At 47.2% G+C, this 57671-nt stretch carries 53 protein-coding genes, 1 rRNA gene and 1 riboswitch (1 of these 55 running past the window's edge); of the genes, 24 read left to right on the top strand and 30 right to left on the bottom strand.

The genetic code is table 11. The annotated features are described in order from the left end of the window. Positions 1-384: the 5' portion of an NADP-binding protein gene (locus MHM89_RS07400; protein WP_239408515.1), read on the bottom strand. It extends 378 nt beyond the left edge of the window; the window shows 384 of its 762 coding nt (coding positions 1-384); the start codon lies at positions 382-384; the stop codon falls past the left edge of the window. A 69-nt stretch (positions 385-453) separates the two neighbouring features. On the opposite strand from MHM89_RS07400, the gene MHM89_RS07395 reads away from it, so the two are divergent. Together MHM89_RS07395 and hemN are read left to right on the top strand one after the other, a co-directional pair. Further along, positions 454-876 (top strand): BLUF domain-containing protein, encoded by a 423-nt coding sequence (locus MHM89_RS07395; protein WP_239408514.1) that lies wholly within the window; start codon positions 454-456, stop codon positions 874-876. An 83-nt stretch (positions 877-959) separates the two neighbouring features. Beyond that, positions 960-2330, top strand: coding sequence for an oxygen-independent coproporphyrinogen III oxidase (hemN, locus tag MHM89_RS07390; protein ID WP_239408513.1), 1371 nt, complete (start codon positions 960-962; stop codon positions 2328-2330). Between the two features lie 35 nt (positions 2331-2365). On the opposite strand, the gene MHM89_RS07385 is transcribed toward hemN, so the two are convergent. From MHM89_RS07385 to MHM89_RS07370, 4 genes are all read right to left on the bottom strand, one after another. Continuing rightward, complete coding sequence (locus MHM89_RS07385) at positions 2366-2866, bottom strand: DUF2489 domain-containing protein (protein ID WP_022946635.1); 501 nt, start codon at positions 2864-2866, stop codon at positions 2366-2368. Beyond that, positions 2863-3438, bottom strand: coding sequence for a Der GTPase-activating protein YihI (gene yihI, locus MHM89_RS07380; protein WP_239408512.1), 576 nt, complete (start codon positions 3436-3438; stop codon positions 2863-2865). Before yihI ends, MHM89_RS07385 begins: the two co-directional genes overlap by 4 nt. A 2-nt stretch (positions 3439-3440) precedes the next feature. Continuing rightward, positions 3441-4094 carry a class I SAM-dependent methyltransferase gene (locus tag MHM89_RS07375; protein WP_045980444.1) on the bottom strand — a complete coding sequence of 218 codons (654 nt, stop codon included), beginning with the start codon at positions 4092-4094 and terminating at the stop codon, positions 3441-3443. A gap of 573 nt (positions 4095-4667) precedes the next feature. Further along, the gene (locus MHM89_RS07370) at positions 4668-5300 is read right to left on the bottom strand and encodes a c-type cytochrome (protein WP_022946632.1); all 633 of its coding nucleotides are present in this window, start codon (positions 5298-5300) and stop codon (positions 4668-4670) included. Positions 5301-5555: 255 nt separating this feature from the next. Between MHM89_RS07370 and yihA the strand changes: the two genes are divergently transcribed. After that, a complete protein-coding gene (gene yihA / locus MHM89_RS07365; protein WP_022946631.1) occupies positions 5556-6203 on the top strand; it encodes a ribosome biogenesis GTP-binding protein YihA/YsxC in 648 nt (215 codons plus the stop codon). Here yihA and MHM89_RS07360 read toward each other — a convergent pair. The 3 genes from MHM89_RS07360 to polA form a co-directional block, all read right to left on the bottom strand. Next, complete coding sequence (locus tag MHM89_RS07360; protein ID WP_138508887.1) at positions 6167-6712, bottom strand: DUF1285 domain-containing protein; 546 nt, start codon at positions 6710-6712, stop codon at positions 6167-6169. The two genes, yihA and MHM89_RS07360, sit on opposite strands and share 37 nt — an antisense overlap. Next, positions 6702-7286, bottom strand: a complete 585-nt coding sequence (locus MHM89_RS07355) for a YceI family protein (protein WP_239408511.1) — start codon at positions 7284-7286, stop codon at positions 6702-6704. Before MHM89_RS07355 ends, MHM89_RS07360 begins: the two co-directional genes overlap by 11 nt. 432 nt (positions 7287-7718) lie before the next feature. Further along, the gene (gene polA / locus MHM89_RS07350; RefSeq protein WP_239408510.1) at positions 7719-10451 is read right to left on the bottom strand and encodes a DNA polymerase I; all 2733 of its coding nucleotides are present in this window, start codon (positions 10449-10451) and stop codon (positions 7719-7721) included. A gap of 491 nt (positions 10452-10942) precedes the next feature. Between polA and elbB the strand changes: the two genes are divergently transcribed. The 3 genes from elbB (at position 10943) to MHM89_RS07335 (ending at position 14851) form a co-directional block, all read left to right on the top strand. Next, complete coding sequence (elbB, locus tag MHM89_RS07345; protein ID WP_239408509.1) at positions 10943-11593, top strand: isoprenoid biosynthesis glyoxalase ElbB; 651 nt, start codon at positions 10943-10945, stop codon at positions 11591-11593. A 166-nt stretch (positions 11594-11759) separates the two neighbouring features. Next, positions 11760-12152, top strand: a complete 393-nt coding sequence (locus MHM89_RS07340; RefSeq protein WP_022946626.1) for a cytochrome c5 family protein — start codon at positions 11760-11762, stop codon at positions 12150-12152. A 134-nt stretch (positions 12153-12286) separates the two neighbouring features. Beyond that, complete coding sequence (locus tag MHM89_RS07335) at positions 12287-14851, top strand: diguanylate cyclase (RefSeq protein ID WP_022946625.1); 2565 nt, start codon at positions 12287-12289, stop codon at positions 14849-14851. Here the strand turns inward: MHM89_RS07335 and rep are convergent. Continuing rightward, the gene (gene rep, locus MHM89_RS07330) at positions 14838-16853 is read right to left on the bottom strand and encodes a DNA helicase Rep (RefSeq protein ID WP_045980450.1); all 2016 of its coding nucleotides are present in this window, start codon (positions 16851-16853) and stop codon (positions 14838-14840) included. The genes MHM89_RS07335 and rep overlap by 14 nt on opposite strands. Before the next feature lie 223 nt (positions 16854-17076). Here rep and MHM89_RS07325 point away from each other — a divergent pair, with 223 nt between their 5' ends. Then, the gene (locus tag MHM89_RS07325; protein ID WP_239408508.1) at positions 17077-17358 is read left to right on the top strand and encodes an accessory factor UbiK family protein; all 282 of its coding nucleotides are present in this window, start codon (positions 17077-17079) and stop codon (positions 17356-17358) included. A 31-nt stretch (positions 17359-17389) separates the two neighbouring features. Here the strand turns inward: MHM89_RS07325 and can are convergent, their stop codons facing one another. The 8 genes from can to ilvG all read right to left on the bottom strand — a co-directional run bounded on the left by can (position 17390) and on the right by ilvG (position 26828). Then, positions 17390-18055, bottom strand: a complete 666-nt coding sequence (gene can / locus MHM89_RS07320) for a carbonate dehydratase (protein WP_022946622.1) — start codon at positions 18053-18055, stop codon at positions 17390-17392. Beyond that, a complete protein-coding gene (locus tag MHM89_RS07315) occupies positions 18052-19254 on the bottom strand; it encodes a methyltransferase (protein ID WP_239408507.1) in 1203 nt (400 codons plus the stop codon). The genes can and MHM89_RS07315 overlap by 4 nt, the downstream gene beginning before the upstream one ends. A gap of 81 nt (positions 19255-19335) precedes the next feature. Beyond that, a complete protein-coding gene (locus MHM89_RS07310; RefSeq protein WP_239408506.1) occupies positions 19336-20400 on the bottom strand; it encodes an ABC transporter substrate-binding protein in 1065 nt (354 codons plus the stop codon). Positions 20401-20447: 47 nt separating this feature from the next. Beyond that, positions 20448-22007 (bottom strand): threonine ammonia-lyase, biosynthetic, encoded by a 1560-nt coding sequence (ilvA, locus tag MHM89_RS07305; RefSeq protein ID WP_045980452.1) that lies wholly within the window; start codon positions 22005-22007, stop codon positions 20448-20450. Next, entirely contained in the window at positions 22007-23863 is a 1857-nt protein-coding gene (ilvD, locus tag MHM89_RS07300) for a dihydroxy-acid dehydratase (protein ID WP_053910195.1), read from the bottom strand. Before ilvD ends, ilvA begins: the two co-directional genes overlap by 1 nt. An 86-nt stretch (positions 23864-23949) precedes the next feature. Next, on the bottom strand, positions 23950-24873 hold the full coding sequence (locus MHM89_RS07295) for a branched-chain amino acid transaminase (protein ID WP_239408505.1): 924 nt from the start codon (positions 24871-24873) through the stop codon (positions 23950-23952). Between the two features lie 54 nt (positions 24874-24927). Further along, positions 24928-25170, bottom strand: coding sequence for an acetolactate synthase 2 small subunit (gene ilvM / locus MHM89_RS07290; RefSeq protein ID WP_239408504.1), 243 nt, complete (start codon positions 25168-25170; stop codon positions 24928-24930). Further along, a complete protein-coding gene (gene ilvG / locus MHM89_RS07285) occupies positions 25167-26828 on the bottom strand; it encodes an acetolactate synthase 2 catalytic subunit (RefSeq protein ID WP_239408503.1) in 1662 nt (553 codons plus the stop codon). Before ilvG ends, ilvM begins: the two co-directional genes overlap by 4 nt. A 483-nt stretch (positions 26829-27311) precedes the next feature. Between ilvG and MHM89_RS07280 the strand changes: the two genes are divergently transcribed. Further along, complete coding sequence (locus MHM89_RS07280) at positions 27312-28199, top strand: TraB/GumN family protein (RefSeq protein WP_239408502.1); 888 nt, start codon at positions 27312-27314, stop codon at positions 28197-28199. Here MHM89_RS07280 and MHM89_RS07275 read toward each other — a convergent pair. Next, positions 28174-29871 carry a response regulator gene (locus tag MHM89_RS07275; RefSeq protein WP_239408501.1) on the bottom strand — a complete coding sequence of 566 codons (1698 nt, stop codon included), beginning with the start codon at positions 29869-29871 and terminating at the stop codon, positions 28174-28176. The two genes, MHM89_RS07280 and MHM89_RS07275, sit on opposite strands and share 26 nt — an antisense overlap. Positions 29872-30018: 147 nt before the next feature. Beyond that, positions 30019-30210: riboswitch (Lysine riboswitch) on the top strand. A 122-nt stretch (positions 30211-30332) separates the two neighbouring features. Between MHM89_RS07275 and dapA the strand changes: the two genes are divergently transcribed. The 5 genes from dapA to MHM89_RS07250 all read left to right on the top strand — a co-directional run bounded on the left by dapA (position 30333) and on the right by MHM89_RS07250 (position 35490). Further along, complete coding sequence (gene dapA / locus MHM89_RS07270) at positions 30333-31220, top strand: 4-hydroxy-tetrahydrodipicolinate synthase (RefSeq protein ID WP_235419167.1); 888 nt, start codon at positions 30333-30335, stop codon at positions 31218-31220. Positions 31221-31248: 28 nt separating this feature from the next. Then, the gene (locus MHM89_RS07265) at positions 31249-31989 is read left to right on the top strand and encodes a 2,3,4,5-tetrahydropyridine-2,6-dicarboxylate N-succinyltransferase (RefSeq protein WP_239408500.1); all 741 of its coding nucleotides are present in this window, start codon (positions 31249-31251) and stop codon (positions 31987-31989) included. Next, complete coding sequence (locus tag MHM89_RS07260) at positions 31989-33191, top strand: PLP-dependent decarboxylase (protein ID WP_235419165.1); 1203 nt, start codon at positions 31989-31991, stop codon at positions 33189-33191. The genes MHM89_RS07265 and MHM89_RS07260 overlap by 1 nt, the downstream gene beginning before the upstream one ends. A gap of 2 nt (positions 33192-33193) precedes the next feature. Beyond that, positions 33194-34306, top strand: coding sequence for a succinylglutamate desuccinylase/aspartoacylase family protein (locus tag MHM89_RS07255; RefSeq protein ID WP_138549099.1), 1113 nt, complete (start codon positions 33194-33196; stop codon positions 34304-34306). 146 nt (positions 34307-34452) lie between these two features. Then, positions 34453-35490, top strand: a complete 1038-nt coding sequence (locus MHM89_RS07250; protein WP_235419163.1) for a phospholipase A — start codon at positions 34453-34455, stop codon at positions 35488-35490. 35 nt (positions 35491-35525) lie between these two features. Here the strand turns inward: MHM89_RS07250 and MHM89_RS07245 are convergent, their stop codons facing one another. Further along, entirely contained in the window at positions 35526-36425 is a 900-nt protein-coding gene (locus tag MHM89_RS07245; RefSeq protein ID WP_022946677.1) for a bifunctional GNAT family N-acetyltransferase/hotdog fold thioesterase, read from the bottom strand. Between the two features lie 141 nt (positions 36426-36566). Here MHM89_RS07245 and MHM89_RS07240 point away from each other — a divergent pair, with 141 nt between their 5' ends. Beyond that, on the top strand, positions 36567-37256 hold the full coding sequence (locus MHM89_RS07240) for an SAM-dependent methyltransferase (RefSeq protein WP_053910221.1): 690 nt from the start codon (positions 36567-36569) through the stop codon (positions 37254-37256). Here the strand turns inward: MHM89_RS07240 and dtd are convergent. The 3 genes from dtd to MHM89_RS07225 are packed head-to-tail and all read right to left on the bottom strand — an operon-like array spanning position 37253 to position 39527. Further along, the gene (gene dtd / locus MHM89_RS07235) at positions 37253-37690 is read right to left on the bottom strand and encodes a D-aminoacyl-tRNA deacylase (protein ID WP_235419162.1); all 438 of its coding nucleotides are present in this window, start codon (positions 37688-37690) and stop codon (positions 37253-37255) included. The genes MHM89_RS07240 and dtd overlap by 4 nt on opposite strands. Then, complete coding sequence (locus tag MHM89_RS07230; protein WP_235419161.1) at positions 37678-38631, bottom strand: alpha/beta fold hydrolase; 954 nt, start codon at positions 38629-38631, stop codon at positions 37678-37680. The genes dtd and MHM89_RS07230 overlap by 13 nt, the downstream gene beginning before the upstream one ends. A 2-nt stretch (positions 38632-38633) precedes the next feature. Next, a complete protein-coding gene (locus MHM89_RS07225) occupies positions 38634-39527 on the bottom strand; it encodes a virulence factor BrkB family protein (RefSeq protein ID WP_130148017.1) in 894 nt (297 codons plus the stop codon). 88 nt (positions 39528-39615) lie between these two features. Between MHM89_RS07225 and MHM89_RS07220 the strand changes: the two genes are divergently transcribed. After that, entirely contained in the window at positions 39616-40257 is a 642-nt protein-coding gene (locus MHM89_RS07220) for a DUF2959 domain-containing protein (RefSeq protein ID WP_239408499.1), read from the top strand. Here the strand turns inward: MHM89_RS07220 and MHM89_RS07215 are convergent. Both MHM89_RS07215 and typA read right to left on the bottom strand, forming a co-directional pair. Next, positions 40232-40402, bottom strand: a complete 171-nt coding sequence (locus MHM89_RS07215; RefSeq protein WP_239408498.1) for a hypothetical protein — start codon at positions 40400-40402, stop codon at positions 40232-40234. The two genes, MHM89_RS07220 and MHM89_RS07215, sit on opposite strands and share 26 nt — an antisense overlap. Before the next feature lie 152 nt (positions 40403-40554). Further along, positions 40555-42381, bottom strand: a complete 1827-nt coding sequence (gene typA, locus MHM89_RS07210) for a translational GTPase TypA (protein WP_022946684.1) — start codon at positions 42379-42381, stop codon at positions 40555-40557. Between the two features lie 442 nt (positions 42382-42823). On the opposite strand from typA, the gene glnA reads away from it, so the two are divergent. From glnA to MHM89_RS07185, 5 genes are all read left to right on the top strand, one after another. Continuing rightward, on the top strand, positions 42824-44230 hold the full coding sequence (glnA, locus tag MHM89_RS07205) for a glutamate--ammonia ligase (protein WP_022946685.1): 1407 nt from the start codon (positions 42824-42826) through the stop codon (positions 44228-44230). 165 nt (positions 44231-44395) lie between these two features. Further along, entirely contained in the window at positions 44396-44929 is a 534-nt protein-coding gene (locus MHM89_RS07200; RefSeq protein WP_235419160.1) for a DUF4124 domain-containing protein, read from the top strand. Between the two features lie 95 nt (positions 44930-45024). Beyond that, positions 45025-46077: a nitrogen regulation protein NR(II) gene (glnL, locus tag MHM89_RS07195; protein ID WP_045980463.1), complete on the top strand. Its 1053-nt coding sequence runs from the start codon at positions 45025-45027 to the stop codon at positions 46075-46077. A 19-nt stretch (positions 46078-46096) separates the two neighbouring features. After that, positions 46097-47488 (top strand): nitrogen regulation protein NR(I), encoded by a 1392-nt coding sequence (ntrC, locus tag MHM89_RS07190; protein WP_022946688.1) that lies wholly within the window; start codon positions 46097-46099, stop codon positions 47486-47488. Positions 47489-47510: 22 nt separating this feature from the next. Next, entirely contained in the window at positions 47511-47972 is a 462-nt protein-coding gene (locus MHM89_RS07185) for a cyclic nucleotide-binding domain-containing protein (RefSeq protein ID WP_045980464.1), read from the top strand. Here the strand turns inward: MHM89_RS07185 and MHM89_RS07180 are convergent. Continuing rightward, a complete protein-coding gene (locus MHM89_RS07180) occupies positions 47969-48325 on the bottom strand; it encodes a YacL family protein (protein WP_239408497.1) in 357 nt (118 codons plus the stop codon). The two genes, MHM89_RS07185 and MHM89_RS07180, sit on opposite strands and share 4 nt — an antisense overlap. Before the next feature lie 137 nt (positions 48326-48462). On the opposite strand from MHM89_RS07180, the gene MHM89_RS07175 reads away from it, so the two are divergent. Then, positions 48463-49374: an AEC family transporter gene (locus MHM89_RS07175; protein ID WP_239408496.1), complete on the top strand. Its 912-nt coding sequence runs from the start codon at positions 48463-48465 to the stop codon at positions 49372-49374. A 23-nt stretch (positions 49375-49397) separates the two neighbouring features. On the opposite strand, the gene MHM89_RS07170 is transcribed toward MHM89_RS07175, so the two are convergent. Further along, positions 49398-49622, bottom strand: coding sequence for a hypothetical protein (locus MHM89_RS07170; protein ID WP_022946693.1), 225 nt, complete (start codon positions 49620-49622; stop codon positions 49398-49400). A 203-nt stretch (positions 49623-49825) separates the two neighbouring features. Here MHM89_RS07170 and MHM89_RS07165 point away from each other — a divergent pair, with 203 nt between their 5' ends. The 3 genes from MHM89_RS07165 (at position 49826) to MHM89_RS07155 (ending at position 53400) form a co-directional block, all read left to right on the top strand. Beyond that, positions 49826-51130: a TIGR00366 family protein gene (locus MHM89_RS07165; RefSeq protein ID WP_239408495.1), complete on the top strand. Its 1305-nt coding sequence runs from the start codon at positions 49826-49828 to the stop codon at positions 51128-51130. 111 nt (positions 51131-51241) lie between these two features. Continuing rightward, positions 51242-52465, top strand: coding sequence for an EAL domain-containing response regulator (locus MHM89_RS07160; RefSeq protein ID WP_239408494.1), 1224 nt, complete (start codon positions 51242-51244; stop codon positions 52463-52465). 224 nt (positions 52466-52689) lie between these two features. Beyond that, the gene (locus MHM89_RS07155; RefSeq protein ID WP_045980468.1) at positions 52690-53400 is read left to right on the top strand and encodes a response regulator transcription factor; all 711 of its coding nucleotides are present in this window, start codon (positions 52690-52692) and stop codon (positions 53398-53400) included. Here MHM89_RS07155 and MHM89_RS07150 read toward each other — a convergent pair. From MHM89_RS07150 to rrf, 4 genes are all read right to left on the bottom strand, one after another. Beyond that, positions 53397-55073, bottom strand: coding sequence for a hypothetical protein (locus MHM89_RS07150; RefSeq protein WP_239408493.1), 1677 nt, complete (start codon positions 55071-55073; stop codon positions 53397-53399). The genes MHM89_RS07155 and MHM89_RS07150 overlap by 4 nt on opposite strands. A 60-nt stretch (positions 55074-55133) precedes the next feature. After that, entirely contained in the window at positions 55134-56645 is a 1512-nt protein-coding gene (locus MHM89_RS07145; protein ID WP_239408492.1) for a YifB family Mg chelatase-like AAA ATPase, read from the bottom strand. 36 nt (positions 56646-56681) lie between these two features. Further along, complete coding sequence (locus MHM89_RS07140) at positions 56682-57296, bottom strand: trimeric intracellular cation channel family protein (RefSeq protein ID WP_045980470.1); 615 nt, start codon at positions 57294-57296, stop codon at positions 56682-56684. 280 nt (positions 57297-57576) lie between these two features. Further along, positions 57577-57671: ribosomal RNA gene (gene rrf, locus MHM89_RS07135) — 5S ribosomal RNA — on the bottom strand; the annotation flags it as partial.

Below are 57671 nucleotides of genomic sequence, written 5' to 3'. Positions count from 1 at the left end.
ACGCTGCTGGCGTTCACTGCTTAGCGTCAATTCACTGCTTTCTTTGTAGTCGCCACTCTGTTGAGGGTAGATACCCGAACTTGAGCACAATACGAACCCTCGGCCATGCAATGTTTGATAGAGCGCCAGCGCCGCCTCGAGGCTTTGTAGGTAGTTGCTATTGGGGTTTCGACTCCCCGGAGTCATTGCGCATAGCCAAAACGCATCGGTTAAATCGAGGTCATGCTCAAGTTCACCACGCTCGTTAATAACAAATTGACGTTCGTGACTTTGCTCACCACGACGACGGTGCGTTGCTTGTACCTGCCACCCTGAGGATAAACAGCGCTGTGCTAGCGCTTCACCAAGCCAACCGGCTCCAATAATCACGATTTTTTTTGTCATATTTTCTCCCAAATTAACTCACCGCCATCTACACTTTGCACAGTACAACACCAAGGAATTCAACTTGCTATGTTTTTAGTTCGTTTAGTTTACGCTTCCCGTGTCAGTGATTCTCTCAGCACTGACGATGTGGCACAAATTTTAGAGCACTCGCGCAGCAACAACCGAAGTAACGATATATCAGGATTACTCTGTTTCAACCATGAATACTTTTTACAGTGTTTAGAAGGCTCAAGAGCCAGAGTGAATGCTTTGTACCAGCGCATACTAAGCGATACACGGCATAAAGATATACTGCTGCTGAGCTATGGTGAGATCACTGAACGTAATTTTGGCCGTTGGAGTATGGGTTATATCCCCGCTTCAAGCATTATTCGCGAAACCACCATGCGCTTTAGCGGCAAAAGTGAGTTTAATCCGTATGAAATGACCGGCGATAGTGCCCATGCTCTACTGGTTGAACTGGCACGCAATACCCCGACTTTGGAATAGTTCACGCTCAATTGCTGTAGATCAAAGCACCGCTGTGCAAGTTAAGTAAACTAGCCGCACTTCCACCTGTGTGAGAGAGCGTCGTGATAGCACAAGTACAATGGCACAATGAGCTAATAAACAAATACAACGTTTCTGGCCCGAGATATACCTCTTATCCTACGGCTTTACAATTAACCGATGGGGCCGATGGCAATACGCTAATAAACGCACTAAATCAGTGTCAGGGCGATGAATTATCGTTGTATATTCACATCCCCTTCTGCCACCAACTTTGCTATTACTGCGGCTGCAATAAAATTGTCACCCGCCACCAACATAAAGCGGATTTATACCTGGATTATCTAGGCCAGGAAATGGCGCTATTAAGTGAGCATAGCCGCCACTTAAAAGTTAAACAGCTGCACTTGGGCGGCGGCACGCCAACATTTTTAGATAGCGCACAGATGCACCGCTTAATGGCACTCATTAATGAGCACTTTAATATTGCCAGCGACAGTGAACGCAGCATTGAAGTTGATCCCCGCGCTTTACCGCTAGAGCGCATTGATGAGCTTAAGGCGCTCGGTTTTAATCGTATTTCTTTTGGTGTTCAAGACTTCAATGATGAGGTACAAAACGCCGTTAATCGGCCACAGTGCGCACAGGATGTAGAACAACTGGTTCGTCGCGCGCAAGCGGTAGGCTTTACCTCGGTCAATGTTGATATGATCTACGGATTACCGAAACAATCAACGGCTTCCTTTGCGCGCTCGATTGCCAGACTAATTGATATTGGCCCGGATCGCGTCTCGGTATTTAATTATGCCCATCTGCCAGAGCGTTTTGCCGCGCAGCGCAAAATTAAAGACGCCGATTTGCCCAGTGCCCAAGCCAAGCTGACGATGTTTAAAGAAACCCTCTCTGCCATGCTCGCGGCTGGATACCAATTCATTGGTATGGACCACTTTGCCAAGCCGGACGATGAACTGGCTGTCGCTCAGCGCCAAGGTCATCTGCACCGGAACTTTCAAGGATACACTCTCGGCGGCGACCTTCCCCTACTGGGTTTAGGCGTGTCCGCCATTTCGCAACTGGGCAATCACATTATTCAAAACCACAAAGAGTTGAAGCTGTATTATCAAGCGTTAGAACATCATACTCTGAGTGCCTGTAAAGCACTGACACTCAACGATGAAGACCATATTCGCGCGGCGGTAATAAAGCAGCTTATTTGCCACTTTGAGCTAGATATGGACGCATTCTCAAATCACTACGATATAAACTTTAAAGCCCACTTTGCCAACGAGTTGGCGCAGTTACAGGGGTTTATTAACGATGACATGCTTAGCGTTAGTGAGCAGCATATTCGCGTAACTGCAAAAGGCATTCTCTTCATTCGCATTATCTGTATGTGTTTTGATCAATACTTACAACAAAAACTCAACCAACAACGCTTTTCTCGAGTAATATAGAAGCGATAAGAAAAGCCGCTGTACAGCGGCTTTTCTTACATAAACACATGCTTACTGTTGGGGTCAGCTGTAAATTCACTGAGGATTTTTTCTGCATCCTCAAGAATGTCCGCTTCCAACTCTTTTTCTTTACGCCAGCGCGCACTGTCTTGCTTGAAGATTTCCTTCTTCGAATACTTTTTACGTGCCTCATGAGTAGGTAAGTCCTTGACCGCATCGTACATGGCATAGACACCCGGATAGTGCGCCTGCAAGTCGCGCTCTTGATCGAAGCTGTACTGACTCATAAGTACCCACACTCGTAAACACCCTTCCGAGTATTCACATTGACCTTCTTTCATCGCTTTCGCGAGCAGGTGGATACTATCACTCAATTTTGCATTACGGGCTAAGCGCTTTTCGGCGAGCTCCGCTCGTTTAGCTGCAATCGCCTGATTTTGCTCCTTCACTTGCCAAATCAAGCGCCCTGCGTAAAAAGCCAACCCAGCAATGATCAGCGCCCCAATTACGATGGCAATGATCCACATGGAATTCATTCTTTATCCTCTTCGTCTAGCCACTCATCCGCCAACGAGTCATTCATATAACTATCAAGCAAATCTTCGTCATCCGCAAAGTCTTCATCATCAATGCCCAGTATTTCACACAGTTGCTCATGACGTGCGACCTTGGCATTAAAATATTTTGCATCTTTGCCTGTTAAAACTTCGCCCTGATCGTGACGCTCAATAAGCGCTAGCAGGCGCTCATCCGCTTCAATCTGTGCCAACTCTTGTTGCGGACTCAGTTCTGGCTCATGCGCTTGGCGCAGAGTCGCTTGTGGTTGAAGGTTGCGCCGAGGCTTAGACTCAGGCTTGCTCTGTTTAGGTGCCTGTGGTGTTAAACTCACAGGCTTTTTGCTGCCCACCCGCTTATCTGTTTTGCCGCTCTCACTGCTCTCGCTACCCTCAACTTTTAAAAGTTGTGAATTACGGTTACCGGGCTCGGCACCTTTTTTCTTTTTCTTGCTGCGCTGCTCTTTCATCGCTCGCAGCTCTCTGAGCTTATCTTTACTTAAACGCGCAGTGCCGTTGTTGATGACCTTGCGGGACTTTTTCTTTCTCGTCATAGTTAATCTCTATCGCGCGGCCGTGTTAAGAAGATCACATCAGCCGCAATAAATTCCACATTAAATCCAAACTGCTCGGCGATATAAGCAAAGGTATCTTTGCTATAAAAGGCAATGTGTGTTGGATCATTTTTATAGTGCCAGGTGGCAAAACGCTCAGCATTGATAACTAACTTGGTCATCAAAGCCAAAGTGCCCCCTGGGCGTAATAATTCGTACCATTGTCCAAGGACAATATTAGGTTCGGCCAAATGCTCTATTACTTCGGTGCTGCATATAAAGTCATAACGATCATTAAGCACACATTGATCAGGGTAGTAATAGAGATCATACAATGCCACTGTATGTTCTTGCTCTTGCAACATAGCAGCGAGTAAGGGCGCTGGCCCACAGCCAAAATCTAAGCCTTTACTTCGAGCAACTAAACGCTGCTGCAACGGATTAAAGACCCTGCTTAGGAAACGACGATACCCTGGATCATCAAGATCATTCTCATGATGATCATAGATGGCCTTCTCTTGTGCTGCCGTTACGTATTGGCACGCCGCTACAAACACCAATGCACAACGCTGGCATTGCCAGTAGTCGCGTACTTTATCGCGGTAGTAGTGATTTGGGTTTGGGCTTTGACACAGCGGGCAGGTATTCGCTTTCATAGCGTCTATTGTAACAGGACAAATAAAAAGGCGGTAGAGCTAACCTCTACCGCCTCGCAACTCGAGCGCCAAAATGAATTTGGACACTTCTCCCTTCGACTTGATTTTAAGTCTTATTTTATTATTTTTGTTATCACTTTCCGTATTGTTTTTATTATCTTCCGTGTGGTGTTTTATTTTTCTCGGTCTTCCTAACTCTTTGTTATTCTTCCTTGGTTGTGCATCTTTCGATGCTCCCCTAGCGCACAAACTTGCCGCGATTCCGTTACGAATTTCCCTGTTGTTATTGTTTGTTGCGACAGCAACTAATTTACTGATTCATAACTTAGTTACAACTGGTTTAACTATTTTTTGTAGTTTTGTTGCTGTACCAAAATAGGTAAGTTTTTTAATTTCATTAAGTTAAGGTTTATTTAGTGATTTAAAATGAGCAATAGATTACATTCACATATGGTCAATGTCTTACAAGCAGGTGGAGATATCGTCAACTTAATTAACATGCACAAAAAAAGCAGCTAATGCTGCTTTCTTAGTCACTTTTCAAAACCTCATCCATTTGGACGAGGCTGAATTTTAGTGTAGACCACCTAGGTACTTTGATAAGACCTCGATATCTTCATCGGTCAATTTCTTAGCGATGTCACGCATCATACCATTGTGGTCATTTGCACGTGCACCATCACGGAATTTCTCTAGCTGCGCCTTAAGGTATTCCGCATGCTGGAACGAGATTTTTGGGAATCCAGCTAAAGATGTACCGTTACCACGAGGACCATGGCACGCAGCACAAGCAGGAATTCCACGTTCAGCGTCACCTGCTTTGTAAAGCATTTCGCCCTGCTCGACAACATCTTCAGGGGTTGTGCCCTCAGACATATTGAGCGAGGCAAAATAAGCAGACAAGTCTTTCATATCTTGATCGCTCAAAGGCATTGCCATGCCACCCATGACTGGATCCGCGCGACCTTCTTCGCCCCCAGAGGTCATGCCTAATTTAAATTCTTTAAGCTGCTTATATAGATATTCAGCGTGCTGACCTGCGATCTTAGGGTACATGGTGACAGGCGCGTTACCATCAGCGCCATGACACGCAGCACATGTCGCCGATTTGTCTTTACCTGCGCTGGCGTCGCCATCAAATGCTGCTGCGTTGTTTGCACTCAACACACCAACTAACATAGTTAAGGATAGTGCTAATTTCTTCATGGTAAATTCTCTGTTTCGGACCCTGTATTCGTTTACAATCTTTTCGATGCAATGGCTCTATTCTACACGATAAAAATTTCTCTGGCACGTTTTCTGCCCACATTAAGCTTATAAAATGCGGGGTTTTAAGGAAAATTTGTCTCAGCGCATAGTTTTGCCGAGCTTTCCTGACCCATTGCTTGCACCTTTAGCTTAGCCGCTTTCTGATATAAACTAGCGGTTAATCTAATTTTGGTGCCTCACTGAGGAGTTCATGTGGCCAAATCCCGCGTTGATTATACGCAAGCTAAGTTTATAACAAGTGCCCCGGATATCAGTAAATTACCGGAGGACACAGGTATTGAGATCGCGTTTGCAGGGCGCTCTAATGCCGGTAAATCCAGTTCACTAAATACGCTGACCGAACAAAAACTCGCTCGTACTAGTAAAACGCCTGGACGCACACAATTGATCAATACTTTTGCGTTGCAAGAGGATCAGCGGCTAATTGACTTACCTGGATATGGTTTTGCCAAAGTGCCAATGGAGATGAAACTAAAATGGCAACGCTCTTTAGGTGAGTATTTACAAAAGCGCGAGAGTCTAAAAGGCTTAGTAGTGTTGATGGACATACGTCATCCCCTAAAAGATCTCGACCGTCAACTTATCGAGTGGGCCAGCTCCAGCGACATTCCTGTGTTGGCGCTACTGACTAAGGCTGATAAGTTCAAGCAAGGCAAACGTAAGTCTGAGGTGCTAAAGGTGCGCCGCGAGCTTGCTGAGGTAGCAGACAATATCACTGTACACGCATTCTCGTCGCTTAAAGGTACCGGCTTGAATGAGTTAAGAAAGCAGCTAGATGAGTGGTTTTTAGGGCCTGTTGTCACTCAGCCGCCGAGTGAAAACGACTCTCCTGCCGAATAGATTATAAACTCCTCACCCTGGGGCTGAGCGAGCTGCTCGGCCCACGCATAATACACCGTACGCGCTAATTTCGCTTGCACCCCATAAGGCAGCTGCAGATAAGGCAGCTTCTGCCCTTGCGGATCGGCATGTATAAGCAGCGGATGCTGTGCGCCGAGCACAAATTCACGGCCAATATTATCGATACAAATAACCGCTGGATGCGCTGCGTTTTGCGCTGTAGCTAAACGCCAATCAACAATTAATAGCGGCGCATCGTCCACCCTGATAGCCATCTGTTCAACAGGGGTTTTTAGGTAGTACTGCCCTTGCTCACGCCACAACACCGAAGCAAACAACTTAACTAAACGAGCACGTTTAATTTCGGTGCCGTGATGGAACCAACGACCATCTGCAGTAATATGAATGTCGATGGTGCCGCATTGCTGCGGCGACCATTGATCTAAAGGCGCAATTTGCCCTTCAAGTTGCTGCGACAGAGCCGCTAGCGCTTGCTCATTACTGCTCATTTAAGGTCAATACAAAAGAGACAGGAACGGCGCGAGTTATAGAGTCTAACCCGGCTAATGACTTCAACTTGTCGATCCCCGGTTGCAACGCAAAGTCAGCAGGACTTACTAACACTGGCATCATAGAACTAACCACCAGGTCACCGGCACGACTTGCCACCACGCTCACAGCTATTTGCTGAGCCTTAGTTTTACCGTGTAACGCGAGCTGTGCTTGAACAGTTCCTTGAGCCACGCCGGTATCTTTCGCTTGTGCGATTAACTCACTGACATTCGCAGTAACTTCCATCGCGGGAAACTCGACGGTGTTAAAAAGAAATTTCTGCATGCGCTCGTTGCGAATCGGGATCTGCGTCTCAACACTGTTGAGATCGATCGCTAGCTTAAACATGCCGCTCTCATCAACGCTGCCTGAAACGTCTTTGAAGAAGTGGTTCTCCGCAATAGCGTTATTCTTTACTGAGACAAAATTTACGCGGCTGTGATTATTATCTACCTGCCACGCAGCTAATGCACTGGTACTGCCAACAAGCAGCGCTCCACACATTAAAGAACGAACAAAACTATTAAACATTACGCTTTCCTTCGATAAGAATGATTATCACCATGCTAGCAATAAACTATCTGTTGGTGAACTAACTACTCAGGGATACTTAAAAAAATGAGTAAGGGATCAGCCAGTGGAATGCTAGGAAAGAGAATAAAAAACATAACAGAGAAGGAGTAGAAAAAGCCGGCCTACCAAAACGGTAAGCCGGTATAGCAATCTGGGGAGAAGCTATCAATACGCTGTACCATCGCAAAGCGAGTGGCACATCATCAACAGGATGTCCTACAGGATGAGGACGCGCGGACTGTAGCAAATCAATATCGAGAAATAAACGCAAAGCGCGCGCAACAGCGCTTATTTAATCCTATATAAACCAAATAAAACTATTTCTTATACTCTTTTACAGGGTTTTAACTAAGTGCAGCTTGAGCACAAAAGTACTCAAGCTGCTTGATGCTAGTGTGCCTGCTGCCAATTATCTCCGCTATCCGCCTCGGCGATTAACGGCACATCTAAGCTAGCGGCTTTGGCCATAAGATTGCAGATTTCTTTGGTGTAGGCATCAACATGTTGCTCAGCAATTTCAAACACCAACTCATCGTGTACCTGCATCAATAGTTTAACCGTGCCTTGTGGTTGTTGTTGCACCCATTGGTGTACGGTGATCATCGCTTTTTTGATAATATCCGCAGCAGTTCCCTGCATCGGTGCATTAATTGCGGCCCGCTCTGCGGCCTTACGCCGTGCTCCATTGCGAGCATTGATCTCTGGTAAATGTAAACGGCGACCAAATAGCGTTTCGACATAGCCTTTATCTGCGGCTCCTTCTCGAGTGCGTTCCATATATTCTAAAACGCCAGGGAAGCGTTCAAAGTATTTATCCATATAATGCTGGGCCTCATGGCGCGGAATATCGAGCTGCCTCGAGAGGCCAAATGCCGACATACCATAAATCAAACCAAAGTTAACGGCTTTGGCTTTACGGCGCATATCACTGCTCACTTCCTCCAATGGCACAGAGAAAACCTCGCTGGCAGTGGCACTGTGCACATCTAAGCCGTCAGCGAAGGCGCTGAGCAGGCCCTTATCCTGTGAAAGATGGGCCATGATGCGCAGCTCTATCTGACTGTAATCGGCAGCGACAATTTTATAGCCAGAGGCGGCAACAAAGGCCTCACGGATGCGGCGACCTTCTTCTGAACGAATAGGAATATTCTGCAGGTTAGGATCGGTCGAGCTTAAACGTCCGGTGGCGGTCACCGCTTGATGATAAGAGGTGTGCACACGTTGAGTTTTCTCGTTCACCATCAGCGGTAGCTTGTCGGTGTAAGTTGACTTCAGTTTAGCCAGCCCTCGGTGCTCAATAATGACTTTAGGCAGCGGATAATCATGCGCCAACTCTTGCAAGACTTCTTCTGCGGTTGAAGGAGCTCCCTTAGGAGTCTTTTTGATCACCGGCAGTTCTAGCTTCTCAAACAAAATCGCCTGTAGCTGTTTTGGCGAGCCTAGATTAAACTCCTCGCCAGCTATGTCGAAGGCTTCTTTTTCCAACTCCTGCAAACGCTCACCAAGGCGCTGCGAGTGCTTTGCTAGCATCGTTGAATCAATGGCAACGCCAGTGCGTTCAATATCAGAGAGCACATTAACCAAAGGCAGTTCTATATCGCTAAACACGGTTTTTAAACTGCTATCCGCCTCAACTTTTGGCCACAAATGCTGGTGCAAACGCAGGGTAATATCAGCATCTTCGGCAGCATAAGGAGCGGCCTTTTCTAACTCAATCTGATTGAAGGTCAGTTGCTTTTTACCCTTGCCGGCAATATCCTCAAAGCTAATGGTTTTATGGCCCAGGTATTTCAGCGCGAGGGAATCCATGTCATGGCGAGTACCCACGCTATTAAAGACATAAGACTCGAGCATGGTATCGAAGGCAATACCATTAAACTCGATACCAGCATTGGCTAACACACTTTTATCGTATTTAAGGTTTTGTCCTACTTTCGCCTTGTTAGCGTCGGCCAAAATCGGTCCAATTTTTGCCAATACAAGGTCAAGAGGCAGTTGCTCCGGTGCTCCAGGATAGTCATGGGTAAGCGGCAAATAAGCGGCTTCTCCAACCGTCACAGCAAAACTCATACCGACTAGCTGCGCTTCCATGTAGTTCACGCTTGTGGTTTCGGTATCAAAGGCAATGAGCTCAGCTTGATTAAGCTTATCCACCCAAGTATCCAGCTGCTGCTCGGTTAAAATCGTTTCGTAATGAGCATCGCGGGTTGGCACTTCTTGAGTATCGGTGGGGGCATCAAGATGGGTGTCGGTGTTGCTGCCTTTATCCAGCACTTCGGCCAACCAACGACGGAACTCACACTCACCATATAGCTCAATCAGGGCATCGGTATCAGGTTGCTGCAGTTTTAACTGCTCCAAATCGCTGTCGAGTTCAACATCGAGCTTGATCGTTGCTAATTCGTAGCTCAGTGGCAGGTGCTCCACGGCATTGCGCAATTTGTCGCCTATTTTGCCCTTTACCTCATCGGCATGGGCAATCACTTCATCGAGAGAGCCGTACTTGTCGAGCCACTTAACTGCGGTTTTAGGACCACATCCCTCTACACCCGGGATATTGTCGACTTTATCACCCATCAAGGCTAAATAATCGATGATACGATCGGGCCCCACGCCGAACTTTTCTTTTACACTATCGGGATCGGAAATACTGCCCGTCATGGTATTAATCAAGGTCACGTGTTCGTTGACCAACTGCGCCATATCTTTATCGCCTGTGGATATCAAAACATGACGCTGCTGCTCACTGGCAATACGTGCATAGGTGCCAATCACATCATCCGCTTCCACCCCTTCAATACTAATCAAAGGAAAACCCATGGCACGAATAATATTATGCAACGGCTCTATCTGAGTACGTAAGTCATCCGGCATGGGTGGGCGATTAGCCTTGTACTCACTGTACATATCGTTGCGAAAGGTTTTCCCTTTGGCATCAAAAATCACCACCATGTGCGTAGGGTCATACTGCTTGACCAGGCTTTTCAGCATGTTGACTACGCCATAAATAGCCCCCGTAGCTTCCCCTTTAGAATTAGTTAGGTGTGGTGGCGCATGATATGCACGGAATAAATAAGAGGAACCATCAACGAGGATAAGCGGATTTTCTGCGATCTGCGCCATTTTTCAACACTCAAACATGTCAGTTTTTTAATAACGCAAGGATGCCATAAGGCGCTTAAGAAAACGAGTTGCAATTGCTGTTAAGCGCTGTAAATAGAGTAAAAGTAGTGAACTAAAAACCTGTGGATAACTTTGTAGATAAAAACCATGACTTACCCTCCAGGTTCATTTTTCGAATCCAGATAGGTTTGTAATTTATTGTTTTAGTTAGAAAAAGAAAAGACTACGTAATTCGGTTTTCTTTTTTATTTTATTTATCCGATGTGGAAAGTGGCTTTCTAAGGGGCGCTAAGAATGCGTGTACAACGTCCTTTTCGATAACCAGCTACGCATTCTAGCATAAAGGATCAAAGATCCTAGTGATCCTTTATAACTTTTTTCTCTTAGTGGCATGAGAGCTGAGCATAAATCAGCGTTGACGGGAGCTACCTAGGATCGTTACCTTACTAGGGCAGAGAATATTATCTTTCATCTGATCAAGGAGCAAAACAATGGCGAATGTGGCGATAATTTTAAGTGGCTGTGGGGTCTTTGATGGCGCCGAAATTCATGAATCAGTACTGACTTTACTTTATCTTGAGCAAGCGGGCGCGCAGTATCAATGTTTTGCCCCCAATATAGACCAGCACCATGTGATTAATCACTTAACTGGGGAAGAGCAGCAGCAAACACGCAATGTATTGGAAGAAGCGGCGCGTATTGCCCGAGGAGAGATTCTTGATCTCAAAGAGCTTAATGTTAGCGACTACGACGCCCTTATTTTGCCCGGAGGCTTTGGCGCCGCAAAAAATTTATGCGACTTCGCTCTAAAAGGTGCCGATAGCTCATTAAATTCAGAGGTAGAGCGGGTCTGTAAAAGCTTTGCCGAACAAGGCAAGCCAGCGGCTTATTTGTGTATCGCGCCAGCAATGATTGCGCACATCTACCCACAAGGCACAAAAGCGACCATAGGTAACGACAACGATACTGCTTCGGCGATGAATGCACTTGGCGCCGAGCATGTGGACTGCGCCGTTGATGACATCGTCGCTGATGAAAAAGCGAAGGTTGTTTCCACGCCTGCCTACATGCTTGCGGGCTCCGTCAAAGAAGCAGCCAGCGGTATCGAAAAAGCCGTGAATAAGCTGTTGAGCTGGATTTAACGCGATGTGCAACGGCGACAATATTTTGCGCTAGCGCATAAAATGGCTACTTTTTAACGCATTAATGAAATCTAGGCATTTTATAAATCGCTCGCTGCGGTTATAATTTGCCGATATTTCGTCACCAGGTCGTATAGACCGTTAGCACCCGAATGAGCAAAGAAACATGAAGAAACTATCAGCTGCACTGTTACTGTTATCCACTGCTGTTTACGCGCAACCTTACGACAACTCACTCACCGAGGAAGCTATCAAAAAGCGCCTGCAACCTGTTGGTGATGTTTACCTTGCCGGTGAAACTGCTGCTGCCGATGCGGCGCCAAGCGGCCCTCGCAGTGGTGAACAAGTATATCAAGCGGCCTGTTTCGCATGTCATGGTTCAGGTGCACTCGGCGCTCCAAAAACAGCAGCTGACTGGGAACCTCGCCTAGCAAAAGGCATGGATACATTGCTTGATCACGCGATTAATGGTTTCAATGCAATGCCTCCGCGCGGTACTTGTATGGATTGTTCGGATGAGGAAATCCAAGCTGCTATCGACTTTATGGTTAAGCAGTAACAACGACTTGTTAAAGAGTTAAAAAGGGAGGCAATGGCCTCCCTTTTTCGTTCCTAGTATAGAGGTCGATACTCCTTGACCTGAACCAAAAAAGATGGAATATTTGGCGGTTAATAAATAAACAAAAATAACAAATGGCACGTTCAGTGGATGAGTGGTCCCCGCAGGAGCTCAATAAGCTCCAGAAAAAGAATAAACGCCTGAAGGCGTTGCTGCAAAAATACAAGCAGCAACACCACCTCCAACATGCCCTTATTTTACTGTCAGAACAAGCCAGTACCATTCCTGAGCTGTGCTCTTTCTACCCTGCAATTCAGCGCCTGCTGGCCGATTACGTACCGAGTAAAAATTTTTATGTGGTCCTTCGTAACCCAGATACAGGACTACTGGAGCTCTCCTACTTCGTTGATCAGAAAGACGGAATACAAACTCCCTTAGTCACCGATCAGCATTTTGAGCAAGGTGTGACTGGCTACGTATTTCGTTCACGGGCAACCGCCTATTTCACTCGTGAAACCATGACCGCAGCGCAGCAACAAGGCAAGTTCAAAATTTTAGGGGCGCAAGCCGAACATTGGCTTGGTGTACCTATTTATCAAGATACTGATGTGATTGGTGTCATGGTGTCGCAAAGCTATGATGCCAAACAAGGCTATAGCCAAGAGCAAATTGAGCTATTTGAGGTCATCGCGCTGTATCTAGCAACGGCCATTGAGCGGGTGAAAAAACGCGAATTACTTGAAAGCCAAGTAAAGCAACGTACTCAAGCATTAACGCTTAGCAACCAAGCGCTTAATGACGAAATTAGCCAACGTAAAAAAGCTTTAGAACGACAGCAAACGTTATTCCAAATATCGGAACTGGCGAGCCAGTCGATCAATATTGATGATGTCTACTACCATGTTCACCAGATCATGAAGTCCATCACCTATGCGGAAAACCTTTATATTGCGCTGTATGATAAAGACAATAATTGGCTTACCTTCCCTTACGCCGTCGATGAGTGCAGCGAAGACTTTGGTCCGCGACCCTTTGCAAAAGGCTTTAGTGAGTTAGTACTAACATCCAAGCAGTGCCAATTAATAGATAGGGCTCGCAGCGAGCAGTTGATAGCTGAGGGCATCATTGAGCGCCAAGGTAAATTAGACCCAAGCTGTCGCTGTACTAGCTGGCTAGGAGCTCCCCTAAAAACAGCGCAAGGAGTGATTGGACTCATTGTTTGCCAGGCATACAACAACAAGTACGACTTCGTGCAAGAGGATGTTGAGCTCATCGCTTACGTCTCCAACCAAATTGCCAACGTGCTGCAAAACCATTTATCGCAGCAAGCGCTGCGACAGAGTCACCAAGAATTAGAGTTACGTGTGGCTGAAAAAACGCGGGAGCTACGTCAAGCCAACTTACATTTACAACTACAAATTGACGAGCGCCGTAAAATAGAGCAGCAGCTTTATCATGATGCTCATCATGACTCACTAACAGGGTTACCCAATCGCAGTTTGTTCTTATCTCAGCTTGAGCGCACATTGGGGCAATATCAGCGCTTTCCTGAAAAAGACTTTGCCGTATTGTTCATCGACCTGGATAAGTTTAAAGATATCAATGATAAGCTGGGTCATCAGTGTGGCGACCAATTCCTCATTGAAGTGGCGGATAAGCTTAAGCAATGTATTCGCGATCATGATTTGATCGCCCGCCTTGGTGGCGACGAATTTGTTATTCTGCTCACCCAACTCAACGAGCGTCAACAAGCCGAGGATGTTGCCAAGCGCATTATTGCAGTGATGCAGCAACCCTTCTGCAACCAAGGGATTTGTATTCAAAGCGGTGCCAGTATTGGCATTACTTACAGTAAACGCGACTACAGCCATACCGATGAAATCATTCGTGATGCCGATGCCGCCATGTATTATGCCAAACAAACTGGCAAAGGCCGCTTTGAGTTTTATCACCCGCTGCTAGGCTATGGCAACGATCAGCAAGAGCCACATCAACGTCATCATCTAATGGATTTGCACACCCATTTTCGTGCTAGCGACATCGTAAACTTCGACCAGCAGCAACCTCACGCGCAATTACTTGATGCTTATGGCGAGCACCCAGTGCTCGGGAGTACCAGTTTTGAACAACTTAAGCGTTTTGCCAGTGATAATTACGAGCTCGCTAAGGTAGAGCTCAAACTGCTCAAATATGGCTTTAATCAACACCAAAGCGATATTATGAGTTTACTCAATTGCTCAAGTTTGTTGCTGGATGATAAACACTTTGAGGGGCTTAGTCATTGGGTCGGTCAACTGACGAATAAAGATAAACTCTGCCTGTTGTTCAGTGAAGCCGAACTGCGCTTTTGTAGCGCTAACCAAATGAAAAATTTAGACAAGCTCTACCAGCAGGGGTTGCATATTGGGCTCAATGAGTTTGGTAAAGATCGCTGCGAGTTAAGCTTACTGACCCAGCTGCCCTACTTCTGTGTATTACTCAATGCCACCTTTAGCCGTCGAGTATTACAGGACCCACGTTACGATCATATGCTGCAAGGCGTGTTGGCAGTCACACAACTAAATGACTGCATGGTGATCGCTAAAGGGCCCTGTATTCTTAATTATCGCTCGTTGCTTGAACACCATGGCGTGCATCACTTTATTGGTCAGCAACACGCCATTGCCGAGCAACAACCACTGCACGCTATTCCTTCTTAAGCATGGCCCTTAAATTAGCCACTCGGGCCTGCCCTTGCTCCATGCGTTGTTGCTGATTTTGTGGTGCTTTTCGTGCTTCGAAAGCCAAATCTTGCTGCGGGAGTTCCTCCACAAAACGGCTAATTTCTGGGGTTATGGTTTCACCAAATTGACGACGGCTTTTGGCATACGTCATCACTAACTCTTGTTGCGCTCGGGTGATCCCCACATAGGCCAAGCGACGCTCCTCTTCAACATTGTCCTCGTCAATACTGGTCTGGTGTGGCAAGAGTCCCTCTTCCATACCGACCATAAATACATAAGGGTACTCCAAGCCCTTAGAGGCATGCAGTGTCAGTAGTTGCACCGCATCACTGTCATCTTCCTCTTCATTACGCTCCATCATATCGCGCAGGGTGAGCTTCATCACCACCTCAGGTAGGGTAAGGGCTGGATTGTCAGCATCACCAGTGAGCATGTCAGTGATCCAACGATATAACTCAGAGACATTCTTCATGCGCATCTCAGCGGCTTTAGCGCTAGTCGAAGTCTCATACAAATAGGCTTCATAATTAATTTGTCGCACTAAGTCTTTCACCGCCTCAAGGGTGTCACTACGTTGGCAGTTATCGGCTAACTCCACGACCCACCGAGCAAACCCCATTAACGCGTTAAAACCTCGCCCTTGTAAACGCTGCGCAAGCTCGGGCTCAAAACATGCAGCAAATAAGCTAATGTGCTTGTCATTCGCCAACGAACCCAGCTTCTCCAAGGTCATAGGACCAATTTCACGCTTGGGAGTGTTTACGATGCGCAAAAACGCGTTATCGTCATCTTGGTTTACCAGCAATCGCAGATAAGCCATCATGTCTTTGATCTCAGCACGCGCAAAAAAGGACATTCCACCACTGATTTTATAGGGTATACGGTTACTCATCAGCGCCTTTTCAAACACCCGCGCTTGGTGATTACCGCGATATAGAATAGCGTAGTCGCGGTAGCTTGTGCGCTTGGTAAACTTATGAGAAATAATCTCTGCTACCACACGTTCGGCTTCGTGCTCCTCATCGCGAGTACCAATGACTTTAATCTGATCACCAAAGCCCAGCTCACTAAACAGTTTTTTATCAAAAACATGCGGATTATTGGCAATGAGAATATTAGCCGCTTTAAGAATGCGTCCAGCACTACGGTAATTTTGCTCTAGCTTGATAAGACGCAGATGCGGGTAGTCTTTACTCAATTGTACGAGGTTTTGTGGCTTTGCTCCGCGCCACGAATAAATAGATTGGTCATCATCACCTACGACAGTAAAGCGCGCCCGCTGCCCGACCAATAGCTTAACCAATTGGTATTGGCTGGTATTGGTATCTTGATATTCATCCACCAGCATATAACGAAAGCGATTTTGCCAACGCTCACGCACCTCGGCATGACTATTAAGCAATAACGTCGGGATCATAATCAGATCGTCAAAGTCGAGCGCATTGTAAGCACGCAACTGGGTTTGATAGCGGGCATAAAGTTGTGCAAAAAGGGCTTTTTGCTGCTCTCGAGCAGCCGCAATTGCCTGTTGTGGCAAGATCAGCTCGTTTTTCCAGTCGCTGATTTGCATTTTCAACAACTTAAGTAAGTCTTTGTCACCATCGAGCTCGTCTGCGGTCAGCTCATTGAGAAGCTGATTCGTATCTTGGTCGTCAAAGAGTGAAAAGCCTGATTTAAAGCCCAAGGTTTTCAACTCTTTTTTAATTATCTCTAAGCCGAGGGTATGGAAGGTGGATACCCACAGCCCTTTGGCCTCTTGCTTACCTAAAGTTTGCGCAACGCGCTCACGCATTTCCTTGGCAGCCTTGTTGGTGAAGGTAACCGCCGCGATGTTACGGGCCCGATACTCACACTGCTGAACCAAATAAGCTATCTTATTAGTGATCACGCGGGTTTTACCAGAGCCCGCACCAGCGAGGACGAGACAAGGCCCGCTAATGTATTTCACTGCTTCGTTTTGTTGAGGGTTGAGCTTCATAAAACCTAATCTGAGTATCCGTGGGCTACGTATTTTATCTTATTAGCGCAAGTGATACAGCCGCGATATTAGGGCCGTGAGAAATAAATAAGTATGAACTAACGCAAACTGTATTGTGACTTGGGTTAGATACAGCGTATATAAACGCTGCCCTAAGGCAAACAAGTTGTTATTTGTGCTTGAGGTTAGTTACACTTAAGTATGTGAGAAAAGGAGCTGTGCAATGATAAACCCTGCAAAAATTGAAGAAATTGCTCGCCAGATTGGCAGTAACATGCCTAAAGGCATGCGCGATATGGCCGAAAACTTTGAAAGTAAGACTAAACAAGTACTGCAAAATAAACTCTCAGAGATGGACTTCGTGAGCCGCGAAGAGTTCGATATTCAAAGCCAAGTGCTAGTAAGAACACGTGAAAAGCTGACGGCGCTAGAGCAAAAAGTGGCGCTTTTAGAAGCGCAAATTCAGGGTAACCAAGAAAACCAAGAAAACCAAGACGAAGGTTAATTCGAGGCTAGATTGGCTGCCCAACTATTCGTTATTGCGCATTAGCTCTCACGCGCAAGGCAACGTTGTGCAGCGCCTCTTTGTAGCTGCTATGTAGCTCTTGATGACAGCGAACCACGGCATCGAGGTCATGTAAACGGCCATTTTCAAGCCCATACACCCAACCATGCACCGTCAACGGCTGCTCTCTAGCCCATGCATCTTGGACTATGTTGGTACGGCAAACATTACGTACTTGTTCAATCACATTAAGCTCAATTAAGCGAGCCAGACGCTGAGCCTCAGGTGCGCTATTTAACAGTGATAAATGCTGGGCTTTAACGTCATCAACATGGCGTAACCAATTATCAATTAACCCCAGCTTGGCCTCATCGAGCACTGCCTTAACGCCGCCACAGCCATAATGACCCACCACCATAATATGCTGAACTTTCAAAACTTCTACTGCATATTGCATCACCGACAAACAGTTATGATCAGTGTGCACCACAACATTGGCGACGTTGCGATGAACAAATAACTCGCCGGGCATAAGGTCTACTATTTGGTTTGCAGGGACGCGAGAATCTGAACAACCAATCCACAAATATTTAGGGCTTTGCTGCTGCGATAACTTTTGAAAAAATTCCGGGTCATGGTCCGTAGTTCGTTCAGCCCATTGCCTATTACTTTCAAAAAGGTGACCTAGATTCTTCATTGCATCTCACTGTTTATGCTGGCTTCAATTAAGATATTACGAGGTGTGATTTCAGTTTCGCAAAACTCACTGAGGTCCACCTGATAATTGTGTTGCTGCAAATATAAAGCACGATCTAAAACCAGCCAAACTTCTATTGCCCTTCTAAAGAGATGTCTTACCAGTTCGATTCGCTCCGTCATGCGCTTCCTTTGCTCTGCGAGCTTCAAATAGCGAGTAAAATCGCACTTTTCTGGCAGGGTTAAGCCCTTTTCTCGTGCCGCCCATAAACAAAAATCTGAGAATTCACCGCTGAATATTTGCTTACCAACCGAAGGCACGGGCGTGTACTGTGAGCGCTTAAATTGCTCACGCACCAACTGATCAAACCCGAGTCGCCATAACACCTCTTTTTGCCGCACGCGCCGCACTCGCTGTGGTGCTGTCACAGTTTGTTGCAGCGCAAGTTTTAGATCACTGCTGGTCAACCGCAATGAGCTTGCCTGTACAGCTGCGCTCATTGGTTGGTAATAGTCGCCATCAATAAACAAATGATAGCAACAGGGAGAAATTGAAATACGAGGTGTTTGCTGCTGACAGGCCTGACGTAACAAGGATTGATGCAAGCCTCCGCAAGCATGTAGGGCAACAGCGTGATCACACTGCTCAATTAGGGCACTAAAATCATCTGTCAGTACATTGCCTTGGTGAAAGTGAATCGGTAAGTTTAGCTTATCCGCTAGCTGTTCACCTTGCTCACATAGATGCTGCTGAATTTCCACACTGTGCACGGGCACCTGATGTTGGTGCGCGAGGAGGCGCCCGAGATGACCTTTACCCGCACACCACTCTAAGACGGTACTGCCTTCCTGCGCAGGTGCAAGTCCATCAACAAAGCACTGTAGCTGGGTCAATTTACGGCCTTTAATACCATTACTTAGCCAAAATGGTAGCGCTTGAGGCTGTGCTTGTGTGCTGGTAGGCAAATCGGTTAGTTCTGGCAACTGCGAAAGCTGGTCAATATGAGCACTGAAGTAGTCTATTAACTGTGATGGTTGAGCATCAAGCTCAGCCACTTGCTCATCGCTGAGATTCTCCAGCACCGTTGTTAATTCAGGCCAAGGGTAGTGCTCGCATGAAAATGCCACACATTGCCAGTAATCTCGAGTGTCATTAAGCAATTGATCTAGGCGTTGAAAGTGCGATGTTAACGATGGCATGAGAAAGACTAACGGACTGCAATTGTTAGATTATATCAAATCGCTTGGCTCAAGCGCAGAAAACTTTATCTCGCCACTATACTATTTAGATTTTCGCGCTTGCACCACGAGTCGAACATAAGTCGGGACGGCAACTAAGATGATGGCAATAGCCAGAATGAACATCCACGACAAGCGCATACCACTTTGTTGTATTGGCTGATACATAAAACCGCGAAAGTGCTCCTGCATAGGCTTATCATCCAGTGCATAAAGCTCTGCAATCAGTCGCCATCGCGCATCAGACATTGCACCTAGCGTACTGCCAGTTCGCATCATCAAAGGTTTGAGTTGGTCTGCTTCAAAAGCCAGCTCTTGTAAGCTTTTATCAACGGCATAATGACGCTTAGTGAGGGCAATACTGTGCTGTAGGTTGAGTAACGCGTAACGCCAACCGCGCATGCTCGCTTGATAAAAACGCGCTACCACTTCAGGCTGAGCATCAAGAAAGGTCTGTGATGTAAACAACACGTCACCATATACATTGAAGCCATGTTGCTTTGGGCATACGAGACGATAATCAATACCTTGCTGCGCCAAGGTATAGGGCTCGTTGGTAATGTACACCTGAATGGCATCGAGGCGCCCTTCAATCCATGCAGCCAATGGCTCCTGAGCACCAATATCAACAACCTCTGGCTGTATGCCTTCATTGGCAAGCATAGTGATAAGCTCAGCATTCTCACTGGCGCTAAGCGAGCTGATTTTCTTACTATCGAAATCTTGCGGAGCGAATATTGGTGAGTGTTTCTTTACTAGCCAGCAATAGGGGGAGGATTGCATCAGTGCGGCCATTGCGACTACAGGCTGCCCCTGCAGACGATGCTTAAGCAAACCGGAGTGACTGATACCAAACTGAGCATGATTATCGAGCACCTTGGCCACGCTGTCAGTGTCGTTACCAACAGCCTCGACAATGTCGACCTCTAAGCCCAGATCACGGTAATAACCCAGCTCTTTGGCAACATAATAACCTGCAAATTGAAATTGATGTCGCCATTTTAACTGTAAGGTCACTTTAGTCGGGCTGGCCATTACTGAAAAAAAAGGGCCAAAAAGCAAAAATAAACTCAGTAGGCCCTTTTTCCATTCCATGCGCTGCTTCACTGTACTTCCTTGTGCTAATGCTGTTAATACTATATTAAAGCTTAGGCTTAAATACCAGCTTGTTGGGCAATTTTACCCTCCTCTTCGCAGCCGTTGTGTGCGAGAAACTGCTGATAACACGAATTACCTGTTTCTTCTACAAACCCATATCCAAGGCGTTTCAAATGCTCATCAAAGGCATTATAATCTTGCCCAGGTACTTCAAATGCCGCCAACACATTACCCAGCGCAGCCCCATGATTACGATAGTGGAATAAGCTAATATTCCATTTGCTCCCCAAAGTATCGAGAAAGCGCGCTAGCGCACCAGGGTATTCGGGAAATTCAAAGCGCAGTACCCGCTCTTGTAGCTGCTGTGTCGGCTTGCCGCCAACCATATAACGCACATGTAATTTAGCAAGCTCGTTGTCGGACATATCAACATAGTGATAGCCCTGATGTTCAAGCTCACCGAGTAGTTCTTCAAGCTCACTAACACCTTGACGCAACCCGATACCGACAAAGATTTGTGCTTCACCCGGGCCGGCATAACGGTAATTAAACTCAGTGATCGCACGCCCGCCTAAGCATTGGCAAAAGCGCTTAAAGCTACCTTTCTCTTCTTTAATGGTCACCGCCAATAACGCCTCGTTCTTCTCACCGAGCGCCGTTCTCTCGGCGATGTGACGAAGACGGTCAAAATTTAAGTTCGCCCCGGAGAGCACCGCCGCTAAATTAGCTCCTTGCTGAGCCTGTGTTGTCGCCCATTTTTTTAGCCCTGCCAAAGACAGCGCGCCAGAGGGCTCCGCTACAGCCCGCGTGCTGACAAAAATATCTTGTACCGCAGCACAAATTTCATCACCACTGACGGTCACGACTTCGTCGCAAAACTGCTGCGCCAGACGAAAGGTTTCGCTGCCGATGGTCTTCACCGCAACGCCATCGGCAAAACTGCCCACCCGCTCAAGCTCTACAGGTTTTCCAGCGGCCATAGCCGCTTGCAAACAGGCGCTTTCCTCGGCCTCCACAGCAATGATGCGGATATCTGGGCGCAGCGATTTAATATAAACCGCCATACCGGCTAACAAACCGCCGCCGCCAACCGGGACAAACACCGCATCCAACTGCGGAAGCTGCTGCATTAGCTCGCGCGCAATCGTGCCTTGGCCAATGATCACATCGGGATCATCGAATGGCGGCACAAACACCGCCTGCAGTTGCTCGGCCAGTTTTAAGGCATGGGCTTTTGCAGCATCAAAGTGATGGCCGTGTAAAATCACCTCACCACCGAAGCCACGCACTGCATTGACCTTGATCTGCGGCGTGGTAAGGGGCATCACGATAATGGCTTGATGCCCTAACTCGGTGGCACTTAACGCCACTCCTTGTGCGTGATTCCCAGCTGAGGCGGTGATCACCTTGCTGCCTTTTTCCAGTTGCCTTAGCTTGTTGTAAGCGCCCCGCAACTTAAAGGAGTAAACGGGTTGTTGGTCCTCACGCTTAAGCCACACCTTGCACCCTAGTTTTTGCTCTAACGCAGTCAGTTCACTGACCTCTGTGAACTTAACCAAAGGCTCCATATTGGCTTGGATAATAGCGCGAAAATAGTCAAGCTCGGAGGCGGCCATCAGCTTAACTCCTCAAGCTTTTCAAGGTCGCGAACAGCGCCTTTGTCCGCACTGGTTGCCAACAGCGCATACGCCTTGAGCGCGGCTGTTACAGGACGATTACGGTTGAGCGGCTTATATGCATCTTTGCCACGTTGCTGCTGTTTTTGCGCCCGCGCCTCAAGCTGCTGCTGCGATAAACTCAGATTGATACCTCGGTTGGGGATATCGAGTACCACTTCATCCCCATCTTCGACTAAAGCAATCGCACCGCCACTGGCAGCCTCAGGAGAAACATGACCCACAGAAAAGCCCGACGTACCACCGGAAAAGCGGCCATCGGTAATAAGCGCACAATCCTTGTCTAAGGCCATGGATTTTAGATAACTAGTCGGGTACAGCATTTCCTGCATGCCCGGGCCGCCCTTGGGGCCCTCGTAGCGGATCACCACCACATCGCCTTTTTGTACTTGGCCGCCTAAAATGCCTTCCACTGCATCGTCTTGTGATTCAAACACCCTAGCAGTGCCTTTAAACACCAACATGTCATCACTGACCCCCGCGCTTTTCACAATACAGCCGTTGGGAGCTAAGTTGCCATAAAGCACCGCCAGCCCACCATCTTGGCGAAAGGCATGTTCGACACTGCGAATACACCCCTGCTCGCGGTCCAAGTCCATCTCTTGCCAACGGTAATCCTGACTCATGGCTTTGGTAGTGCGGATGCCAGCAGGACCAGCACGGTAAAATGTGCGCGCCGCCGTGTTCTCTTCTTTGCTGGCATCATAGCGAGCAATCACCTCGCCAAGGTTGGCCCCCCCGACGTGGCCAACGGATAAATCCAGCTTATCCGCTTTCGCCAATTCGTTGAGAATGGCCATAATCCCGCCAGCGCGATGCACATCCTCAATATGGTATTGCTGCGTCGCAGGAGCGACTTTACATAAAAATGGGGTGCTGCGTGAGAGCCTATCAATGTCATTCATATCAAAATCCACCCCAGCCTCTTGGGCGGCGGCTAATAAATGCAGCACCGTATTGGATGAACCGCCCATGGCGATATCCAACGTCATTGAGTTCATAAAGGCAGCCTGATTGGCGATATTACGCGGCAGCACCGAATCGTCTTCTTGGCCATAGTAACGCTGACATAAATCAACGATGCGTTGACCGGCTTCAACATAAAGCTGCATCCGATCCTTATGCGTTGCTAACGTGGTGCCGTTTCCTGGAAGAGCCAAGCCTAGGGCTTCCAATAAACAATTCATCGAGTTGGCGGTAAACATACCCGAGCATGAGCCGCAGGTTGGACACGCAGAGCGCTCTACTTGTTCTGAGTCTTCATCGCTGACACTAGGGTCGGCGCCTTTGACCATGGCATCAACCAAATCTAATTTAATGTCGATATCCGCAAGACGGGTTTTGCCCGCTTCCATCGGCCCGCCAGAGACGAAGATCACCGGAATATTTAATCGCAATGCGGCTAACATCATCCCTGGGGTGATTTTGTCACAGTTAGAGATACATACCATGGCATCGGCACAGTGAGCATTAACCATATACTCCACCGAATCGGCAATGAGGTCTCGTGACGGCAGAGAATACAGCATGCCGCCGTGACCCATGGCGATACCGTCATCAATGGCGATGGTATTAAATTCACGTGGCACCCCACCGGCATCACGAATGGTATGTGCCATTAGCTCGCTGAGCTGGTTCAAATGCACGTGCCCTGGCACGAACTGAGTGTATGAATTAACCACCGCGATAATCGGCTTTTTAAAATCGCTGTCGTTCATGCCGGTCGCTCGCCAAAGCGCCCGAGCCCCTGCTCTTTTGCGTCCTTCGGTGGTTGTTGCGCTGCGCAGTTTTGCCATGTTTACCTCTATATATTTGCAAGCGCAGCCGTGGCTGCCTTGACTTACCTCATTCCCAAAATAGTGGTGCTAGTGGCACCTCGTCGTTAGTCGTTTACGTACTCTAGCCAGCCGCGCGGGTCTTCACTGCGCCCTTTGACCAAATCAAAATAGGCGGTTTGCAGCTCTTCGGTGATAGCGCCACGCTGACCTTTGCCAACCTGAATTTGGTCGACACTGCGCACCGGAACGACCTCGGCGGCCGTACCGGTCATAAAGAATTCGTCGGCAAGGTACAATGCCTCACGGGCTATTGACTCTTCACGTACTTCATAACCGCGCTCTTTGGCAAGCGTCATAATGGTGTCGCGGGTCAGGCCAGGTAAAATACAGGCGGTGGTCGGTGGCGTGTATAGCACACCATTTTTAATCACAAAGAGGTTTTCGCCTGCTCCTTCACTCAAACACCCATTGGTGTCTAAGGCAATGCCTTCAACATAGCCGTTACGCTTGGCTTCACCTGATATAAGCTGCGAAGACAAATAGTTGCCGCCCGCTTTTGCCGCCGTGGGCATGGTATTAGGCGCTAGGCGGTTCCATGAAGAGATACATACATCAACGCCTTGAGCGAGACTGTCCTCACCGAGATAGGCGCCCCATTCCATGGCCGCTACGGTGACATCGGCTAGGTGTGATTTGGGGTTTAACCCCAAACCAACGTGACCTAAAAAGGCAAACGGGCGCAGATAAGCATCGCTAAAGCCATTTTGTTTCACCGCTTCTTTACACGCCTGATTTAACTCTTCCAGTGAAAACGGGATTTCCATGCGGTAGATTTTTGCCGAATCAAAGAGCCGCTTCATATGGTCAGTTAAACGAAAAATAGCCGGCCCATTAGCGGTGTCATAGGCACGGATCCCCTCAAATACCGAGCTACCATAATGTAAGGCATGGCTTAATACGTGCGTGGTGGCTTGCTGGTAAGGGATCATCTCGCCGTTGTGCCAGATTAATTCGGATGTTTGTGTCATGTGTTAATACCTTCTTATAAATCCGTGTTGCTGTGCGCCTTGCTGGTCGCAGCGCTAAATCGCTTGTTGTTGTCGTTGTTGCAAAGTCACGCTTTGCACATCTACCAGCTTATTCAGTTGTTGCGTTAAAAGATAGATGGGTTTGTCGCTGTCGACAGTCATATTGATAGCATAATGCTCTTCACTGCTGGTTAATTCCAACGCCGTTAGCTTGAAACCACGGTGGCGAGCAACTCGTAAAAAGCGTTCAACGGCGACGGTTTGATTGGCAAGATGTAAGGTTAAGCGATGTTTCATGGTTGCCCCTGTTGGTTTGTTTGCGTCAGCATTTGATCATTCGCGGCACCTGGCGGTACCAATGGCCAGACGTTATCGGCATCATCAATACACACATGCAGCAAATACGGGCCGTCACTGCTGTGTAACTCGCAAAGCGCAGCCTGTACTTGCTCCTGAGAAGTGATGCAGCGCCCTTCGATGCCAAAAACGCGCGCTAAGGCGACAAAATCTGGATTGTCAGAAAGGGTCGTTTCACTGTAGCGTTCAGCGAAAAATAGCTGCTGCCATTGGCGCACCATACCCAACCTTTGGTTATCAATAACCACGATTTTAATATCTAAATTATTACGGCGGATGGTGGCCAGCTCTTGAATATTCATCATGATGGAGCCATCACCGGAGACCACCACCACGGTATCTTCGGGGCGGGCGATTTTCGCGCCAATGGCAGCAGGTAAACCAAACCCCATAGTTCCAGCGCCGCCGCTACTTAAATGGTTGCTCGGGTGGCTAAATTGCATGTGCTGCGCGACCCACATTTGGTGCTGACCAACGTCACAACATACCACTGCATCGGCACTTAGCTGCTGCGACAGTTGATTAAGTAAAGCTGGTGCATACACGGTTTCACCGGGGTAGTCGTAGCGCCACGCATGCTCTTGGTTTAGCTCCTCAACATAGTTACACCATTGCGGCTCGCTGACAAAACACTGCAATTGCGGCAGTGATATTTTTAAATCCGCCACCAGCGATGCATCTGTAGGCTTTCGCTTGCCAACTTCAGCAGCATCGATATCAAGGTGCACAACTTTCGCGTTCGCCGCGAACTTAGTCAGGTTGCCGGTCACGCGATCGTCAAAACGGGCACCAATACACAACAGCAGGTCACATTCTTGTACCGCCAAGTTAGCGGCCTTAGTGCCATGCATACCTAACATGCCCAAATTAAGTGGATAATCCGGTGTGACGCTGCCTAACGCCTTAAGTGTTTGCACCGCTGGCATATTGGTCTTGTATAGAAACTGCATGAGTTGTTGCTGGGCTCCAGCACTTTGAACCCCACCACCGATATAGGCCACTGGCCGCTGAGCTTCGCTTAGCAACTGATTAGCCAATTGAACTTGTTGCTGGCAAGGTTGCAACGTCGGCTCTGATTCGGCTAGCCAAGGCTGGTAATGCGCCTCATTCATTTGAATATCTTTTGGAATATCAACAAGCACAGGGCCTGGGCGACCACTTTGAGCTAAGTGGATGGCTTGTTGCAGGGTATGCGCTAAATCTTCACTTCGCTCAACCATAAAACTATGCTTAGTGCATGAAAGAGACATTCCCAAGACGTCAACCTCTTGGAATGCATCCGAGCCGATTGCCGCTGTGGGTACCTGCCCAGTAATGGCTAGTAACGGCACGGAGTCCATCATGGCATCGGCAAGGGCGGTGATCAGGTTTGTGGCTCCCGGGCCACTAGTGGCCATGCACACACCCAGTTTGCCACTACTGCGAGCATAACCCACAGCGGCGAAGCCAGCTCCTTGCTCATGGCGAGTTAAGTAATGAGTGACTGGAGATTCATAAAGGGCATCGTAAATGGGCATGATGGCCCCACCAGGGTAACCAAATACCTCGTCTATGCCCTCTTTGGCTAATATGTCGATCACTAATTCTGCGCCAGTCATTTTTCCTCATTCCTCAATGTGTTGGCCCATAAACGAAGAAGCCCCCCGAACTTTTCAGTGCGGGGGGCTTCTTTGCGAAATTACTTTTTTAACGCACTACAAAGCCCCCGTGGTAATAATAATCACCACGACGTTAATCACTAGGACTAGGCTAAGTTGCGTATTCAACATGTACTTTTCGCTTCGCTTTTTTAAGTTTGTTACCGCATTTCTGCGCTCTTTTTCTATTAGTACCTTGGCAGCCCCTCTAAGTCAACCATAAAAACAATGCGAAACAACTAAAAATGACGACACTAATCACATAAAAAAACCTCAAAAGTCAGTTAAGAGAAAAATAATTCCAACTTTTTCATTGCGACATTAAAACGTATTTAACATAGTGTGCTGTAACAGCTGAATATTTTTAGTAAAAATGGTCAGCCAATAGGCTAAATTACCGAACTCAGTTACACTGGCTAAAAACAACTACCTCTGGATACCATTATGAAAAAAACCTTCTGGTCACTGCTGTACATTTGTTTTGCATTTTTCACTCAGCTCTGCCTTGCAAACACCACTCCGGCACTGTGGCAAGTGGAGAAAAATGGCGTTACTTCCTATTTGTTTGGCACTGTGCATGTTGGTGATGAAGCAATGAAAGGCCTCCCTTCTTATATTGAGCAAGCAATTAGCCGCAGTGATAAAGTGGTCGTTGAAGTAGATATTAGCGCGCTCTCACCTATGCAAATTCAACAACGCTCCATGCCGCTAATGATGCTGCGTAACGGCCGCACGCTAGAAACTGAACTGAGTAGTAAAAATTATCAACGCCTCAGTGACTATTTTGCACAAAAGAGTATTAATATTGCCATGTTCTCGGGCTTAAAGCCTTGGGCCGTTTTACTCACTATGGTGCAAATCGAGTATCAAAATGCAGGCTATTCAGAGCAAAACGGAATCGACAAGCAAGTGTTAGCTAAGGCAAACGCAATAGGTAAGCCGATAATGGAGCTCGAGTCGCTAGAGCAGCAACTAGAAATGTTCAGCGCCTTAGATAATTACGCTGATGAAATGGTCAACGATACTTTTCGCCAACTCAAAGACCTCGACCACTATTTTGCTCGATTGATCAGCGCGTGGAAGCAAGGAGATACTGACATACTGAGGCAGTACTACCACGATGCTTTTGATGACTCTGAATTCGGCCAACTTAACGAGCATATTTTACTTATTGAGCGTAATCAAAACTGGGTCGCACAACTTAACCAGCCAATGCAGCAGCAGTCACTGTTTATCGCCGTAGGTGCGCTCCATTTACCGGAAAAAAATGGGCTCGTTAACCTACTGCGCGAACAAGGATTTACGGTTACGAAAAGGCAACCCTCTCAATAACGTGTTTTTTCAATAACGCGCTCAACTGCTGAGTATTGACCGGCTTGTTAAGTACGGCATTGGCACCGACAGTGATACTCTGCGCGATACGATGCTCATCTTGACTGGCAGTCACCAAAAAAATAGGTACGCTGAGCGCTAAGCGCTCACGAATCTCAATAATGGTACTTATGCCGTCTTTGTTTGGCATATTTAAATCCATCAATACACATTGATAGTGATGTTCTAGTAATTTATTGAGTGCTTGCTCACCATCATCAACAATGGTGGTGTTAAAGCCTATTTGCTGAGCTTGTTTAGCAAGCACTAACTGATTTATTGGGTTATCTTCAACAATCAGAATATCGCCATGCTGGCTGCTTGGCTCTAACCGGGCTTTGTCGATAGTAAGTACGGGCCAAGTTAGCTTGGCCTCTGTGCCTGTTGTGGTACTACGAATCGTAAGGCTTCCACCCACCTCTTGAGCCAACGCATACACGAGGCTGAGACCTAATTTCGCGCCCTGAAAGTGCTGTACCTGCTCGGTGTTGTAATACACAGCATGTTGCTGAGCAGCCTCAATATCAGCAGTAGCAATGCCATCGCCGTTATCTTTAACGACAACACTCAGCAGCCCAGATGGTTCATGGTATTCAAATTGCACATGCACCGCAGCGCGCGTATGTATAAAGGCGTTGCTCAATAGCTGATTAACTGCTTGGATTAAATGCAGATGATCAGTTTGTGCTTGAACAGGTAGGCTATCTTCACCCTCGACACTCAATCGCTGCAGGGTTTCAGACTTAAGCTGCCAAGGCGCCAATATTGCACTCACCGTTTGCTTTAATGACTGCTCGGTCACTAAAGTAGTAAACGCTCCCGACTTAAGCTTCTGCAATTCCAACATTTCTTGCACTAGCGCCTGCAAATGTCGGGCGCAGCCCAATGCCGTTTGCTGTTCTTCGCGACCAGCCGCAGTATGAGAGTCCAATAGGCCAATAATCCCCGTAATTGGCGTCATTAGCTCATGACTCATATTAGCTAAAAAGTCAGATTTTACCCGATGCGCATGCGCGGCTTGACGCCGTTGGTAACGAAGCCGATAAAGAATAGCTGACACTCGACGTGTCAAAGGATTAAAGATGAGCCACCACTCACATAAAATAGTAGCAATGGCTGCCAGCGTTAAAAGGGGAATAACAAGCTGTAAATGTTCTATTTTTTGCTTAGATTTTGACTCTAATACGGTGACAACAGCATCTAAGTCCTGCAATAACGACAGTAGTTTTTGACCCTGAAAAGCACTTAAAGGTGCATCGCTGCGACTCGCTAACTGCACATACTGGCGCACCCGACCATCCAAGCCCTGCTGGTGATAAAGTGCTAGCACCTGAGGGCTTTGCTGCACCAACTGTGAGCCTAATAAAAACTCATGGTTATTATAAAAGCGCATAGTGGCACGAGCGAGTTGCTGCTGCTCAAAACTTACAGCACGGTCATTGACGGCCAATTTATGCAATGCAATCTTCTGCGAAAGCATCCGCTGCATACCTGCAATGTTTATTACTTTTGCGTCATTTCGCTGCATATTGATACTTTTCATCACATAAAATGTAGAGCTAAGTATGACAACAACAAGCACACTGGCTGCCCAGAAATAACGTTTTTGTAAGTGTTTGGTAAGACGTTGCATAAGAGGGCCTTTGCAATAACCCCTTAATACTGACACAAAATCAGCCTTTGTAAAATTTGTTCTCGCTTTAGCGTTGACAGCGTTAAGCATAAAGTGATTGAATAAAAAGGCACCCTTATTGAGTCGGCCGCATGTGCTGTGGTCGCAAGGGCTAGAAGAGGAGCGTCATTCAGGTAGTTATGGGAAGGAGAGCAAACTCCAAAGCACCATAACGAGGGGAATGTACGCCGAGAGACCAGTAAAGTTTGCTACTTACTGTCTCGGGCGCATGGGTTGAATCCCAGCGACTGTCACCATTAGCGCTCAGCGCTATGTTTTTGGTGGAGAGCTTCTGGTCTTAGTAACGCTGGGCCCATTTGGCTCTGTGTTTTAAGCCCATTCGCTCTTCGAATTTAACCAGTTCGATGCGAGGCGGGCAACCCCTTCCTAATTCAATCGAACTCGCACTAAGTTCGTGAGAGATGACTACAACTCATTCTTTAGCAGATACCATTGTCTGGACAGCATTGATCACTCCGATGCATGCTGACGGCAGTATTGATTTTAACACCTTAACCCTACTTGTGCGCGAGCAAGAGCAAGCGGGAAATGGCATTCTTATTCTTGGCTCTACTGGTGAAGCTCTGGCTCTCAGTATAGATGAGCAACAAGCCGTAGTTCGTCACGTTACAGCGCTCACCTTGCGTGTGCCACTGATGGTTGGCGTGGGCGGTTTTAACCTTAGCCAGCAACTACATTGGCTTAGTTTTTGTAACCAACACCCCATAGACGCCTACCTTCTGGGAGCTCCCTTATATGCTAAACCGGGTATTCAGGGGCAGCTACATTGGTACTCGGCACTACTGGATGCCAGCAAAAAGCCGTGCATGTTGTACAACGTGCCCGGACGCGCTGCAGTCAGTATTCCCCCTACGGTCTTAGCACAGCTACAACAGCACCCACTGTGCTGGGCACTTAAAGAAGCCAGCGGTGATATTGCACAATTTGAGGCTTACCGCGAAGCCGCGCCTGAGTTAGCGATTTTCAGTGGCGACGACGCGCTGATGCCTTATTTTGCTCAGGCCGGTGCAGCGGGCCTTGTATCTGTGGCCGCCAACGTCTGGCCACAGCAGACACAGCATCTGGTACAACAATGCCTTCAAGGGCAAAGCGTCAATGCCTTTATAACCTGGCGCAGTGCAATTGATGCGCTGTTCAGTGCAGCCAATCCAGTGCCCGTTAAGTGCCTTTTGCATGCTCTTGAACGCCTCAACAGCCCGGTGTTACGACCACCATTAAGCCACCTTGAGCTTAATGACACACAACCACTTCTTAATGCCCATGAACGCATTGTTGCGTGGGCACATTGATAAAATTAGTTAACAAGGTACCTCAGTTATGAGTTGGTTAGACTTACTAAATGACCTCGAAAGCGGCCACGTACGCGCCGCAACACAAGACGAACACGGCCAATGGCACGCCAATGTGGACGTAAAAAAAGGCATTCTCGAAGCCTTCAAAAGTGGCAATAACACCGAGTTTGCGGGCGGCTTTGTTGATAAGCATAATCTAGCTCCTCGCGGTTTTAGCGCCCAAGATAATATTCGCATGGTGCCTGGCGGTAGTGCTGTGCGTCGAGGTGCTTACGTTGCCCCTGGCACCATTATCATGCCACCTGCATATGTCAATATTGGTGCCTTCATCGACAGTGGAACTATGGTCGACAGTCATGCCTTGGTAGGGTCATGTGCGCAAGTGGGCAAAAACGTTCACCTCAGTGCCGCCGTGCAATTAGGTGGCGTGCTCGAGCCAATTGGCGCTAACCCTGTGGTGATTGAAGATGATGCCTTTATCGGCGCGGGCTGTGTCATTGTCGAAGGGGTGGTGGTTCGCCAAGGTGCGGTACTCGCCCCTGGTGTACGTTTAAGCGCCACTATCCCAGTATATGACTGCGTTAACGAGCGACAACTCGATAAGGGCGAAGCGATTCCGGCCAACGCCATCGTTATACCTGGCTCCCGCCCAAGCTCTAGCACTTGGGGACGCGAACAAGGGCTCAGTATGAGCTGTGCGCTTATCGTAAAGTATCGCGATCAGCACAGCGATGCATCGCTGGAGTTAGAAGAGGTATTACGCTAATGCCTGTCTCTGGCGCATTGTTAAACGCTTTTGATACCCTCACTCAGGAGCGCCAAGAACCTTGCTTTGTCTACGATCTTGACAGTCTACGTAAGCACCTTGATGAGCTGATGGCGCAAGATGTGGTGAAGTTATGGTATGCGGTAAAAGCGAATCCTTTATCTGCGGTTATCGAGACTCTGGCAGCCGCTGGCTTTGACTTTGATGTCGCCAGCAGCGGTGAGCTCAATCAGGTGCTTTCACAGCATGTTGGTGCACAACGCATCCTCAACACCGGGCCGGCAAAATCGCGCCAGCAGTTAGGCGAATTCTTAGACGCTGGGGTACGTACCTTTGTGTTGGAGAGTATCAATCAAGTTCGCTGGCTTAATGAGCTGGCGTATAACCAAGGTATTGAAGTGGATGTGTTGCTTAGAGTGCAGTTGCGCTGGCCAGAAGGTGAGCGTAATCCGCTCGGTGGCAATACCCTGACTCCGTTTGGCTTAGCGCCAGAGCAGTGGCAAGGGCTCTACTTAGCCGACTACCCTGCGCTGAATTGCATTGGCCTGCATATTTTTCAGTGGGGCAACATGCTTGATGCGGCCCAGCTGCTTCACCTATGGCAAAGCATGTTAGCGCCATTACAAGCACTCTGTGAACGCCTTGGTTTTGCCATGCAAGTACTGGATTTAGGTGGCGGCTTAGGCGTTCCTTATGACAGCGAAAGCAGCCCGCTAAAGTGGCAGGATGTGCTCGGCGCACTGCGCGATATTAAGCGGCAAAGCGGCGTAAAAGAGTTGTGGATGGAGTTGGGCCGTTACGCCGTCGCACAATGTGGTTACTATTTAGACCCCGTCATTGAACAAAAAACAAATTATGGCGAGCGCCAACTGATCGTCGCAGGTGGTATTAACCATCTTTTACGCCCCGCTGTGGCAGGGCAAAACTTCCCCGCTCAGTTATTACGCCGAAGTACAGCCGAACAGGTAAACTATCGTATCCATGGACCTTTGTGTACGGCGCTGGATAGCCTAGGACAACACTCGCTGCCTGAGGATATTGATGAACATGATTGGCTCGTGTTTATGCAGGCCGGAGCCTATGGCTTCACCGAGAGTATGCCGTTTTTTCTGTGCCACTCATTGGCTGGTGAATACGTGTTTGAGCACGGCACTTTGCGCGTGGTTCGCGAGCCACAACCGGCCAGTTTTTATCTGAGGTAAATATGCATCCTGTCAGTCAAGAAAACATTTATGTGGGTGAGGTAGCCAATGGCCTGCCGTTAACCATTCCAGTTTACCGTTTAAAGGGTAATGGCACAGGTAAAAGCGTGTATATTCAGGCCAATATGCATGGCGCAGAGGTGCAAGGCAATGCTGTCATTTACCAACTATTGGAACAGTTACAGACCCTAGAGCTTAACGGCGACATCACCCTTGTCCCCTATGCGAACCCCATTGGTTGCAACCAAAAATCAGGCGAGTTCACGCTGGGTCGCTTTGACCCTATTACCGGTGTTAACTGGAATCGTATGTATCATTACGATAGCCAGTTGCCAAAGACCATGGCCGAGCAATGCGCACACCTGTCTAGCGGCGAAATTCGCGATACATTTCAGCACGCGCTAATTGCGAGTGTCGACGCTCAACTTGAGGCCCCTGCGCACACGCTGTCAACGGGTAAGCGCATCGCTTTGCAACTTCAGCAGCTCGCACATCAGGCCGATATTGTTTTAGATTTACACACCGGGCCGATATCTACTCAGCATTTGTATTGTCCTGAATATGCTCGTGCTAGCGCTAAGTATTTTAATATCGCTAACGTTTTGCTTATACCTAATGAGTTCGACGGTGCCCTAGATGAGGCGGCGTTTTGCCCTTGGTGGCAACTTAAGGCTCAGCTCAATGCATTAGACTGTGCTTTTGATGTGCCTGTGGAAGCATTTACCGTTGAGCTTGGCTCACAAGAGCGTATCGACCTCAGTGCCGCCAAAGACGATGCCGACAATATTTTAGCTTATCTTAACTACCAAGGCGTGTTGCAAGACGCCCCCTTCTACCCAAAAGAAATGACGCGCTATGGTTGTATGCTCAGCGATTATAAAACCTATTATGCCCCGATGGGGGGAATGGTGGAATATTTAGCCCCACTGGGGGAGCCGATTGCAGCGGGAACTCCTATCGCCAACATATTGCGAATGGAGCGATATTTAAGTGAAACGCCGCTGCACACTTTGTGTGCTGACAGCGATGCGATTGCCATTCTTCATTTTGCCTCTGCGAGTGTAAATCAGGGCACCGAACTCTATAAATTCTTTACCAACACCTTCGAGTTGTAAACCATTGCGTGAGAGTCAGTGAGTTTACTCACTGCCAGTGGGCGACTTTGTCGCCCACTTTTTCAGCCTAAATTCACCCGCTTGTTGCTAAAAAGGTGTACTATTGATTTCATCTTCTGTCCCTTTTATTCAGCACACGGATTTTTATGAATTGGCGATACACTTTATTGGCTTTGACCCTGAACGGCCATGCGTGGGCGGATGAGCCTGCAACAAATGCAAATAACGAACAAGACAATGAGCTAAGTATTGTCAAACAGTGCATTCTTAATGAAGCGATTGCCGGTGATGGTAAACAAACCTTGGATGAGCTTCGTAAAAAGTGCTCTGATTTAGAAGAAAGCAAACAGCTTACAGCCATTGATAAGCGCAAGGCTCGTGAAGAGGTGACGGAGAAAAACCGCAACGTGATCACGCCGCACAAGCGCAACTATATTTTGCCCGTGACCTACATGAAGCACCCTAATGAAGAACCCTTTGGGGATATCAGTGCTTTAGGCGACACCGATACCGGCGAAAACTTAGATAATGTTGAGATTAAGTATCAGCTGTCGCTAAAAGTACCGCTTTATGACAACTTCAGTGACGAGGACCAAGCCGTCTATTTCGGCTTTACCTTGCAATCTTATTGGCAGTATTACAACAAAGATATTTCTGCGCCATTTAGAGAAACCAATTATGAGCCGGAAATTTTTTGGATTAATTATCTAGACCCCGAAAACGTGCTTTGGGGCGACGAAATGGCTATTGCTGTGGGTGCTGTGCATCAATCCAACGGCCGTAGCCAACCTTACTCGCGTTCCTGGAACCGCTTATACGTCGACTTTATCTGGGAAAAAGACGGCTATGTATTTAGCTTTAAGCCGTGGTACCGCATCCCAGAGGATGAAAAAGAAGATCCTATGGTTGCCGATGGTGATGACAATCCAGATATTTATAAATACATGGGTTACTTTGAGCTTAAAGGCGTGCGCCGTTTCGAAGAGCATGAGTTTAGCTTTATGCTGCGCAACAACCTAAACTCGGATAATCGCGGTGCCATTCAACTAGATTGGTCTTTCCCTGTGTGGGGCCGTCTTCGTGGCTATGCTCAGTACTTTAATGGTTATGGTGAGAGCTTGATTGACTACAACCAAGACACCGAGCGCTTTGGCGTCGGTATTCTACTCACCGACCTTCTGTAGTATAAAAGAAAGCCCCTTAAGGGGCTTTTTTAATCTTACTCACTTTTAACGATAACAAAGCGGCCGGTAAACTCCCCGACCAAAATGTCGCCATCATAAATGTGTACTGGCACCTGATAACGTGCTTTCCCTTGAGTTGTTAAATCGCCAACATTCCCCTCACACTGGGTTAAATCAACCTGGGCTCTAGGCTCTTTGTTGATAGGTTTAAGGTACTTTATCTGCGCATCAGCAAGCACAATGTCCCCCATAAGTTGGGACTCTTGAAGTGCCAAATAAGTTGCTCCCCACCCTGCTAGCGTTGCCATAGAATAAACAGAGCCAGCAAACATGGTGTTGTGCACATTAACATTAGCATCCAGATCAGCACTGACACTAAACTGCCAGTCAGTATACGTTTCTACTTTGATTCCCATCTTATCGCTGATAGGAATCGATTCGCGCCAAGTGTCTTGCAAGACCTGAGTCCAATCTGGATGACGAAACCAACCTGGCTCGCTAGGGCGTTGCTTTACCATTTTCCAATGCTGCACATCACCAAAGGCAAGATGCGCTTTTTCTTTAAGCTCGTAGCCATGGCGTTGATAAAACTTCAAAGCTCGCTCGCGAGCAAACAAAACCAATTCACTCGCATCCTGATTCCAAGCTATTTTCTCCAGCTCATGTAATAGCCGGCTACCCAGATGTTGGCCTCGGTGAGCGTCATCCACAGCCATATAACGCACTTGGGCTTGTTGCGAGTTATTAAAGTGCAAACGTGCCACGGCGATCACCTCACCGTCCTTATTCTTAATAAACCGATGCTCTGACTCTTGTTCTAAATCATCCTGCTCGCTGCCTCTAGGCTGCTCCCAAGGTGCACGCAAAACTTGCCAACGTAAATGATAATAGGCCTGCCAATCATCGCTACTTTGCGGAATAGTTACTTCGAACATGCCAACTCCAGATAAAAAGTGATGCCTCACCTTACAAGATTTGCCAACGGGATAAAATAAGACCAAAGCACTGCGGTTTCTCGCACCGTAAAATTTAGTGCACAATTAGGTAAAATGTCACAAGGTGTCTATGCTGTTGTTATGGAAACAGTAATCGAACATAGCGGAGCCGTCTCCGAGCACTTTGTTGCTGATTGTGCAAATATCGGCCAACTTTTGTATTGGCACAAATTCGGCTGCACAAGTATTCAGGTACGCCAACATAAACAGTTTCGCTGGTTGCTGATAAACCAAACACTGCAATCCATTATTGAGCGCAGTCGCCCTAATCACCTACTTTTTCCGCACCTACAAATTTTTGCTCAGTATTGGCACACCTTGCCCACCCCGGACAGAGTTCTGGAATTGGGGCTAGGAGGAGGGGCGATACGCAACTATTTACACCACAGCTACCCTGATACCGAGCTTATTTCCGTGGAGCAAAACCCCGATATTATTCATTGCTATAAACGCTACTTCGGTGGTCGTCATGACACCACTTTACGCTGTGCCGATGCCGAGCAAGTACTGAGTGAGCCTGGGTGTTACGACTGGATAATCATTGATTTATTCAGTGAGCTCGATGCTCCAATGTTCCTCTACAAACATCGGTTTTACGACAAAATACGCGCTGCGTTGAACCATGATGGGCACCTCTTTATCAACTTTTTGGCCCACCATGAGTCACAGTTGCAGCAACTTAAACACTTGTTGATCACTTGTTTTGGCAAGCCACCCGATATGGTTAAAGTAAAAGGCTACTCCAATCATTTAGTGTTTTTGTCCCGTTAAACGGCTAAATTGAACGTCACCGGACCATCATTGACTAATGATACTTGCATATCTGCAGCAAATTGTCCGGTCGCCAAAGTGATGCCTAATGCTTTAGCTTTATCAACAAACAGGTCATATAGCTGTCTAGCTTGTTGTGGCGTTGCCGCACTGGAAAAGCTAGGACGCATTCCTTTGCGAGTATCGGCGGCAAGCGTGAACTGCGATACCACCAAAAGCTCACCACCGATGTCTTTTAGGCTTAAATTCATCTTACCTTGCTCATCGGTAAAAATACGATAGTTACTCACTTTATGGAGTAGTTTGTCGACCTGTTGTTCGCTATCGGCCTTTTCTACGCCTAATAACAGCACAATCCCTTGGTCTATTTTCCCTACTACATGCCCTTCAACGGTGACTTCGGCGCGACTAACGCGCTGTATTAATCCTTGCACTGCTGCCTCTTTAACTTCAAATACATATGGTCGGTTGCCCGACATTGGGCTTGGCAATATACCTCATCAGCCAAGCTGTGACCAAGGCCTTCAAAAATATCTAAATGTGCTTGTGCGGCCGTGGCAAATGCTTGGGCTCGCGCGTATGAACACACCAAATCGTGGCGCCCGTGAACCATCCATACCGGCAGGCCTGCGAATTCCTTGGCATGGTCCATGAGCATATCGTCACGTAGAAAAAACTGGTGTTTGAAGTAGTGCAGCTGTAGCTGTGCTCGGTTGATAAGAGCAGCGGGTTCTAGCAGTTTAATACTTGGTGCCGTGCCGCAACATAAGGTTTCCTCCCAGGCCACCCATGCTTTGGCGGCTTTAAGCTGCGTGGGCTCGCTGTCACTAAAAAGTTGCTGATGGAAACCTTCGATCAATGCTGACGTTGGCTGGTTTTGCGGGTTAAATTGGCGATAATATTCAGGGTAAAATTGTGCTCCGGCGCCACTTTTCCCCAAACACCAGTCGTAATCCTGTTGGCTTGCAAAAAAGCTGGCCCAAAGCATCAAAGCGCTTACGTGCTTACGGTGTTGCAAAGCATACACCATCGCTAGGGTAGCCCCGAAAGACTCTCCACACACAACCCAGCGGCCAATTCCCAAATGACGGCGAATGCATTCGAGATCGCCAATCAAGTGTTCCAGGGTATTATGCTCGCAACTATGGGGGGTGGAATTACCACACCCTCTTTGACTGAAAAGTAAAATTCGGTAGTGCTCGGGATTAAAGTGTGCGCATTCAAAGCGACTGAGCCCTCCACCAGGCCCCCCGTGACAGACAATCACCGGCAAGCCATCCCCGCTGCCATGTTCCTCAATTTCTAGTTGGTGCCCTTGTCCGACCAAGACATGGTGGGTTTTTCGTGGCGCACTAACGGGATAGCTCAATGCCATTGTTACTCCTTAAGTGCGCGTTTCTCCTCGGCGACAATATCATCGATAGGAGGCTTGCTCACACTGATACACACAGTGAACTCTGCACCGAGTAGTACCACAGCCCACGACAGATACACCCACACAAATAAAATAGGTACTGTCGCTAGCGCCCCATAAATCACTTCATATGAGGGGAAATGGCTGATGTACATAGCAAACCCCTTTTTTGTCAGCTCAAATAACAGTGCTGCAAAAATAGCCCCGGGAACCGCTGCTCTAAATGGAACTCGTGTATTTGGTACTAGAGTATAGAGCATCACAAAGCCAACAGTAGAAATAACGTAAGGAAGCGACTTTAAAACAAAACCACTAAAACCAGGAATGCCACCATCAGCAAAAGACACCAAGGACACAATGTAAGACGTGGCACCAATACTTAACCCAAGCAATACCGGCCCTAAACTCAGCACCATCCAATAAATAGCGAAAGAAATAACCGCAGGGCGTTTCTTTTTGATGCGCCAAATCCGGTTTAAGGTGAGATCGATGTTGCGTATCAAAAATAACGCCACAACAGCCAAGAACGAGACCCCCACAGCGGTCATTTTATTCGCATTACCTGTAAATGCGCCGATATGCTCTTTAATTACATCCGTTGAGGTGGGCACCATGTTATTAAAAATAAAGCTTTCGATAGCAATACGGGTATCTTCAAAGCCGGGGAAAGCCGAGAAAATGGCCACACCTACAGCGATTAAGGGCACTAAGGAAAGCAGGGTTACATAGGCTAGATAGCCTGCGTTAACAGTGATTTGATCTTCCATACACCGAGTAAAAAAATACCGCCACCAGCGCGGCTGTGCTTTTACCCAAATGGAAAGTTGCGCTTTGATTTTCTCACCGTTGAACTGCATGAGTTACCTAAAATATGAAAAACCTTTTGCTTATCATAGCAATCGACCACATAATTTACAGTATCAAGTATCCATACAAGGGTTGAAAATGATTAAAAAAATCGCGCTAGCTACTGCATTTATGACGCTCACAGCGTGCCAGTCCGCTTACTATTCGGCAATGGAATCTGTCGGCGTACATAAACGAGATATCCTTGTTGATCGCGTTGAGGAAACTAAAGAGTCACAGCAGGATTCACAACAGGAATTTCAGTCAGCATTGGAGCGTTTAAGTAAGTTAATTAACTTCGATGGCGGTGATTTACAAGACGCTTACGAGCAGCTCAATGATGACTATGAGTCAAGTTTCGCGGCGGCTGATGAGGTCTCAACTAACATTGATAAAGTAGAAGATGTGGCAGAGGCTCTATTTGACGAATGGGCCGATGAACTAGAAGAGTACCAAAGCGCCGCTCTAAGACGCGAAAGCAGTAAAAAGTTGCGTGCCACTGAGCGCCAATTTGAGCAGCTCCTGCGCTCTATGCGCGCCAGCGAGGCGAAGATGCAACCCGTGTTAGAGTCTTTACAAGACAACGTGCTCTACCTTAAGCACAACCTCAACGCGCAAGCAATCGCCGCGATAAAAGGTGAATTCACGAATCTTAAGCGCGACATTCAAGTACTTATTGATGATATGAATCGTTCAATCGAAGACTCTAACCGCTTTATTGAGCAAATGAATCAAAGCTAACTCTCTTTGATAACCCACTGCCCGCTTGATGGCGGGCATGTTCTATTTGTTGTACTACAGTAAACTGCCACACCCCACTATCTATCTTTTCAATAGTCATGGTGAATGGCCATGCCCCTTGGCCATCGACATGTGTTAACCGCATATCCAACACTAAATGTTCTTGCCTATCTAGAAAAGAGTGAAATGAGCAAGACTTTATTCCAACGATTTCGCACAGGTAACAACACCCAGAGCATTTGCTTTAGGCATAAAAAAACCCGCAACACAGTGCGGGTTTTTCAAATTAAGAGCTAATTAGCTCTTCTTTGACTCACGAGATGCGCGCTTACGCTCGCTCTCAGTCAATAATTTCTTACGGATACGGATGCTTTCCGGAGTCACTTCTACCAGCTCATCATCATCAATGAACTCAAGCGCTTGCTCAAGGGTCATCTTGATAGGTGGCACAAGTGTTTGCGCTTCATCAGTACCTGAAGCACGCACGTTGGTTAACTGTTTACCTTTTAGGGCATTAACCGTAAGGTCATTGTCACGGCTGTGAATACCGATAACCATACCTTCGTATACTTCAACACCATGGCCGATAAATAGCTTACCACGCTCTTGCAGGTTAAATAGCGCGTTAGTCAGCGCCTTACCTTGGGCATTCGCTATCAATACACCGTTCATACGCTGGCCGATCTTACCGCCTTTGTGTGGGCCGTAATGATCAAACGTGTGGTACATCAAACCAGAACCTGAGGTTAACGTCATGAAATCAGTCTGGAAACCAATCAAGCCACGGCTTGGGATCATAAAGTCCATACGAATACGGCCTTTACCATCTGGAGACATATCAGTCATTTCTGCTTTACGTAAACCCAGCTGCTCCATGATAGAGCCTTGGTGCTCGTCTTCACAGTCGATAGTCACTGTTTCGTAAGGTTCTTGGATTTCACCATCAACTTCACGCAAAATAACTTCTGGACGAGACACGGCAAGTTCATAGCCTTCACGACGCATGTTTTCGATAAGTACGCCCAAGTGTAGTTCACCACGGCCTGATACACGGAAGCTATCAGGGTTATCGGTCTCTTCTACGCGTAATGCCACATTATGAACTAGCTCGGCTTGCAAACGTTCAAGGATATTACGTGAGGTGACGTATTTACCTTCTTGGCCAGCAAAAGGTGAAGTGTTTACAGAGAACGTCATGGTAACAGTAGGCTCATCAACACTCAGTGCTGGTAACGCTTCAACCGTGTTGACATCACAGATGGTATCGGAGATTTTCAACTCGCCCAGGCCACTCACCGCGATGATGTCGCCGGCAGTTGCCTCTGTCGCATCATGACGGTCAAGACCTAAGTAAGTAAGCACTTGGCCCACTTTGCCGTTACGTTTACTGCCATCAGCACCGACAATAGTAACCTGCTGATTTACTTTCACAGTACCACGCTTAATACGGCCTACGCCGATAACGCCAACGTACGAGTTGTAATCAAGCTGTGAGATTTGCATTTGTAGCGGCCCTTCTGGATCCGCATCTGGTGCTTCAACTTCTTTCACGATGGCTTCAAACATTGGCTCCATGTTGTCAGAAGGCTCATCTAAATCGAGCGTTGCCCAACCATTAATCGCTGATGCATAAATAACTTTAAAGTCTAACTGTTCGTCGGTTGCACCTAAGTTATCGAACAAGTCAAATACTTGATCCATAACCCAATCAGGGCGTGCACCCGGCTTATCAACCTTGTTAATAACAACGATTGGCTTCAGCCCTTGCGCGAACGCTTTTTGCGTTACAAAGCGCGTCTGCGGCATTGGCCCTTCTTGTGCGTCAACAAGTAATAGTACGGAGTCAGCCATCGAAAGTACGCGCTCTACCTCGCCACCAAAGTCGGCGTGCCCAGGGGTATCGACGATATTGATATGGTAGTCTTTCCAGTTGATTGCCGTGTTTTTAGCTAGGATGGTAATACCACGTTCTTTTTCAAGATCGTTCGAGTCCATCACTCGCTCTTCGTTGCCACCACGGGTTTGTAGTGTGCCCGATTGCTCAAGCAATTTATCAACCAAAGTCGTTTTACCATGGTCAACGTGTGCGATAATCGCGATATTTCTTAACTTTTCGATGCTCATATATTTACTTAGAGGCTAACCCCATATTTCCTAAATGATCCACACCCAGCGGCGCGGGCCACCTGTGTCGAGTTTAAAAGGTCGCGTATTATCCCTTATAACGCCACTAGATGAAAGTTTATCCAGCTAATTAATTTACTTCCGTGCCTAACATAGCCTAGTCGCTTGACATAAAAATGACACCGAGACTGTGCTATCAGTGTTTTTTGGTGCGCTCACATCCTTATTTGAGTCATCCCTTGATACATGACAATGCAGCCTGAAAAATTTGCACTACAATGTAGCAAGTTCGCACCCTATTGGTGCAAAAAATAAGTTTGAGATTACCAAATAGAAAGTAACCCCCTACTAAACAGACACTTATACTTTTGGCATGGTTTAAGCTTACCCATGCACAAATGCAGTAAATTGCAGCAAATAATAATCCATAGTTGGAGGACACATGTCACAATCGGTATTAGATTTTATTAAAGAGCACGACGTAAAATTCGTTGACCTTCGTTTCACCGACACCAAAGGTAAAGAGCAGCATGTCTCTATTCCTCATCACCAGGCTGATGAAGATTTCTTTGAAGACGGTAAAATGTTTGACGGCTCTTCAATTGCAGGCTGGAAAGGCATTAACGAGTCAGACATGGTGCTGATGCCTGATGCTGAAAGCGCTAAGCTTGATCCATTCGCCGAAGAAACAACACTTATCGTACGTTGTGACGTTGTTGAACCTTCAACTCTTCAAGGCTATGAGCGCGATCCTCGCTCTGTGGCCAAGCGTGCTGAAGAATATATGCGCTCAACAGGTATTGCCGATACGATTCTGTTTGGCCCTGAGCCAGAATTTTTCCTTTTTGACGATGTTAAGTACAAAACAGATATGTCTGGGTCAATGTATAAAATCGACGCTGAAGAAGCATGCTGGAACTCAGATAAAGATTACGAAGGCGGTAACACCGGTCACCGTCCTGGCGTCAAAGGTGGTTACTTCCCTGTTGCTCCAGTGGACTCATCACAAGATTGGCGTAGTGCCACTTGCATGGTGCTTGAAGAACTCGGCCAAGTCGTTGAAGCTCATCACCACGAAGTAGCAACAGCTGGCCAAAACGAAATCGCCACCCGCTTTAACACCATGGTTTTGAAAGCGGACGAAATTCAAGAGATGAAGTATGTTATTCACAACATGGCGCATCTGTATGGTAAAACCGCTACTTTCATGCCTAAGCCTGTGGTTGGCGACAACGGTTCAGGCATGCATTGTCACCAGTCTCTAGGTAAAGATGGTAAGAACATCTTTGCAGGCGACAAGTATGGTGGTCTATCAGAAGAAGCGCTTTACTACATCGGTGGTATCATCAAGCACGCCAAAGCTATTAACGCCTTTGCTAACGCTTCGACAAACTCATACAAGCGCCTTGTTCCGGGTTTCGAAGCACCTGTTATGCTTGCTTATTCAGCACGTAACCGCTCAGCGTCTATTCGTATCCCCGTAGTTCCATCAGAGAAAGCTCGCCGTATTGAGGTACGCTTCCCAGACCCTACAGCGAACCCATACCTTGCCTTCTCAGCGATGCTAATGGCGGGTCTTGACGGCATTAAGAATAAGATCCACCCTGGCGACGCCATGGATAAAGATCTATATGACTTACCTGCAGAAGAGGCAGCAGAGATTCCAACAGTGGCAGCGTCATTGCAAGAAGCCCTTGATTCACTTGATGCAGATCGTGAGTTCTTGACGCAAGGCGGCGTATTCACTGACGACCTTATTGATGCATACATCGGCTTGAAATCAGCTGAAGTAGAAAAGCTCAACATGACTACACACCCTGTAGAATTTGAAATGTACTACAGCGTGTAAACCGCATAACTACCACTTAGTTATATCATGTGTGTTCTCAAAGCCTGCTTAGCAGGCTTTTTTTATGGTAAAAAAGTTGTAAATAGACTAAAGTTAGGGTTTAACCAAGTAATTGGTTAATTTTCGGCTAACTATAAGAATAATAAACGTAAAATAGGAAGTAGCGTGACAACGAAGTGGTCTATCTTATGCGTTTTCATGGTTCTGGGTTTGAGTGCCTTTAACGCCAACGCAACCAATAAAAGCATCTATGTATGGAAGGATGAGAACGGTGTATTAGTTTTTTCTGACTCTCCAAGAAAAGGAGCTGAGAAGGTAAAGTTAAACTCCCCAGCGATGAGTATGCCCTCAACTGACACGCAAATTCTTGAGCAAGATAATAGCGCTGACCAAGGAATTAATTTCTCCGTCGCTATTACCACTCCAAATCAAGAAGAAACAATTCGTGATAACACAGGCTCTGTACATGTTACAGGCCAAGTATCACCGCGCTTTATGCAAGGCCACCGCGTGCAACTTATGCTCGATGGAAAGCCTTACGATAAACCACAATCATCAACGGTGTTTGTTATGCGTAATGTTGATAGAGGGGCGCATCAAGTACGGTTGCGCCTAGTGGATGGCAATGGTAAACAGCTGGCCACTTCTGAACCTGTGACATTTTATCTGCATCGCCGTTCAGTGATCACAGGCCCTTAAGCTGCATATCACTCCGGGTTGCGCACCGATTGGGCAACCCGGCTAAATACTGCTAAGATAATTCGCACCAAATTGGTGCAACACCGAAATTAATAATGAAGCTTCCTCGTGATTTTTTCCAACAAATGTGGGAAAACCTACATACCGCTATTTTAGTCTTAGACCAAGATTTCAATCTGGTGTATGCCAATACTAGCTGTACCGAACTCCTTGGGCTAGGCTTAAAGCGCATCGTGGGCCAGCCTTTCAAAGCATTATTTAATTACCACTCGGTAGAATTAGAGCGCATCGCTGACTATACCCTTAAACAAGGGGTCGATTGCCACCAACACAGAGCTGACGTGGTATTCGTAGACTCTCGCCATGCCAATTTGGCGCTCAACTGTCGGCGTTTAAGCCACCAAGATCAGTATTTTCTGCTGTTTGAAATTCGCCAAACCGACGAAGAAATTCGCCTTGATCAGGCGTCTAACCAAATGCATCAACACCAAGCGGCACGTACCTTAATTCGTAACCTTGCTCATGAAATTAAAAATCCTTTAGGAGGAATACGCGGAGCGGCGCAATTATTGCAATATGAGGTTGATCAGCAGGAGCGGGATGAATGTGCACAGCTTATTATTGATGAGGCTGACCGTTTACGCCATTTAGTAGACAAGTTACTCGGCCCGAATCAGCGTTTACAAAAACAGGCTATTAATATTCACCAAACACTGGAGAATGTTTTACGCCTTTGCACTTTGGATAGCAGCAAGGCAATTACCTTGCACAAAGATTATGATCCGAGCATTCCAGATGTAAAAGCTGATGGTGATAAGTTGCAACAAGTGCTTCTCAATATCGTGCGCAATGCTATGCAAGCACTCAGTGAAGGGGGCCATATTAATGTTAAAACCCGAGTGCGATACCATGTACGCCGACACGATACGACACTAAAAAAAGCCCTGCAGATCAAAATAACTGACAACGGCCCGGGCATTGCTCCGGAGGTTAGAGAGACCTTGTTCTACCCCATGGTGACCAATAAAGAGGGGGGCTCAGGGTTAGGGTTATCTATCGCCCAAACTCTCATAGACCAACACCAAGGGTTTATCGAATGTGATAGCTGGCCGGGCCATACCGAGTTTACACTATACTTGCCACTGTAATTGGGCCACGAGGTATACGATGAAATCTGTTTGGCTAGTCGATGATGATGCGTCAATTCGCTTTGTATTACAAAAAGCACTCTCCCGTGCAGGCTATGAGGTAGAAAGTTTCGCCAACGCCCATGATGTACTCAGTGCCTTGGAGTTTTCAAAACCGGCCGTGTTGCTCTCGGATGTGCGCATGCCGGGTATGGATGGCATGCGCTTATTGGAGCAGATCAGCGAAGATAACCCCAATCTACCGGTGATCATTATGACGGCCCATTCAGATTTAGACTCTGCAGTGCAGGCATTCCAAAAAGGCGCCTTTGAATACCTAGCTAAGCCCTTCGACCTAGAAGAAGCTGTTAGTGTTGTTGAGCGAGCCATGCGTGCGCATTCGCAGAAAAAAGCGAAAAAGGCCAATAGTGAACAAAAGCGTTCAGTTATTATCGGTGAAGCCCCCGCCATGCAAGAGGTGTTTCGCGCCATTGGCAAATTGAGCGCATCAAGCATGAGCGTACTTATCAATGGCGAGTCTGGCACCGGTAAAGAGCTGGTTGCCAGTGCCTTACACCAGCACAGCCCACGTAAAGACAATCCGTTTATCGCCTTAAATATGGCGGCCATCCCTAAGGATTTGGTGGAGTCAGAGTTATTTGGTCACGAGAAAGGCGCGTTTACTGGGGCTGACAGCGTTCGTAAAGGGCGCTTCGAACAAGCAAATGGCGGAACGCTCTTCCTTGATGAAATTGGCGATATGCCACTTGATGTGCAAACTCGCCTACTGCGTGTACTCGCCGATGGCGAATTCTACCGTGTGGGCGGCCATCAAAGTATAAAAGTTGATGTGCGCATCATCGCTGCTACTCACCAGGATTTAGAGCGTTTAGCTCAACAAGGTAAGTTTCGAGAAGACTTGTTCCACCGCTTAAATGTGGTTCGCTTAAAGCTGCCAGCTTTGCGAGAACGTCCAGAGGACATAGAGCAACTGGCAGAGTACTTCCTCAATAAAAGCGCACAAGAGTTAAAAATTGATAGCAAGACGCTAAGTCCTCAAGCATGCGATCAAATGCGCTTGTTCAATTGGCCTGGAAATGTGCGGCAACTTGAAAACACCTGTCGCTGGCTAACGGTAATGGCTCCCGGTGAGTACGTAACCGCAGAAGACTTGCCGCCAGAAATACTCAATGCGCAAACGTCTCAAGTTGATGCCGATTGGTTGGACTTATTCCAACAATGGCTAAACAATGAGTTTAAGCAAGGCAAAGACAATGTCTGGCCAGAAATTCAAGCACAGTTGGAAACAAGGCTGATTAAATCGGCCCTTGCTAGCTGTGGAGGGCATAAACAGGATGCTGCTCAACGCATCGGTTGGGGCCGCAACACGTTGACGCGTAAGCTAAAAGAGCGCAATATAAACGCCAATTGACGCACCGACGAAGAGGATAGGCATGAAGCTGATTGAACATATTGCCATGTATAAACGCATGGAGATTATCAATCGCGTGCCTTTCTTTCGCAGCTTTGAGTTAGCCGAGCGGCAAATGCTCTTAGAGTCATTCTCGCAGCTGTACTTATGCCAACAAGGGCGTTACGTATTCAAGTTGCACGAGCAAAGCCAGCAGTTATATATCGTGTTAAGCGGCGAGCTGGTAGTGTTCCGCCAATCTGACCATAAAGAACTGGGCCATATTCGACCTGGCGACTTTGTCGGTGAAGGTGCCTTTATTGCCCACCGCGAGCGCAGCACTAATGCCAAAGCGCTCACCGACACCATAGTGTTAGCCATTGAGCCACTGGCTTTAACTAAATTACCTGTGGTGGTGCGTGAGAAAATAAAAGATCAATTGATACTCGGTATGAGCGAGCGCATCGCCCGCCTCAGTAGCCTGTTAGAGCGCCATACTCCTTAGCGAAAATGCCGCCACGCACTCGCTAACGCACGTAAATCCTCGACTCCGCACCATGCTTGCAGCTCCGATTCATCAAGTGCGAGGTCATCCCCACTATAAAGCGCCAATGTCTGCTCGTCGTCATGAAATAAGCCATGACTTTGAAAACACGCCTCACCATCACCGAGTAGCAATCTCATTTCTCGTCCCTGCACGAGCAGCTCTGCAGTGCTATCAAGAGCGGTAAAAAACGCTTCAATGAGCTCATCGTTTTCATAGAGCTCGTCATTGAACCAACGGGCAATAAGCCGGTGTTCGTCAGATATTTTTACCCGCTTACCCCATGTTGGGTCTGAGTAGAGTTGGTATTCCATAATAGTGCTGCCAAAAAGATGCGGCGCGCATAATAGCAATATCGATACGCTAAATCGAGCTGCTCATTGTACTGCGATATCAGCACTAACGGCATCATGTTAGTATACGCCTACCCTGTCGGCTTCCTATATCGATTATGTTCAACACCCTAGCAATAATTTTTCCACTCATTTTCGTGGCGACAGCCGGTTACATTAGTGCAGCACGCTCGTTTTTAACAGCCGAACACCTTAGTGGCATAAGCCGCTTTGTATTTTACATCAGCATTCCGGCTTTTTTGTTTGTTAATATGTCCCAAGCTGAGCTCAGCAAAGCAGTCAGCCTCGATGTCATGCTTAGCTTCTATCTTCCCGTTATCGGCCTGTATATACTGGTACTGGGGTTTTATCGGTGCCGCTGTGGGCAGTGGAGTATAAGCGCCATTCGCGCGCTTGGGGCGTGTTATTCCAATACTGTACTTATCGGTTTACCTATCGCGATGCAAGCACTCGGTAAGCACGTAGCCGCAACGGTTTTCGTCATCATCACCTTTCATAGTGCGTTATTGTTTTTGCTAACTTACAGCTTCGCCGGTAAAGAGCAGCGCGTTACTTGGCCAAACATCATCCGGCAATTAGTTATCAACCCGGTAATACTGGCAATTGCCCTAGGGCTGTTAGCGAATGCAATCAATTTAGCGCTACCCCAGGTAATCAATGAAGGACTGACATTATTGGCAGAGCCAGCCATCGCCGGCGCCTTATTTGTGCTTGGGGCAAACCTGCACCATTATCAGATCAAGCCAGGCATCAAATCGGCTCTTACGTTAACCTTGTTAAAGCTCGCAGTATTGCCGACGCTTGTATACCTAACCGCGACCTACGGATTTGCTTTAGCTCAAGAGCAAGCCTTGCTTTTGGTGCTACTTAGCGCCTCTCCTTTAGGGGTTAATGCGTATTTGGTGAGCAAACAATTGCAACGAGAGTCAGCCACCTTAGCCAGTGCGGTTGTGCTCAGCACGCTATTAAGTGTGGTGAGCTTTGTTTTATGGCTGGCTCTGCTTTCATGAAAACAGGACCAGCCGCATAAGTACTAATAATCTCGACGATACTTCGCAGCGTCGATAATGGCCCACACATAGGCAATTGCGGCGATGATACCCGGTACAATCAACCACCACAGTGCCGCACCACCGAAAACAAAAATCGCAAAAAGCAGCGCGGCTAAGATGCGACCTTGAACAAGTTGTCCTAACCCAGGGAAAAACACGTTACATAGCGCCGCAATGACATTACCACCAGAGCCTTGTCCTGACATAATTACCTCAATATATAGTTAGTTTCTCTTTTACTTATCAAGTTTCAGGCCAAGTAAAAACAGCCTTATTTTCAATAGGTTAAAAATAAACGATTGAATAACAAAAGCATAATTTAGTTGTTCATGCTAAAAGTTAGCCTTTTTTGCTGACCATGAAATATGTTAATACAGGTTCATTCAGAATAAAAATACATCTTCAGGCTATGTTAACAACATTATCTCGTCCACTCGCAGCGCTAGTGGAAAAGTACTTACCCGACCCTCTTGTTATAGTGATCTTGCTTACATTCTTAGCGATGTTCAGTGCTTTGTTATCTACACCTCACTCGCCAACTGCCATATTGACTATGTGGGGAAGTGGCTTAAACAACCTACTGAGCTTTGCAATGCAGATGTTATTGGTGTTAGTCAGCGGCTACCTATTGGCCACAACGCCCGTTGTATCAAGGTACTTACATGCCGTGGCGCGGCGATTAAAATCACCTGCTTTAGCAGTTATAGTAACAACCTTTGTAGCTATGCTAGCTAGTTGGATTAACTGGGGCTTTGGCTTGGTCGCTGGTGCATTATTTGCCAAAGCCGTGGCACAATACTGCCGTATCGACTATCGCGTCTTAGTGGCCAGCGCTTACTCTGGGTTTATTGTTTGGCATGGTGGGCTCTCTGGTTCTGTGCCATTGACTATAGCGACACCGGGACACTTCAGCGAAAGTGAAATTGGTCTTCTACCCACGAGTGATACGCTATTTTCAACCCTGAACCTGTCTTTATTGCTAGGGTTATCTATCTTACTACCTACTATCAATTATTTATTATTACCTAAGCCTCAGCATAGCGTTTATGTAGACCGTACACGTTTACAATCCAAGGATAAAACTGTAAAGCCGCCAGCTAAAGGAATAGACCACGCTCGTTGGCCGTGTGTTGTAGTTGGCTTACTGGGTCTCAGCTACCTAGCTCATTTCTTTGTGCAACAGCAGGGCGGGCTTAATCTTAACGTCGTTATTGCGCTGTTTTTATTTTGCGCTTTTTTACTACATCACAGCACACACTCTCTGCTTGAGCATCTGTATGAGGCTGTTCGCAGTGGCAGTGGCATTGTTATCCAATTTCCTTTCTATGCAGGGCTGATGGCCATAATGAGTGAGAGCGGGCTTGCTGAGAATATATCGGCCGCACTGATGTCTTTAGCGAATAGCCAAACGCTGCCTCTTTTAAGTTTCTTGAGCGCTGGATTGGTCAACATATTTGTCCCCTCAGGAGGAGGCCAGTGGGCGCTTCAAGCACCTCTTGTTATTCCTGCCGCACAAGCGTTAGAAGTCCCTATCGCTTCGGTTGCTATGGCTGTCGCTTGGGGAGACGCTTGGACTAACCTTATTCAACCTTTTTGGGCTATCCCTGTACTGGCGATTGCTGGGTTAAAAGCAAAAGACATTATGGGCTTTTGTATCATTCAATTACTCATCACTGGTGGCTACATCAGTGTTATTTTGCTGACAGTGGCATAAAGCAATACAAAGGGATGGGTTTTTAGATAATTACCAATAATTCTCGTGTCATTTAGTTGCAGGGCTTAGCAACCACTTCTACATTACAATAAGGGATTAGAGGGAGAATGGATGAAAACCTACACGCAAGCCAATCTGCAACATAAATACCGTGTTGCCATCGTCGACGACTCACCAGCCATTTTAGTGGTGCTGCGGGCGGTGTTTAATGAGCTAGGTATTGAGGAAGTGTCTACATTCGATGACGCTGAGTCTGCCTATGCGGCGATCGAAAAAGCACCTAGTCTTTACGATATTGTGTTAACAGATCTGAACATGCCCGGCATGGACGGTATGGCTTTTATGCGTAAACTCGGGGAGCTCAAATACGGAGGAGCTGTTGTCATTGTATCCGAGATGCATCCAGAGGTCATTGCCCTTGCAGCACGCGTAGCTAGGCAGCACCAAGTGCATTTGTTAGGAAATATAGAAAAACCCGTGCACTTGCATTATGTTGAGCACCTAATTCAGAAACTTGAATGTTTACATGCTTCTTCTAGAGACCCTTTGCGTACCGTTTCTGAAATTGCTCTTTTAGACGCCATTAGTCACAGCCGTGTCCTTCCTCTTTACCAGCCCAAGCGACACATTAGTAACGGTAAAGTGATGAGCCTAGAAGTGATGTCACGCATACTGCCTCGCTATCAAGATAGTGATTCCATGGCTGAGTGCTTCGTTGACGTTGCCCGTGACAATGAGTTACTTAACTTATTGACCTTTCAGCTAATTGAGAAGGCTGCCAAAGATTTAAGTTCTTTTCGGCACGCTTATGGCTCGCACCTAAAATTGGCAATTAACCTCCACCCTTGCCAGCTCGCAGACCTTAGTTGTCCTGACAAGTTAGCGTTAATATTATCACTTAATCAGCTTGCTCCAGCAGACATCTTAATTGAAATGACAGAGCATCAGCCACTTAATGATAAGCATATTCTAGAGACCATTAGCCGCTTGAAGATGCGTGGATTTGAGCTTTCTTTAGACGACTTCGGCAGTGGTTTTACTGAGGAGGAGCAACTGAGGAGTTTGCCACTTGATGAAATCAAAGTGGGACAACCTCTCATTTCTCATATTGAACGCGACAATTTTGCGCAACAGATAGTCTATCGCTTGGATGATTTGGCCACTGACCGCAAGTTACGCTTATGTGCCGTTGGATTAAGCAGCACGCAGGAGTTGGACTACTTAGCTCAACGCTTTCCACATATGTATGTTCAGGGGCCACTGGTGTGCAAGCCCCTTTCTCGAGAGGATTTACTCGTCTGGCTTGAACAACAAACAACACAAGCTAGCAACTGAGTGAGCCCACCTTTGAAACAGTTGTTAACAATCTAAGCGTGCCAACTACTGTTTATTGAACCAACATTCAGATATTCTTCTTTCCTAGGCTGCCCCCATGCAGCCAGAGAATAATGCAAAAACCTCAACTTTATCGTAAAGTATGGTTGAAATTTGTTCCCATTGAGCAAGCTGATAATATTGAATGCAGTCGCAGCTGTCTGTTTGATTCTAGGTGTATTTGAATGTCGATTAATGTATTACTTGTTGAAGATGATGAGTTGCTGGTAAAGCGCATAGAGAATCACTTCACGGGCACTGAGTTTACTATCCATGTAGATACTACGGGTAGTAATGCTTTGCCTATGGTTCAGGCCTCACAAGCAACTGGCCAGCAGCCGATTCAACTGGCTATTGTCGATATTGTACTACCAGAGCAGGATGGCCTGATGCTGGCCAGAGAGCTGACTACTTTGACAGAAATCGGCGTTATCGTGCTCTCAAGCAGAGACTCACAATCCGATCGTATTGCCGGACTTGCACAAGGCGCAGACGACTATATTTGTAAACCTGTTGATTTGTTAGAGCTCGAGTTAAGAATGCGTGCAGTTTATAAGCGCTTAAACGGCTCGGCAAGTCAAGAAGACTCTACCGAGTACATTGAATATGCAGATTTCAAGCTTCATCCAGATAATCGCACTCTCGTTACCGCAACAGGTGAGGAGATGCGCCTAACCGAAGCCGAGCACAAGGTGCTTATTTGCCTAATTGCCAATGCTGGCAAGGCCACATCACGGGAAAAAGTATCGGAAGAAATAGGCCAGCCTGATTGGAGCCCAACCGATAGAACGGTAGATGTTCTTATCGGCAGGTTACGCAAAAAGCTAGGGGATGAAAAAGAGCAAAAACGTATTGTCACTGTTCGTGGCAAGGGTTATATGCTCTCTTCTAGCTAAAAAATGAGCTGCCCTTTTTGATAAGCCGCTAGAGTTTGCTCAAAAGGCTGTTGCGCATAAGACTGATCTTCTGCTTCACTCAAAGCCTGTTCTTGGTAGTCGATCGCCTCATCAAAATTACCTAACTTCGCGTGGGCCGCCGCTAAATAGGCGTACGCTAAAGGATGGTCGGTCTCATCACTGACCTGCTCCGCAAGGGCAATAGCATTTTTGAGCTGTGCGCCATTATCCGAGTAGCGAACATACCACCCAGCTAACTCTCGCATTGCGATTAACTCACCCTGCTTAGCGGCCTCATTAAGCCAGTAGCGAGCTAGCTCTAATTGCTCTCGTTGCCCTGATGCTTGCGTAAGTAAACAGCGACCAAGCTGGAGCTGGGCACGACTATGCTGGCGCTCGGCGGCTTCGAGTAGCAATCGTTGGTTACAGTTAATTCCGAGCTGATAAAGCATATCGCTATGCCCAGCTGCCGCTGCTTTGAGCTGCCAATAGCGCCATTGCTGCTCCTTCTCTTTATTAACCAAAGGTTTTACATCAGCGTAAGCTACTACGCTGTGGTTCTCATAGCTCGCCTGTTGTTCTTGGTTGTTGTAAAAAAACCGTGCTAAATACCAGTTGCTATCACCCAACAACCCCTGCTCTGCACCTAGTGACCACTGACTCATCACTTCCCGCGCATGCTCGTCTAATTGACTGGGGATATCAATATGCTCAAAGGCCGATACTTCTTGAACACGCCCCTGATTATCAACGTTCACTAGGTAGTTGAAATTATAGTAACTGGGGTCAACCGTTTTTGTAGGAGTAAAATCAGGCTGTGTAATCGAATTAAAACGAACCATTGGCGCTTGCTTTGCCACAACTTGCACGTCGCTATCCACTGGCCATAACTCAGGTTGATAATCGAGTACTCTTAGCAGTTCAGCCAACTCAGCTTGAGCATCAACATCTCCACGCCGGGCTTGCTGTAATAAGTGTTGCTGCTTGGTGCGTAACTGCTGCATCACCTCACTATCAGGTGAGCCACTAAACACCCCTCGTATAACCGCATTATGAAATACTTCACCTGAATAACTAAAGCGTGTCTCATCCAGCTTTTCGGCAATACTTTGTGCGAACTCTGGTGCAGGGTAGCTGTGCAGTAAAATATAATCCCTCGGAATACCTTGACTATCTATATCAAAAATATAGCTCGCGACACCAGGGACCCCATCGCTCTTTAGTCCGCTAGGGTATTCAGTAGGTGGATTAATGCGTTTGCTTGGTGCGGGGTTATATGTCAATGCACGGCTTAGCTCATAGCGCACAGTGGCGCTACCTTGACGACCAATCTCGGCAATCAGCTGCTGAGCTAGGCGCTGTGCCCGTTGTAATTCATCACTGCTTAGACGCTTAATAACAGACTTTCGGGCCTGTTGCGCCATTTTGAAATCGTTGGCCATCGCCACAGAGAAATATGCATACGCTTTAACGGGGTCAGCCTTAACGCCTTGACCACGTAGGTACTGTACAGCTAAGTTAAATTGGCTGCGACCATCGCCTAACTCGGCCGTCTTTTCAAAAAGAGTAAAGGCGCGTTGATAATCTTGATTTAAATACAGGTCCATCGCTTCATTGGCATTACCCCAGCTTAACATGGGGGTAAGCGCTACGGTTAAAATCCACGCTTTCATTGTTCACTCCTAGCAGTTCTAAGCGCCAATGTTAACAGCTGGTAAATAACCGCGCAATGGCTATTCCCCAAGCCGAGTCAGTAGACGTTCAAAGGCACGGTAGCTTAGCGCTTCTTTAATGTGCTCTACTTGGATATTCGTCATCGTATTCAAATCGGCAATAGTTCTAGCTACTTTTATCACACGATGGTGCGAGCGCGGAGATAACTGTAAGCGCTCACTAGCTAGCGCCAAATATTCATGACTTTTCGTATCTAAACGACAGTGTTGGCTGAGCTCTTTATTGGATAATAAGGCATTCACAACCCCTTGGCGCCGCAGCTGGAATTCATAAGCTTGCTCAACGCGCTTCCTGACCGTAGCACTTGACTCTTGTTTACTGTCTTTCAATAACTCAGTGCTGGGGATTCTAAATAACTCTATCTGTAAGTCTATGCGGTCAACAAATGGCCCAGAAATACGAGACAAATAGCGGAGCACTTGCTCAGGGTTGGCTCTTTTGTCGGTATGATGTCCTGTTGGGCTTGGGTTTAACGCTGCAATAAGTTGAAAGCGCGCAGGGAACTCAACTTGAATCGCGGCTCTAGAGATAGTGACGACACCTGTTTCCATGGGCTCACGCAGACTATCAATAACTTTGCGCTCAAACTCTGGCAACTCATCAAGAAACAACACACCGTTGTGTGCCAGTGATATTTCTCCGGGCTTTGGCTTTGATGAGCCACCAACAAGGGCTACTGCTGAGCAGGTATGATGTGGAGACCGAAAAGGTCGCTGCCGCCAGCTCGCCAAATCAATATCGTGTCCTGAAACCGAATATACGGCTGCGGTCTGTAATGCCTGCTCGGTTGTCATCCGGGGCATAATCGTTGCCATGCGCTGCGCTAACATTGATTTTCCAGTGCCAGGAGGGCCTGTAAACAAGACATTGTGTCCGCCGGCAGCAGCTATCTCGAGTACACGTTTCGCCAACTCTTGGCCCTTCACCTCACTAAAATCAACTGGCAGTTCAGGGCTGGCATTAACCATCTCGGACTGTGGCAGGAGCAAAGGTAGCGACTGCTGATTATTGAGGTCTAGCCAAACTTGGTGCAGTGAATTTGCACATTTACACTGCGCATCAGCGACAAGTTCAGCTTCCCTTTCATTTTCTGAACTCAAATATGCTGTACGCTGCGCATTTCTCACCGCCATCATTGCCGGTAACACCCCACGTACAGGCCTTAACTTACCATCTAACCCAAGCTCAGCCAAAAACTCACAAGCCAAGGGTTGCGACACCGTTAGCTGCCCAGAGGCGATAAGTATGCCTATAGCGATAGCCAAGTCATAACGACCACCTTCCTTAGGTAAGTCAGCGGGGGCTAAATTCACCGTTATTCTTTGACTAGGGAACACAAAGTGACTGTTCTCCAATGCGCTGCGTACCCGATCTTTAGCTTCTTTCACCGAGGTCTCAGGAAGCCCAACTATATTAAATGCGGGCAACCCGGAGCCAAGATAGACCTCAACCGTCACTTGTGGTGTTTCTATACCGACTTGAGCACGAGTAAATACATGAGCGAGTGACACATCCTTGTTCCTACACTAGTTAGTTCTCTATACAGTTTAGTTATGATAGCGGAAAACATGTAAGCTTAATTGCCATCTTATAGCTGCAAGGCGTACCATCAGTGTCGTCAGCCCGCCAATCCACATAGCAAGCTGTTGGTTTATTTCCATACTAACTAGTTGTGCATACAAGCCAGCCCCAATAGCACAGGCAATAGCATAAAGCGGCCCCTTAAGCAGCATAGGGACTTCTCTCGCTAACACATCACGGATCATACCGCCAAAACAGCCAGTCAAGACTCCCATGATCACCGCCGTCATCACTGGCACCCCTGCTCCCAATGCCTTTTGTGCCCCCATAATTGCAAAGAAGGCTATCCCCAGCGCATCTGCCAATTGCAGTAAGAAATGAGGAAAGCTTTGGCGGATATTTAACCACACTATAGTTATCGCCACTGTCACTAATATGGTTATAAAGTAACTGGTGTCATGCACCCAAAACACTGGCATATCGAGAATGAGATCTCGCAGTGTACCGCCGCCTATTGCTGTGACCGAAGCGAGTACGATAACACCAAAGCCATCCATTGATTTTTCGTGCGCCAACAAAGTGCCGGAAATAGCGAAGACTGCGACTCCTAGCAAGTCAAACCAATGATAGAGTTCTCCCATTTCTCAATACTCAATTGCTCTATAGTAAACAGTAAGATAGCACCCAAGAGGCGCTCTGCGAAGGAAGAATGGCATATTGCCAGGCTAGCTTATGTTGTGGGTCAGGGTTTACCCTGACTAGGGTGATGCAAGGCTCAAGCCTTGCCTACAGATGCGATGACCGGTGACACTGTGTTGTAGGTCGGGATTCATCCTGACTAAGGTGATGCAAGGCTAAAAGCCTTGCCTACAGGCATAAAAAAACCCGCTGCACTGCTGCAACGGGTCTCTCTAATTAGGAGCCTGGTGATGACCTACTTTCACATGGGCGAACCCACACTATCATCGGCGCAGTTCCGTTTCACTTCTGAGTTCGGCATGGGGTCAGGTGGGTCC

It is taken from the genome of Pseudoalteromonas sp. CNC9-20, from assembly GCF_022347875.1.
Taxonomy (GTDB): Bacteria; Pseudomonadota; Gammaproteobacteria; order Enterobacterales; family Alteromonadaceae; genus Pseudoalteromonas; species Pseudoalteromonas ruthenica.
The sequence above is the reverse complement of the archived record's forward strand: the minus strand, read 5'-3'. Positions and strand labels throughout refer to the sequence as shown.

Excerpts from the sequence above, each read along its gene's own strand:
- MHM89_RS07395 (WP_239408514.1), top strand. The coding sequence starts at position 454 with ATGTTTTTAGTTCGTTTAGTTTACGCTTCCCGTGTCAGTGATTCTCTC.
- MHM89_RS07385 (WP_022946635.1), bottom strand. The coding sequence starts at position 2,866 with ATGAATTCCATGTGGATCATTGCCATCGTAATTGGGGCGCTGATCATT.
- yihI (WP_239408512.1), bottom strand. The coding sequence starts at position 3,438 with ATGACGAGAAAGAAAAAGTCCCGCAAGGTCATCAACAACGGCACTGCG.
- MHM89_RS07375 (WP_045980444.1), bottom strand. The coding sequence starts at position 4,094 with ATGAAAGCGAATACCTGCCCGCTGTGTCAAAGCCCAAACCCAAATCAC.
- MHM89_RS07370 (WP_022946632.1), bottom strand. The coding sequence starts at position 5,300 with ATGAAGAAATTAGCACTATCCTTAACTATGTTAGTTGGTGTGTTGAGT.
- MHM89_RS07360 (WP_138508887.1), bottom strand. The coding sequence starts at position 6,712 with ATGAGCAGTAATGAGCAAGCGCTAGCGGCTCTGTCGCAGCAACTTGAA.
- MHM89_RS07355 (WP_239408511.1), bottom strand. The coding sequence starts at position 7,286 with ATGTTTAATAGTTTTGTTCGTTCTTTAATGTGTGGAGCGCTGCTTGTT.
- polA (WP_239408510.1), bottom strand. The coding sequence starts at position 10,451 with ATGGCGCAGATCGCAGAAAATCCGCTTATCCTCGTTGATGGTTCCTCT.
- elbB (WP_239408509.1), top strand. The coding sequence starts at position 10,943 with ATGGCGAATGTGGCGATAATTTTAAGTGGCTGTGGGGTCTTTGATGGC.
- MHM89_RS07340 (WP_022946626.1), top strand. The coding sequence starts at position 11,760 with ATGAAGAAACTATCAGCTGCACTGTTACTGTTATCCACTGCTGTTTAC.
- MHM89_RS07335 (WP_022946625.1), top strand. The coding sequence starts at position 12,287 with ATGGCACGTTCAGTGGATGAGTGGTCCCCGCAGGAGCTCAATAAGCTC.
- rep (WP_045980450.1), bottom strand. The coding sequence starts at position 16,853 with ATGAAGCTCAACCCTCAACAAAACGAAGCAGTGAAATACATTAGCGGG.
- MHM89_RS07325 (WP_239408508.1), top strand. The coding sequence starts at position 17,077 with ATGATAAACCCTGCAAAAATTGAAGAAATTGCTCGCCAGATTGGCAGT.
- can (WP_022946622.1), bottom strand. The coding sequence starts at position 18,055 with ATGAAGAATCTAGGTCACCTTTTTGAAAGTAATAGGCAATGGGCTGAA.
- MHM89_RS07315 (WP_239408507.1), bottom strand. The coding sequence starts at position 19,254 with ATGCCATCGTTAACATCGCACTTTCAACGCCTAGATCAATTGCTTAAT.
- ilvA (WP_045980452.1), bottom strand. The coding sequence starts at position 22,007 with ATGGCCGCCTCCGAGCTTGACTATTTTCGCGCTATTATCCAAGCCAAT.
- ilvD (WP_053910195.1), bottom strand. The coding sequence starts at position 23,863 with ATGGCAAAACTGCGCAGCGCAACAACCACCGAAGGACGCAAAAGAGCA.
- MHM89_RS07295 (WP_239408505.1), bottom strand. The coding sequence starts at position 24,873 with ATGACACAAACATCCGAATTAATCTGGCACAACGGCGAGATGATCCCT.
- ilvM (WP_239408504.1), bottom strand. The coding sequence starts at position 25,170 with ATGAAACATCGCTTAACCTTACATCTTGCCAATCAAACCGTCGCCGTT.
- ilvG (WP_239408503.1), bottom strand. The coding sequence starts at position 26,828 with ATGACTGGCGCAGAATTAGTGATCGACATATTAGCCAAAGAGGGCATA.
- MHM89_RS07280 (WP_239408502.1), top strand. The coding sequence starts at position 27,312 with ATGAAAAAAACCTTCTGGTCACTGCTGTACATTTGTTTTGCATTTTTC.
- MHM89_RS07275 (WP_239408501.1), bottom strand. The coding sequence starts at position 29,871 with ATGCAACGTCTTACCAAACACTTACAAAAACGTTATTTCTGGGCAGCC.
- dapA (WP_235419167.1), top strand. The coding sequence starts at position 30,333 with ATGACTACAACTCATTCTTTAGCAGATACCATTGTCTGGACAGCATTG.
- MHM89_RS07265 (WP_239408500.1), top strand. The coding sequence starts at position 31,249 with ATGAGTTGGTTAGACTTACTAAATGACCTCGAAAGCGGCCACGTACGC.
- MHM89_RS07260 (WP_235419165.1), top strand. The coding sequence starts at position 31,989 with ATGCCTGTCTCTGGCGCATTGTTAAACGCTTTTGATACCCTCACTCAG.
- MHM89_RS07255 (WP_138549099.1), top strand. The coding sequence starts at position 33,194 with ATGCATCCTGTCAGTCAAGAAAACATTTATGTGGGTGAGGTAGCCAAT.
- MHM89_RS07250 (WP_235419163.1), top strand. The coding sequence starts at position 34,453 with ATGAATTGGCGATACACTTTATTGGCTTTGACCCTGAACGGCCATGCG.
- MHM89_RS07245 (WP_022946677.1), bottom strand. The coding sequence starts at position 36,425 with ATGTTCGAAGTAACTATTCCGCAAAGTAGCGATGATTGGCAGGCCTAT.
- MHM89_RS07240 (WP_053910221.1), top strand. The coding sequence starts at position 36,567 with ATGGAAACAGTAATCGAACATAGCGGAGCCGTCTCCGAGCACTTTGTT.
- MHM89_RS07230 (WP_235419161.1), bottom strand. The coding sequence starts at position 38,631 with ATGGCATTGAGCTATCCCGTTAGTGCGCCACGAAAAACCCACCATGTC.
- MHM89_RS07225 (WP_130148017.1), bottom strand. The coding sequence starts at position 39,527 with ATGCAGTTCAACGGTGAGAAAATCAAAGCGCAACTTTCCATTTGGGTA.
- MHM89_RS07220 (WP_239408499.1), top strand. The coding sequence starts at position 39,616 with ATGATTAAAAAAATCGCGCTAGCTACTGCATTTATGACGCTCACAGCG.
- MHM89_RS07215 (WP_239408498.1), bottom strand. The coding sequence starts at position 40,402 with ATGCGGTTAACACATGTCGATGGCCAAGGGGCATGGCCATTCACCATG.
- typA (WP_022946684.1), bottom strand. The coding sequence starts at position 42,381 with ATGAGCATCGAAAAGTTAAGAAATATCGCGATTATCGCACACGTTGAC.
- glnA (WP_022946685.1), top strand. The coding sequence starts at position 42,824 with ATGTCACAATCGGTATTAGATTTTATTAAAGAGCACGACGTAAAATTC.
- glnL (WP_045980463.1), top strand. The coding sequence starts at position 45,025 with ATGAAGCTTCCTCGTGATTTTTTCCAACAAATGTGGGAAAACCTACAT.
- ntrC (WP_022946688.1), top strand. The coding sequence starts at position 46,097 with ATGAAATCTGTTTGGCTAGTCGATGATGATGCGTCAATTCGCTTTGTA.
- MHM89_RS07185 (WP_045980464.1), top strand. The coding sequence starts at position 47,511 with ATGAAGCTGATTGAACATATTGCCATGTATAAACGCATGGAGATTATC.
- MHM89_RS07180 (WP_239408497.1), bottom strand. The coding sequence starts at position 48,325 with ATGGAATACCAACTCTACTCAGACCCAACATGGGGTAAGCGGGTAAAA.
- MHM89_RS07175 (WP_239408496.1), top strand. The coding sequence starts at position 48,463 with ATGTTCAACACCCTAGCAATAATTTTTCCACTCATTTTCGTGGCGACA.
- MHM89_RS07170 (WP_022946693.1), bottom strand. The coding sequence starts at position 49,622 with ATGTCAGGACAAGGCTCTGGTGGTAATGTCATTGCGGCGCTATGTAAC.
- MHM89_RS07165 (WP_239408495.1), top strand. The coding sequence starts at position 49,826 with ATGTTAACAACATTATCTCGTCCACTCGCAGCGCTAGTGGAAAAGTAC.
- MHM89_RS07160 (WP_239408494.1), top strand. The coding sequence starts at position 51,242 with ATGAAAACCTACACGCAAGCCAATCTGCAACATAAATACCGTGTTGCC.
- MHM89_RS07155 (WP_045980468.1), top strand. The coding sequence starts at position 52,690 with ATGTCGATTAATGTATTACTTGTTGAAGATGATGAGTTGCTGGTAAAG.
- MHM89_RS07150 (WP_239408493.1), bottom strand. The coding sequence starts at position 55,073 with ATGAAAGCGTGGATTTTAACCGTAGCGCTTACCCCCATGTTAAGCTGG.
- MHM89_RS07140 (WP_045980470.1), bottom strand. The coding sequence starts at position 57,296 with ATGGGAGAACTCTATCATTGGTTTGACTTGCTAGGAGTCGCAGTCTTC.